Below are 55,574 nucleotides of genomic sequence, written 5' to 3' on the forward strand. Positions count from 1 at the left end.
TCGGCGGCTGCCCGTCCCGGGCCGGGTCGAGCTCGCGACCGGACACCACCTCGCCGCGGGTCGCGGACACGACGGTGTCCCAGGACCGGCCGGAGTCGAGGTCGAGCAGCACCACGCGGAAGCGCCGGTCCACCGCGTCGCCCGCGCTGAACGCGAGGACCTCGGACTTCGGCGGCTCCTCCAGGTCGGCGAAGCAGTAGCGGACCCGGTCGGTGAGCAGGCCCGCCTCGACGAGCACCTCCCGGACGGCCGCGTACTCGGCCTCGGTCGGCATCTCCAGCGGGTGGGTCACCGTGCTGACGGTGGCGGTCATGCGAGCTCCTTCTCGGACGTCGGGTCGGAGGACGGGTTCCGGACGGCGGGTGTGGGCGGGGCTTCGCGGCGGACCAGCGCCACGACGATCCCCAGCACCGTGACCAGCGCGAGGACCCCGCCGAGGACGACGGCGAGCCCGGTCGACCCGCCGATCAGGGTCGGGAAGTTCGCGATCGTGAGGACGAGGCAGACCCCGAGCCCGACGAGGCCGAGCGTCGGGGCGACCCGCGTGTGCCAGACCCGCCGGTCGGCGCCGGTGCGGGCGAAGAACACCAGGACCGCGAGGCAGGTGACCACCATGAGCACGAGCAGCCCGAGGGTCGCCACGCCGGCCGCCCACGCGAAGACCTGCGCCACGGGGTCGAGCCCGGCCACCACGCAGACCGCGATGATCACGAAGGACAGCCCCGACTGCGACAGGGACGCGACGTGCGGCGAGCCGTGCCGGGCGTGCGTCCGGGCGCACGCCTCGGGCAGGGCGCGGTTCCCGCCGAGGGCGTACCAGTAGCGGGCGGCGACGTTGTGGAAGGACAGGATCGCCGCGAAGATGCTGGTCACGAGCAGGATCCCGACGACGTGCCCGGCGACGGGCCCGAGCCAGGTCGTCACGGTCGAGGTCAGCAGCGTGCCGGGGTTGGTCGCCGCCTCGGAGACGACGGCACCGTCGCCCCAGGCCGAGACCAGAGCCCACGTCGAGAGCGCGTAGAACACCCCGACGACGGCGAGCGCGAGGTAAGTGGCCCGCGGGATGGTCCGGTCGGGGTCGCGGGCCTCGTCGCGGAACACCGCGGTGGCCTCGAAGCCGATGAAGCTCGCGATCGCGAACATGACCGCGATGCCCACCGCGCCCGAGCCGATCTGCGTGGGCTGCAGGAAGGCCGTCGAGAGGCCCTCGGGCCCGCCGCCGGACCCGACGACCACCGCGTCGAGCACGAGCACCACCGCGATCTCGGCGACCAGCAGCACGCCCAGCACCCGGCTGGACAACTCGATGTGCCGGTAACCCAGCACCGCGACCAGCGCCATCAGCAGGAACGTCCACCCCCACCACGGCAGGCTCGGACCGCCGAAGCTCGTGACGAGCTCGTCGAGGGCCGCGCCGACGTAGCCGAACACCGCCGCCTGCACGGCCGCGTAGGTGGCGAGCGCCAGGAACGCGGCGCCGAGGCCGAGCGGGCGACCGAGCCCCGCGCGGATGTAGGTGAAGAAGGCCCCGGCGTCGGGGACGTGCGGGCTCATCGCGCAGAAGCCGACCGCGAAGAACGCGAGTACCACCGCGCAGAGCACGAACATCGCGGGGAACGCCGCCCCGTTCCCCGCGCCGATCCCGAGCGGGACCGCGCCCGCGATGACGGTCAGCGGGGCCGCGGCGGCCACGACCATGAACACGATCGACCCGGCCCCGAGTGTCCCGGACAACCGAGGAGTCGGTGCGCCCATCTCGCGCTCCCTTCGCGACGACGGATATGTCGCGGGTCACGCTGGCGAGCAGACACCTACCCGGTCAAGGACGGGTACGGAACTGCGGGAGCAGCTCGCGACACATTCCCGCGCTGCACCGCCGGTGGGCATCGAATTCTCCGAACGGAGAATGAGATCGGTGTTCCTCCGCTCCAAACGAGAATCGTCGTCGACAGTTTCTCGTTCGGGACCGTTCCCCCCGTCGCACCTGCGCTCTACGGTACGGCGGTGCGCACGACACGAGGGGTCCAGGGCCTGCGCGCCCGCTCCCCCGTGGCGGGTCTGCGACGGCGCGAGCTGGGCCCCCTGGGGGTCCTCGCGCAGTCGGTGGCCACCACCGCTCCGGCCGGGGCCATGGCCGCGGTACCCCTGCTGGTGACCGCGGCGGCGGGACGCGACGCCCCGTGGTCGGTGGCGATCGCGGCGGCACTGGTCGGACTGGTGGTCGCCTCGATCGCCGTGTTCGCCCGACGCATGGCAGCCGCGGGCGGGCTCTACAGCTTCACCGCCAAGGGCCTCGGGCCCGGCGGGGCCTACGCCTGCGCGGTGTCGATGGTGGTCGGCTACGCACTGCTCGTGGCCGCGGCGCTCGTGGGCGCGTCCTGGTACGCCCGGGCCCTCGTCGAACGGCTGTGGCCGGTGGACACGACGGCGGTCGGGGTCGCCGTCGTCGTCGTGCTGAGCGCCGCGATCGCCGCCTGCGCGGTGCGCGGGGTCCGGCTCGCCGGTCGCGTCATGCTCGTCGTCGAGGGCGTCTCGATCACGCTGATCCTCGTCGTGCTCGTGACCCTCGCGGTGCGGGCGCCGGCCGGCCCGGTACCCCCGCCGCCGCCGTCCGGCGGGGTGACCGGCGTCGCCGCCGGGGTGCTCCCGGCCGTCGCAGCGTTCATCGGCTTCGACTCGGCGACCGCGTTGGGGGTCGAGGCGCGCCGCCCGTACGCGAGCGTGCCGCGGGCCGTCGCGGTGACGGCGGGCGGGGCCGCGCTGCTCTACCTCGTCGCGATGCTCGTCCACCTCGCGGCGCCGGCCGTGCTGCCCGCCCTGACGGTCGCCGCACCCGACGGCGGGCCGGGCGCCGCGGTGATCGGCACCTGGGCGCCGGTGCTGCTCGACGCCGGGATCATCGCCTCGTTCGGTGCCTGCACGCTGGCCGCCCTGAACACCCTGGTACGGGTGCTGTTCTCGCTGGCCCGGGAGGGGGTCGCGCCGGCGGTGCTCGGCCGCACGCACCGACGCCACCTGACGCCCGCGGCCGCGGTCGGGCTGACCGTGCCGCTGCTGGCGCTCCCACCCGTCGTCGGAATACTGGCCGGGGTCGAGCCGCAGGACCTCCTCGGCGGGTTCCTCGCCGTCGCGACCATCGGCTTCCTCGCCGCCTACCTGCTCGTGTGCCTGGCCGCCCCCCGCTTCCTGCGCCGGATCTCCGAGCTCACCCGCGCCGTCGTCGTGACGGCCTGGTGCGCGGTGCCGGCCCTCGGTCTGGTGATCGTGGTGGCACTGTGGCGCTCGGCGGGACCGCTCCTGCCCGTGACCGTCGGCGTGGTGGCGCTGGCCGCGGCCACGGGCTGGGTCGCGCTGCGGCGCACCCACCGGGCCCAGCTCGACGGCATGGGCGTGTACGACGAGACGACCACGGCCGACCTGCACCCCGCGGACCGCTCGACCGCGGACCGGCCGCGATGAGTCCGACGGACGCGGCGCGCACCATCACCGGACGCCAGCCGCAGGCGGTCCGCAGCGCGCTCGCGATCCTGGAGGCGGTCGCTGCGGCCGGCGTCGGGGCCACGGCCAAGGACATCTCCACCGAGCTGCGCATCCCGCCCGCGACGACCTACCGGCTGCTCAACCTCCTCGTCGCCGAGGAGTACCTGGTGCGCCTGCCCGACCTGCACGGCTTCGCGCTGGGGCGGCGCGTGGCGAACCTCGCGCCCGCACCGCTGAGCACCCCGACCGCGGCCCGTGAGGTGCTCGAGCGGCTGCGGCGACGAGTGCGGTGGGGCGCCCACCTCGCGGGCTACGTCGGGCATCGGCTGGTCTTCCTCGACCCCGATCCCGATCACCCGCCCGTCGACGCCGGCGAGCTCTCCCGGCACCTGCACGCGAGCTCGCTCGGGCGCCTCCTGCTCGCCGAGCACGACGAGCCACTCCCACCGGCCGTCCGCCTCACCCCCCGGACGGTGGTCGACCCCCAGGAACTGCAGGGCCGCCTCGCCGAGGTCCGCGCGACGGGGCTGGCCCGCCAGTGCGGGGAGTTCCGCGCCGAGCACGGGTGCCTGGCCGTCGGGGTGCGGGCTCCCGGCGACGGCCGGCTGGTGGCGGGCCTCGCGCTCACCGGGCCCGCCGCCCGGGTCGCCGCCCCGAACGTCGACCTCGTCGAGATGCTGCGGGCCCACGCCGTCGAGCTCGGTCCTCTCCTGGCCTGAGGAGCGCACGATGCGCAGGCCCGGCCGCGCGGCTCGACGGGCCGTCGACCGACGCGCGGTCGTGGCGTCGGGCGCCTCACCGCGTGAGGGTGAGCGCCTCCGGCCCCCGGGCGGGGCGGCCGAGCAGGGTGGGGACCGCCGGGTCCACCTGCTCGGCCTCGCCGCGGCGGTAGTGCGCGTAGTCCTCGATCAGCCCGTCGGCCTGCCACGCCGGGAGCACCCCGTCCAGCATCGCGCGGAACGCGGCCGGGTCGAGGTCGACGAACTCCGGGCCGAGCGTCGCCGCGAGCTCCGCGTGGGTCACCGGGGCCGGCCCGGTCAGCGTGTAGGTCGCGCCGACGTGACCGTCCTCGGTGAGCACCACCGCGGCGACCGCCGCGATGTCCCGGACGTCGATCACGCTCACCCGGGCGTCGCCCACCGGCGCACCCAGCACCCCGCCGTACGCCGCCGCGGCCACGGCCTGGACGAACAGGTTCGGTCGCAGCACCGTCACCTCGAGCGGCAGCGTCGCCACGTGGGCCTCCACCTGCGCGTGCCAGCGCAGGAACCGCACCGGCGAGTCCGCGGCGGCCCCGAGCTGCGAGAGCAGGACGAGCCGCCGCACGCCCGCGGCGACCGCGAGGTCGGCGCAGCGGATCTGCTGCTCGGCCGCCCGCGCCGAGGACGGGGTGTTGAGGAACAGCACGTCCACCCCCCTCAGGGCGACGGCGAGCGAGGCCGCGTCGTCGAGGTCGGCCACCACCTCCCCGGGCGAACCGGTCGCCCGGCGCACCATCGGGCGCACCGTCACCCCGCGTGCGGTCAGCTCCGGCACGAGCTCCACCCCGATCCGACCGGTCGCACCCGTCACGAGCACCGTCATCCCGCCACCTCCGATTCGAGAGCACTGCTCTCTCAATGTGGCACGCCCATCGCAGGAAAGCAAGAGCAGTGCTCTCCAAACCTGCGAACGGCAGCCAGGGACGGTGCGCCCCGCCGCCAGTTGCCCCGAGGCCGTCGGACACGACTGCCACACTGAGGCCCCCACCCCCTGAGGAGTCGACGGTGTCGATCGCGGTCTTCCTGGTGCTGGTCGCTCCGGCGGCTCTCCTGCCGCTCATGGGTGCACGGGCGGGTCGGTTCCTCGCCGACCAGCTGCGCCCGACCTGGAGCGTCGCCGTGCTGACCGGCGCGCTGGTGGGCTTCGCCGCGGTGACCGTGGCCGGTCTCGCTCTGCTCGCCGCCGTCGCCGTGTCGGAATGGGAACCGGCGCTGGTGTCGCGGACGTGGTCGCTGGCGGCGCTGATCGGTGGCCGCGAGGAGGTCACCGCACCGCTCGGCGTGGCCCTCGGCGTGCTCGCCTCGCTGGGCCTGGGGATCGTCGCGGTCCGCGTGGCGCTCGCCGTCCGCGGGGTGTCCCGGCGGTACCGGTGGGCGGGCCGTCAGATTCCTCCCGACGTCGGGCCCGGCTCGGTGATCGAGGCGCCGGAGGCCGGGGTTCCGGCCCGGGCCCTCCCGGTCCGGGGCGGCCACATCCTGGTCGACGCCCGACTCTGGGCCGGTCTGCCCGACCGGCACCGTGACGCCGTCCTGGCCCACGAACGGGCCCATCTGCGTCGCCACCACGACCGGCACCTCGTCGTCGCCGCCCTGGCCTGCGCCTGCAACCCGCTGCTCGGACCGCTCGCCCGCGCCCTGGACTACGCCCTCGAGCGCAGCGCCGACGAGGACGCCGCCCGCACCTGCGACCGTCGGACCGTCGCGCACGCGATCGGGGCCGTCGCCCTCGTGGGCCGCCCGGACCGCCCGGTGCTCGCGGCCACCGGCGCAGCGGTGCCGCGCCGGGTCGGCGCCCTGCTCGACACACCGCACACCACCTGGCGCGGGGCCGCGACCGCGGTCGGTGTCCTGCTCACCCTCGTGGCCTCCGTCGGCCTCGCCCACCACGCGTGGGTCGACCTGCTGGAGATCCTCGCGACCCGGTAGGCCTACCGCTCGGGTTCGGCCTCCGGGTGCTCGGCGAGCAGTCGCCGCAGCACCGCCTCGTCGTCGCTCGACAGATCCGAGACGAAGCGCGAGAGCACCTCGCGCCGATCGACGTCGCCCTCGAGCACCCGACGCATCGCCCGCGCCGCCAATCCCGCGGAATCGGCGGCGGGGGCATAGCGGTGCGATCGACCGTCCCGCTCGCGCACGAGCAGGCCTTTCGCGTGCAGGCGCCCGAGCGTGGTGATCACCGTCGAGTACGCCAGCGGACGCGCCAGGCCGTCCCGCACCTCCGCGGCGTTGAGCGGGCGACCCGTCCGCTCGAGGACCGCCCACACCTCGGCGGCCAACTCGCCGCGGGCCCGTGCGTGCTCCTCGCCGTCCGCCCGCGCCACGCGCCCCATCCTGCCGCACCGAGCGAACCCCGCAGCCCGCCGTGCGTCCTTCTACACGGACGTAGATGATGATCCGGTCGTTCACCGCTCTTCCAGGAGGAACCCGATGACCCCGACCCCCCGTCGCGTCGCGCTCGCCGTGTCCGGCGCCGCACTCGTGCTCGCTCTCGCCGGATGTGGCGGCGGGGACAGCGAGACCTCGGCGAGCAGCTCGGCCCCGGCCGCACCGGCGGCCACCTCGGCCACGTCCGCGAGCGCCGCCCCGGCCGGCGGGCAGAAGATCTCGGCCAACAACGCCTCCGAGGACGAGCTCGCCCAGCGCTTCGAGCAGGCCGGGATCCCCAACGCCGAGAAGTGGGCCGACGAGGTGGTCGAGTACCGCCCCTACCCCGCCGACGACCCGAACTTCAACGCTCTGCGCGAGGAGCTCGCCAAGTACAACCCGGGCCCCGGTGTGGTCGACCAGATCGTCGCCGTCCTCCAGCCGTGACCCACGTCGGCCCCGCGACCGGTCCCACCTCGGACGCGACCCGCACCCGCCGTCGGGAACCCGCGGCCGTCCTGCGTACCGGCGCGCTCGTCCTCGCCGGGATCAGCGTCGCCGCGACCGCGTTCGAGCTGGCGAGTGAGCGGCACTGGAACGACCTCGAGCAGCTCATCCCCTGGGCGGCGCTCGTCGTGCTGCTGGCGGCGATCGGCGCCGTCCTCGTGCCGCGAGCGGCGACGCTGACGCTCTCCCGGGTCCTCGCGGCGATCGTGCTCGCGGCGAGCCTCTACGGGATCGTCGACCACACGGTCGCCAACCACGACGCGGGAGCTCTCGACGGCCGCTACTCCGCGACCTGGGAGGACCTCCCCGTCGCCCAGCAGTGGTGGTACGCCGCCACCAAGACGGTCGGGCCCGCCCCGACCCTCGCCCCCGGGGTCCTCGGCCAGGCCGCGCTCCTCGTGCTGCTCGCCGGCATCGGCCGCCGGGACCGCGCAGCCTCGCGACACCGGACCTAGGCGATGCGCCCGGAGCGCGGACTCGTGCTCGTCCTGGGGATGTACGTCGCGGTGTCGGTGGCCTGCGCACTGCTCGGCGTCGCCGCGCTGGTCTACCGGACGCTGGGACACCGCTGCGACATCAGCACGCTCGGCCCGGTCGTGGTCCTCGTGGCCGCCTCGGCGACCGCGACCGCCGGGGCCGCGATGATCGCCGTGGTCCGGCGCAGCCGAGCGTGAGCCGGCGGCCGCACCGCGCGCGGCCGCCGTCGTCGGTCCGGCCGAAGCCGCCCTCTCGATCACCGCCTCGTGGTCACAGTCGACGACCCGGAAGCGGTCGTGAACGCCGTCAACGGAGCGGCCGGCGGCGGGTGAAGGGGCGACGCCCTGGTGGGTGAGTAGTCGATCACCAGGGAGCCCCGACGTCCGCACACCGGCTCCAGTCCTGCTGCAGGAGTTCCTCGAGCAGCGCGGTCTCCGCCCGACCCGGCGTCCTGCGCACGCCGGCGAGTACCGGCTCGGTCAGGGCCGGCCGCAGCGGGCGCGTCAGGCCCTCGCAGCCATCGGGTATCGCGGACAGCGGGGCGACGGTCACACCGAGGCCCTCGGCGACGAGCCGGACCGCGGTCGAGACCTGCGAGGCCCGGCCGACCGTGCGCGGGGCGAGACCGTGATCGCCGAACAGACCCGCCAGGTACTCATCGAGCTTGCTCCCGCGCCGGAAACGCACCCACCCCTCGTCCGCGAGATCGGCCGGTGCGAGCGGCTCGTCGCGGCACGAGAGCGGATGGTCCGGCGGCAGCACGGCGACGTAGGACTCCTCCCCCAGCTCGCGGACGTCGAACAGACATCCCGGGGGAATCTCGTGCACCAGGACCATGTCGAGCAGGCCCTGGCGGGCGAGCCGCTCCATCTCCGCCGGGTCGGGTTCCTCGTGGATGGTGACCTGCAGACGCGGATGGCGGCGGCGCAGCCGCCCGAGGGCACGCGGGAGCTGGCGGGCCCCGAGCCCGAGGTGGACGGCGATCACCAGTTCACCCGCCAGATCACCGTCAGCAGCGCGGGCGGCGGTGAAGGCGCGTCGAGAGGCCGTCGCGGCGACCTCGGCCTCGGCCAGGAAGGCCCTCCCCGCCACCGTCGGAGTCATGCCGTGCGCCGTCCGCGCGAAGAGGCGTACCCCGACCTGCTTCTCCAACGTGCCGATCTGCTGGGACAGCGACGGCTGCGCCATGCCCAGCCGCTCGGCGGCCGCGGTGATGCTGCCCTCCTCGGCGACGGTCAGGGCGTACTCGTACTGCCGCAGGTTCACGTGGACCTCCCGACATAGGCGTCACCTATGTCGAGGATAGCGGCGACGCCATTGTGCCTATGAGGTCGCGATGCGACCGTTCGGGCTGCACGGCCCAGGCCCGATCAGCAGAAGGAACAGGAATGCGTCTCGAGAACAAGGTCGCTCTGGTCACCGGTGCAGGCGCCGGTCTCGGTCACGCCATCGCCGCGAGATTCGCCGCCGAGGGCGCCCACGTCTACATCACCGGCCGCCGGGCGGACGTGCTCGACCAGGCAGCCGCCTCGGTGAACGGCCGCGTCACGGCGGTCCCCGCGGACTCCACGTCGACCTCCGACCTCGTGGACCTGGCCGAGACCATCCGGCGAGAGAGCGGACACCTCGACATCCTCGTCGCCAACGCGGGCATCATCGAACGCGCCGACCTCGGGGAGATCTCCGAGGACCACTACGACCGCATCTTCGACACCGACGCCCGCGGGACGATGTTCACCGTCCAGACGGCGCTGCCCCTGATGCCGGTCGGCGGATCCATCGTCCTCGTCGGCTCGATCCAGGGCGTGAAGGGACTCCCTGGATCGACCACCTACAGCGCCGCGAAAGCGGCCGTGCGGTCCTACGCCCGGGTCTGGGCCGCCGAGTTCGGGGACCGAGGCCTCCGGGTCAACGTCCTGAGCCCGGGCCCGTTCGACACACCGATCATCGACGGACAGGCCGAGTACTTCGGCCAGGACCCCGCCCAGTTGCGGGAACGGATGGCGACCCACGTCCCCCTCGGGCGCCTCGGCCGACCCGACGAGCTCGCCGCCGCAGCGCTGTTCCTCGCCTCCGACGACAGCAGCTTCATGACCGGAGCCGAACTCTGCGTCGACGGCGGAATGGCCCAGGTCTGACACCACCGACGCTCACCCACCCACCGGCCTCACCGGCGGACACCGGCGCTGCGCGCCGTCAGGCCGGAGACCCGGGATCGAGCCCGGCTCCCGCAGTCCTCAGCCGTGGAAGTTGCGCCGATAGGCCGACGGCGACACCTGCATCACCGCGCGCATGTGCAGGCGCATCGCCGCCGCAGTTCCGAAGCCGCACCGCGTGGCGACCGCGTCGATGCCCAGCTCGGTCGTCTCGAGCAGCTCGCGTGCCCGCTCGAGACGCCGCGCGAGCAGCCACTGCGCGGGCGAGGTTCCCGTCTCCTCCCGGAAGCGGCGCGACAGGGTGCGCGTGCTGACCCCCTCGCGTTCGGCGAGATCGCGCAAGCTCAGCGGGCGATCGAGATGCTCGAGCGCCCAGCTCCGCGCGCGAGCCGTCCCCGCGACGCCGTCCTCCACCACGGGACGCGCGATGAGCTGGGCCTCCCCGGCCTGGCGGTGCGGCGGCATCACCACGCGACGAGCCACGACACCGCCCACCGACGCGCCGTGGTCGCTGCGCACGATGTGCAGGCACATGTCCGCCACGGAGGCGACCCCGGCCGAGGTGAGGACATCGCCATCGGCGGTGTAGAGCACCTCCGGGCGCACCCGCACGGCGGGGAAACGCTCGCGGAACGCCGCCACTCGCGCCCAATGGGTGGTGGCCTCCCGGCCGTCGAGGAGCCCGGCCTCGGCCACCAGGAAAGCGGCCGTACAGATCGACGCCACCCGCGTGCCGGGTCGGACACGGCGCAGTGCGGCTGTCATCGCGCTCTGTTCAGCCTCCGAGACACTCACCGCGTCGCGATCGGTCGAGGCCACGATGACCGTGGACACCTCGTCGAGCAGTTCCGGTCCGTGCTCGACCCCCAGGCAGAAGTCCCCGTCCGCGCGGACCGGGCCCGCCTCGAGAGCACACGTCATCACCTCGTAGAACGGTCGGCCCTCGGCGTCGCAGGCCTCGCCGAACACGCGATGCACGATTCCCAGCTCCATGGCCAGAACGCCGTCTCGAACCAGGACCGCGATCCGGTGCTGCTCCATGGCTCGATCCTCCCACTGCCTGTCCCGACGACCGCTCGTGGCGAGCAGGAGAACGGCCGACACTGCCCTCGTGCTTCCCCCCTCGGCCCGAGAACTGATCCTCAGCGGGACGGCCCTCGCCCACATGACGACCCTGAACCCCGACGGCTCACCCCAGGTGAGCGTCGTCTGGGCGGGCCTGGACGGCGACCGCATCATCACCGGGCACTTCGGCCGCTACCGCAAGATCACCAACCTTCTCCGGGATCCACGGATCGCCCTGTCGTTCGTCGGCCCCACGCCGCTGCCCAACGGAATGCACCCCAACCTCGTCGTCTACGGAACCGCCGAGATCAGCGACGGTGGCGCCGCCGAGCTGGTCGGACGTCTGGCCAAGGTCTACATCGCCCCGGACTTCGACTACCCGATGCCGCCCGGGCCGCCGCCCGGTCACGTGATCACCACGACCGTGCGCCGCATCGCCGGTGTCGGACCCTGGATGGACGCATGAGCACCCAGACGCCGGGGCCCGGGCGTCGCAGCATCGGCGACATCACCCCGAAGCTCGCCGAGCTCACCGACGACGTGCTCTACGCCGACGTCTGGGAACGTCCCGGCCTGAGCAAGCGCGACCGCAGCCTCGTCACCGCCGCCGCACTCGTCGCGCTCTACCGCGCCGACGAGCTGAACCTGCACCTCGGGCTGGCCCTCGACAACGGCGTCACCGCCGACGAGCTCACGGAACTCATCACCCATCTGGCCTTCTACACCGGCTGGCCCTGCTCGGTGACCGCAGCCAAGCAGCTGCGCGCCATCCTCGCTGATCGCCCGGAGAACGAAGCCCCTCGACCCTGAACGGCCCCGGCCCGGAAGACGTCAGGGGTGAGCACGATCGAAGATCGACGCAGCCGCGTCGGTCCGGCGTCGCTCAGACCTGGGCATAGCCCCCGTCGACGGCGAGCTCGGAGCCGTTGACGTACGAGGACGCGTCCGAGGCGAGGAAGACCGCTGCCGCAGCGATCTCCCGGGGTTCGGCGAGCCGGCCGAGCGGGATCGAGGCCTCGCCGGCTGCGAGCTCGTCGGCGGGCACCAGGTCGATCAGCCCCTGCGTGCGCGTCGCCCCGGGCGAGAGCACGTTGATGCGGTAGCGGCGCTCCCCCGCGCCGTGGGCGAAACCCCGCACCAGGTTGCGGATGGCGGCCTTGGTCGCCCCGTACACGGGGAGGAACGGCTCCGGACGCGAGGCCGCCGTCGACCCGGTGACGATGACGGAGGCCCCGGGCGCGAGCAGCGGCAGCGCCTTCTGCACGGTGAACAGCGAACCCTTCACGTTGACCGTGAACATGGTGTCGAACTGTTCCTCGGTGATCTCTCCCAACGGTGCCACGATCCCTACCCCCGCGTTCGCGACGAGCACGTCGATCCGACCCGCCTGCTCGGCGACGGTCGAGTAGAGCGCGTCGAGGTCCTCGAGCCGGCCCACGTCGCACCGGACCCCGCTCACTCCGGGACCGAGCTCGGCCACGACCTCGTCGAGCTGCTCCTGCCGACGGCCCGCGACGAACACCCGTGCGCCCTCGGCCACGTAGGCCCGCGCGATCGCCAGCCCGATCCCCGCGTTCCCTCCGGTCACGACCGCGACCTTGCCGTCCAGCACCGTCATGATGACCTCCCCGTTCTTGACCGTTCGGTCCATATCATCCGATGTGGACCATACGGTCAAGAACTAGGGTGGTGTCACGTCCCACAGGACCCCGGCGTCGCTCACGGCCTCGGCAGCAAACCCCGGAGCAGGGTCTCCGCCATCGCCGACAGGGCGGCCGGGTCCTGGCCGGTGCGACCGAGGACCAGCAGCCCGAGCTGACCCGCGAGCACCGCCGGGGCGGCCTCGTCGGGGTCGACGTGGGGGGCGACGTCACCCTCGAGCTGCGCTCGACGGATCGCCTCCGCCAGCCGCGCCGTGGTCGCGGCGTAGCTGCGCCGGGCCTCGACGGCCGCCTCGGGCATGGTCGCGGACAGCTCCATCGCCGTGTTCGCGAGCAGACACCCCCGCCGGGCCTCGACTCCGTCCGGATCGCCCATCGGGCCGGTCACGAAGTCGCGAACCACCTCGACCGCGCGGTCGGCCTGCTCGAGCCGCGCCCGCAGCATCCGGTCGTTGGCGTCGTCGTAGTCGCGGAGCACCCGGAGGAACAGGCTCCGTTTGTCCCCGAACGCCCCGTACAGGCTCCCCTTGCCGAGGCCGCTGGCCGCCAGGAGATCCTCCAGCGAGGTGCCCGCGTAGCCCTGGTCCCAGAACGTCGCCTGCACCGAGGACAGGACGCGCTGCTCGTCGAACTGACGGGGACGCGGCACGCCCCGACGTTACCGATGGTGGACCGATCAGTCCAAGACGACCGGTGGTCCTCGGGCCGTCCGCGCCGCGCTCCCCACGCCGCCGGCGCCGGAGATCTCGGGATACCGGATGCACCGATGTCCCGGGACGGACCGCCGCGGCGACGGTCCGTCCCGGGTCGCGCGCCGGCCCAGGCTCCCCCTCGATCGAGCCTGGGACGGCCGGTCTGCTCCCGCCGGACGCTCAGCCTCCGGCGGGGACCTCCTGGACGGTCGCGGCCGGGTCCGCACCGACATCGGTACCGGGAGCCGGGATCACCCACCCCACGAGGAAGGCGAATCCGATCCCGAGCACCCAGGGCCACAACGGCGTCGGCTCGATCCGATCCCGGGGCGGTGTCTCCGCGCAACCCGGCCGGTGCCCCTCGTCGAGCGTCGTCAGGGCGATCCCGTGAGCGGCCTGCCGGACGACAGGAACCCCCAGCTCTGCGGTCCTCGCGTCACTCGGGGACATCGCCGCCGGGCGTGCCGCACGACCGTCGCGTCGCTCGTCGCCGTGGAATCCCGCCCCGGTCGTCCGTCGAGTGCTCACACCCGATCATCGCGGCGCGTCACCCGTTCGTGAGCGTCGTGCGCCTTGCGGTCTCCTGACGACGGCGCGGACCCCGCCCCGGCATCCCGGGCCGCAAGGCGATCGCAAGGTCATCCGGGCCGGGGGGCCCGTAGACAGGGACGCGCCTTGATCGACGATCCCGAGGAGCGGTTCACATGTTCGACTCGAAGCGTGAGGCCGTCGCGGCCACGACGTTGTGGCTGGGCGTGATCGCGGCGCTCGTGTACGGCCTGGGCCTGCTCTGACCGGGGCGGCCGGATCGCGAGCCGGAGCGGCTCGACGACGAGCGGTTCGGTCGACGAACGGGCCGTCGGCCTGTCTGACGATCGCGTGACGAAGCGTCCCACCGGCTTGCCTTTTGCGGCGGAACGTCTGGGATGTCCGTCATGACGGCTGTCGCTGCCACACCCCCCGCGATCGAGGTCCTCGCCCAGGACGGGGCGTCGTCCGGCGCCCTGGCCGCCGTCGAGGACGCGATCGACGCCGTCTTCACACCCGTCGCCGAGGGACTGTCGGCGATCGTGTTCGCGGAGATCCCACTCTTCGGGGTCTCGTTCCCCTGGATCGTCGGGTGGCTGATCCTCGCCGCCCTGATCTTCACCGTCGTCTTCCGGGCGCCGCAGTTCCGCAGCTTCGGGCTCGCCGTGCGCATCGCCCGCGGCCGGTACACCGGGGACGACGAGCCCGGCGAGATCTCGCACTTCCAGGCGCTGACGTCGGCGGTGTCCGGCACGGTCGGGCTCGGCAACATCGCCGGGGTCGGGGTCGCGGTCACCATCGGCGGTGCCGGTGCGACGCTCTGGATGATCGTGGCCGGGCTGCTGGGCATGTGCACCAAGTTCGTCGAGTGCACCCTCGGGGTCCGCTACCGCGAGCACCACCCCGACGGGACCGTCTCCGGCGGGCCGATGCACTACCTGCGCCGCGGCATCGCCGAACGGTTCCCGACGACGTTCGGGCGCTCCCTCGGGAAGGTCCTCGCCGGCCTCGCCGCGGTGTTCATCCTCTTCTTCGGGGTCGCCGGCGGGAACATGTTCCAGGCCAACCAGACCTTCGCCCAGCTCACCGAGGTGACCGGCGGCGAGGCCGGCATCCTGGGTGGCGACGGTGCCGCGCTGGTCTTCGGCGTCCTGCTCGCGCTCCTGGTCGGAGCCGTCATCTTCGGCGGTATCCGCTCCGTCGGCCGCGTGACCAGCCGGCTGGTACCGACCATGGCGATCGTCTACGTGGTGGCCTGCCTGACCGTGCTGCTGGTCAACCTGCCCCTGATCCCGGCGGCGGTCGGCGCCATCGTCGGTGGGGCGTTCACGGGGGCCGGCGTCGCGGGCGGCGCGGTGGGCGCCCTGATCGTGGGCTTCCAGCGCGCCGCGTTCTCCAACGAGGCCGGCCTCGGCTCCTCGCCCATCGCGCACTCCGCGGTGAAGACCCGGCACCCCGCGACCGAGGGTTACGTCGCGATGCTCGAGCCCTTCGTCGACACCGTCGTGGTCTGCACCATGACCGCCCTGACGATCGTCGTCGCCGACACCCCGTTCTGGCGCGAGGCGCAGACCGCCGCGGCGGCCGGGGAGGACCCGTCGGGCGTCGTCGTCACCTCCTCGGCGTTCGAGACGGTGCTGCCCTGGTTCCCCTACGTGCTCACCCTCGCGGTCGCCCTCTTCGCGATCTCGACCATGATCACCTGGGGCTACTACGGGCAGAAGGCCTGGACCTACCTCTTCGGGCGCAGCACCGTCTCCGAGCGCGTCTACCAGGCGGTCTTCAGCCTGTTCGTCGTGATCGGCTCGGTGCTCACCCTCGGCTCCGTCCTGGACTTCGCCGACGCCGTGCTCTTCCTGCTGGCCCTGTTCAACATCATCGGGCTCTATCTGCTCGCACCGGTGGTCAAGCAGGAGGTCGACGCGTTCCGCGCCGCCCGGCGGTCCGGCGAGGTCGTCGAGATGGCACCCGCGGAACGCCGCGCCTCGACGAACGCCTGACCCACGACGGCCCGCCCGGTCGGCGGGCGGGCCCGCCGGGCAGCCTGTCCGGCGTGGCTCTCCCGGGACGACGACGGCTCGCGCGCTCCGCCCTCGGCCGGGTCCTCGCCGCCGCAGCAGCGCACCGGCTCCCGGCCCTCGCCGCCGAGTCGGCGTTCTTCGCGGCGCTCTCGGTGTTCCCGGCGCTGCTCACCGTCGTGGCCATCCTCCGCGCCGCGGCGCCGGCCCTCCCCGGCGAGGCCGACACCGCGGCGATCGAGGGGATGACCGGGCTGCTCCGGCTGGTGCTGACGACCCGGGGCAGCGCGGCCGCGGACGCCGCCACGACCCTGTTGACCACCAGCACCCCCGGTCTGCTCACCGCCGGCACCGCCGCCGCGGTGGTCCTGGTCGTGCGCACGCTGCGCTCGGTGCTGTACGGCCTCGCGACCATCTCCGGGACCACGCCGCGCTCCTGGCGGGTCGCCGTCGCCCTGGGCCTCCTCCTGCTCGTCGGGTCCGCCACCGTCACGGCCGCAGCCGTGCAGGACCCCCTCGTCTGGCTCGGTCTGCCCGGGGGTCACCTGCTCTGGCGCGCGCTCCGCTGGCCGCTGATGCTGCTCGCCCTGCTGGGTTGGGCATCGTTGGTTCTCCGGACGGGCACGCAGCGGCGGTCCCGACGTCGGACGCTGCTGCCGGCCGCGGCGCTGGCGGTGGGCGGATGGGTGGTGGCCAGCGCGGCGTACCCGCTCTACGTCTCCGTCGCGGCGGGTGTCGCGCAGGGACTCGGGGCCCTGGGCGGCGGTCTCATCCTCCTCGTCTGGCTCTACCTGCTGATGGGCTCGCTGTACCTCGCGGCGGAGACGCTCGTCGTCGCGCCGTCCCGCTCCTGCGACCACCCGACGGGGGCACCGCCCGGGCGTGGGACCGGTGGACGGTGATGGTCGGATGTCCTCGGGAGGTACACCGATGGAGCGCACCGAGCACGAGGGCCCCCGGGCCCTGCTCGTCGAGGACGACGACCGGATCCGGCGGGTCCTGACCGTCGGCCTGGCCGACGAGGGCATCGAGGTCCGCGAGGCGGCCAGTGCCGAGGAGGCCCTCCCCCTGCTCGACGACGACGTCGACGTCGCCCTGATCGACCTCATGCTCCCGGGCGTCGACGGGATGGCCCTGTGCCGGTCGCTGCGCGAGCGGGGGGATCTCCCGATCATCATCGTGACGGCACGCTCGGACACCGACGACGTCATCGCCGGCCTCGAGGCGGGCGCCGACGACTACGTGACCAAACCGGTCGTCCCCGGCGAGCTCGCCGCCCGCGTCCGGGCCCTGCTCCGGCGGCGGCGGGCCGGCGGGCAGCCACGCCGGGAACTCGTCGTCGCCGACCTCGTGCTGCGCCCCGAGGAGGGCGTCGTGACCCGGGCCGGCGAGCCGATCGCGCTGACCCGCACGGAGTTCCGCCTGCTCACCGAGCTGGTCGAGGGCGAGGGTCGGGTCGTGTCCCGCGAGGATCTGCTCCAGCGGGTGTGGGGCTACGACTACTTCGGCGACACCCGCCTGCTCGACGTCCACGTCCGCCGTCTCCGCCGCAAGATCGAGCAGGACCCCGACGCGCCGTCCGTGGTCCTGACCGTCCGCGGCCACGGCTACCGCGTGCAACCGTGACGGCCCGGCGGACCGCCTCCCTCCGCGTCCGGGTCGCGATCTCCTTCGGGCTCGTCACGCTGGTGGTCTGCGGTGCGCTGTCGGTGGCCACGTGGTTCCTGACGACGAGCTATGCCACCGCCCAGCGCGAGAACGCCGTGCGGGCGCGCGTCTCGGCCGACGCGGCGCTCGTCGTCGGGACCCGCCAGTACCGCCCCGGCGGACTGCCCGACCTGCTCGCGGGGCTCGGCGGCGAGCCCGACACGACGGTGCTCCTGCGGTCGGCCGGGACCTGGACGTCCTCCGGCCCCGCCGTCGCCCCGACCTCGCTCCCCCGCGGACTGACCGGTCTCGGCCCGGGCGACCCACCCGCCGTCATGCGGTCCGAGGTCGACGGCCGGGCGGTGATGGCCGGCGCGGCCGCCCTCGGCACGGGCGGGGACGTGCTCGTCGAACTCGCCCCGATCCGGGAACTCGAGGGGACGCGTCGGTTCCTGGCCCTGCTCCTGGTAGGCGGCACCGCGGCGGCGACGGCCGCCGGTGCGGCGCTGGGGGCGTGGACGGCCCGGCGGTCGCTGCGCCCCCTCCACGAACTCACCGCCGCCGCGTCCCTCGTCGCGCGGGGGGACCTCGATGCCCGGCTCCCGGTGCGCGCGGACCCCGAGCTCGCCGGGCTGGCGACCACGTTCAACCGCACGGTCGAGGACCTCGGCGACCGCGTCCGTCGCGATGCGCGCTTCGCCGGGGACGTGAGCCACGAGCTCCGCTCCCCGTTGACGACGTTGCTCGGCGCGACCGACGTGCTCCGGCGCCGCTACGACGACCTGCCGCCGGCGGCCCGGGAGGCCGTCGACCTGCTCGGCCCCGACCTCGACCGGTTCGTCGACACGGTCGACGACCTGCTCGAGATCTCCCGGATGGATCAGCCGGTCGACGAGCGCGACCTCGACCGCGTCGACCTCGCCGCCCTGACCCGGGCGGTCGCGCGTCGCCAGGGGCTCGAGGAGTTCCTCGACCTCGTCCCCGGCACCACGCACGTCGTCGCCGACCGGCGCCGTCTCGACGCCGTCGTCACCAACCTGTGCACCAACGCCGCCCGCCACGGCGGCGGCGTCGTCCGGCTCGGCGTCGGCCCGGCCCCCGACGATCCGGGCCTCGTCCGGTTGGAGGTCGACGACGCCGGGCCGGGGGTGGCCGCAGAGGACCGGGCGGAGATCTTCGAGCGCTTCGCGCGGGGGTCGACGGCCGGTCGCCGCGGCGCCGGCACCGGCTCCGGTCTCGGCCTGGCCCTGGTCAGCGGACACGTCCGGCGACACGGCGGGCGCGCATGGGTCACCGACCGCCCCGGCGGTGGTGCCCGGTTCGTCGTCGAGCTCCCGGAGGCGAGGGACGACGACTGACGGGGATCCGGCATCGAACGCCCGCCACGGTCGTCAGGAACTCGCAAGGTCCGAGGGCTTCCACGCGAGGTCGTCCCGGCGTTCCATGTCAGCGGCCGCCTCGGGCATCGGACGGTCGCAACCGACAGGACGGAGGCCCCTGACGTGACGTGCGACGCCGGGTCCGCGGACTTCTCCGACATCGTGTGCCCGGAGACCGGGGTCTCGGTACGCCAGGCTGCCGCCCGGGCGCTGATCGCCCGCGAGGAGCTCCTCGGCGAGACCACCACGGACCGGGCCGCCTCCGAGCGGCACGACGACATGATCGAGGACGTCCGCGCGCTGACCGGGGTCCTCGCCGCCGAGTTCGAGCTCGCTGCCGAGGACGTGCAGGGGCTCCGCGACGCCGCGCGATGGGCGACGGCCGCACACCGGGCCACCATGCGCTCGGAGACCTTCGCACTCCACACGGCGTTCGCGATGCGTACCTACGACCACGGTCCGGAACCGTCCTGATCCCCTCGACCACGGTCAGCTGATACGCAAGCCGACAACGATGAGATCTGCGAGATGAGAGCGCGGGGCATCGTGTCCCCGGACCTCGTCGAGCGGCGTGGAACCGTCACCGGTCACCTCGCCCCGGGCGAGATCGGCTCGATTGCGCGAGCGCGGAGCCGCCAAGACCGACGATGACGGTCGACAGCACCATCGCGAGGACGAAGGTCGCGCGCTCGAGGTCGCCCGCCCGGTGCGCCGCGAGAACCCAGGAGCCGCAGTGCCTGGGACGGCGCGACCAGCGCCCCCAGCCCGACCATCGGAGCCACGGCCGCGACGACCGTCCATCGAGGATCCTGTCGTCGCTGCACCCGGCGACCCTGGCGAGTCGCGGGGCCGTCGCCGATGTCATGACCCATCACCGCAGTTGCTCGCTCGACCTACGCCCGGGGCACCACCACGATCTTGCCGACGTGTTCGCGGCGCAGGAACTGGGCCTGGGCGTCGCCGATGGCGGTGAGCGCGTGCGACGCGGCGACCCGAGGGCGGACGTCGCCGACGCGGGCGTGCTGCACCAGCTTGGTGAAGTGCGCGGCGGTGTGCATCGTGGACCCGATGAGCATGCGGTTGTGCAGGTAGAGCCGACGCAGGTCGATCGCCGGAACCGCGCCGGCCACCGCTCCGGCGACGACGGCCCGCCCACCGGGACGCAGGACATCGATCAGGCGGGCGAGCTGGTCGCCGCCCACGACGTCGATCACCGCGTCGACACCGTCCGGGTGGGCCGCCCGGACCGCCGCGACGACATCTCCGTCCGCGCCGGAGCGGTCGACGGTCCGCTCGGCGCCCGCGTCCTCTATCAGGGAGGCCTTCTTGCTCTCGGTGATCGCCGTGACCCGGGCGCCGCGGGCGGCGGCGAGTCCGACCGCGGCCAGCCCGACCCCTCCGGATGCGCCGGTCACCACCACCGTCTCGCCGGCGAGAATGCCGCCACGTTCCAGCATCCCCATCGCGGTGCCGGAGGCGATGGGCAGGCAGGCCAGTTCCTCGTCGGTCAACGGTGAGCCGGTGACGTCGTGCACGCGGGCGGCGTCGACGACGGTGTACTCGGCGAACCCGCCGTCGAACTCGCTGCCCAGCACCGCCACGATCGGCGCGTCGGGCCCGTCGTGGGCGTAGCGGGCGGGATCGACCAGCACACGACGCCCGACGAGCCCCGGAGTCACGCCCTCCCCGACGGCGTCGACGACCCCGGCGACGTCGCCGCCCTGGATGCGGGGGAAGGCGATCGGCCCGAGCCACCCCGCGAGCGCGGCGGGGTCCTCCGCGGTCCCGTAGGCCCCCTCACGGGTCCACACGTCGGTGTTGTTCAGCGCCGCAGCACGCACACGCACCCGGACCTGCGCCCGGCCCGGCTGCGGGACCGGGAGGTCATCGCGGACGACCAGGACCTCCGGCCCACCGAACGCCGTGAGCACGACGCCGGTCATGGTGTCCTCGTCAGCCACGGGACCCACCGACCAGGGAGTCCAGCGCAGCGCTCGGACGGGTGCCGGCGTCGGCGGCGGTGTCGGCGAGGTCGGCCTGCTCGCCGGCGGCCATGCCGAGCAGCGCTCTGGGGTCGACGGCCTCGACGAGGTCGACCTCGGCGGTGTGCGCGATCTGCATGCTGGTCGTCCTTCCTCGCAGAGCCCGGGCCGCGAGAACGACGAGGGCGAGCAGATCGTCGCCGTCGCCGAGCTCGAACGCCTCTCCCGTCCCTGGCCTGACCGGCCCATCAGCCCACCCGAACCCGCTCCTGCGGGTATCCGTCCCGATGCTGGATACCCCACCGGGTAGGGGACCATCGGTCGCCGGCGGAACCAGGCCTGGATCGCCTCCAGCCGCGACGTCAGCACCGGGTGACTCCCGGCCCCTCTGACCGTCCGGTACCCCAGGGGTGTCGCCCGCGCAGACAGCTTCGCGTAGCTCGCCACCGAGACTGACGCGCCGATGGCGACGACGAGGAACGCCGTGTAGACGGTGGCGTAGCTGGTGGCGGCGGCGAGTGTGGTGACGGCGACGGGTGCGGTGAGTCCGGCGAGTCCCCAGCTGGTGAAGACCTGCCCGTAGGTGGTGCCGAATCGGTCGGCGGGGACGACGTCGGCGGTCGCGGCCGGGGTCAGGACCGACAGCGCCCCGTACTGCCCACCGAGCACCAGCAAGGCCACGAGCGCGGCGGTGCCGGTGGCGCCGAGGGCGAGCGGGAGGCAGGCCAGCACCAGCAGCGCACTGTTGAGGTGCAGCGCCGCACGGTATCCCAGCCGGTCGGAGACCGGTCCGGCGAGCAGGCGCCCGGCGAAGTTCCCGACGTTGATCGAGGTCACCGCCAGCGCGGTCGCGCCGGGGCGGCCGGAGAGTGCCCCGGCCTGGGCGAACGCGGCGAGCCCGGGGGCGCTGCCGAGCCCGAACGCCAGCCACAGCGCCACCACCGCCCCACGTGGCCGCGCTCCGGCGAGCCGGTGCGGGCCCGCCTCCGGGCGTCGTGGTGGAGGCGCCGCACCAGGCACGAAGAGTGCCGCGACCGCGAGGAGGGCGCCGAGCAGCCCGGCGAGGACGAGGAAGGTCGGGCCGCGCCCGAGGACGCCGAGCAGCCGGGCTGCGAGCGGGGTCAGGACCGCGGTTCCAGCGGCGTAGGCGCTGACGACCAGGCCCAGAGCGAGACCACGCCGGGTCGTGACGGTCCCGGCGACCCGGACAGCGGTGGCGTAGCCGAGTCCGGTGGAGGCGCCGACCAGGACCCCGAAGGTCACGAACAGCACGCCCGCGGTGGAGGCCGTACCGGTGCCGAGCAGCCCAGTCACTGTCCCGGCCAGCGCCACGAGCGCGAGCCGGCGGGGTGAGGTGCGGTCGGCCACCCGGCCACCGAGCAGCACGCCGAGCATGAAGGCGAGCAGTCCCACCGAGAACACCCCGGCGAGCAGGGCATCCCCCGCGTGGAGGTCGCGGCGCAGGGTGTCGGTGAAGACGTCCCAGGCGAACAGCGGGGAGACAGCCAGGTCGAGCAGGACGGCCCCGGTGAGCGCACGCCCCGTGCTCGGCGCGCCACCCCCGGGGCTCATCGCTCAGACCGTGGCGGTGTGCGTGGTGACGGTGAGTTCGGCCAGCAGGGCTCGCACCCGCCGGTCGATGTCGTCGCGGATCGGGCGGACCTGCTCGGCGGGCAGGCCGGCGGGGTCGTCGAGTTGCCAGTCGAGGTAGCGCTTGCCGGGGAAGACCGGGCAGGCGTCCCCGCAGCCCATGGTGATGACGACGTCGGCGGCGTCGACGTCGTCGGTGCTGAGCTTGGAGGGGACCTCGTGGGTCAGGTCGATACCGAGTTCGGCCATCACCTCGGCGACGTCGGGGTTGATGGTGTCGGCCGGGGCGGACCCGGCGGAGCGCACCCGCACCCGGCCCGCGGCGTGGTGGGCGAGCAGCGCGGCGGCCATCTGAGAGCGCCCGGCGTTGTGCACGCACACGAACAGCACCTCGGGCACCGGCCGGGACTCCTGCGGGGAGGGCTGATCAGCCACGGCGGGTCTCCTCGAGCGCGGGGTCGGTGGCGGGGAAGAGCCGACGACGTAGCCACAGGGAGACGTAGACCAGGCCGACGAGGACGGGGACCTCGATCAGCGGGCCGACGACCCCGGCGAGGGCCTGACCGCTGGTCGCGCCCCAGGTCGCGATCGCGACGGCGATGGCCAGCTCGAAGTTGTTGCCCGCGGCGGTGAACGCCAACGTGGTGGTCCGCTCGTAGCCCAGCCCGACCGCACGGCCGAGGGCGTAGGACCCGGCCCACATCACCGCGAAGTAGAGCAGCAGCGGCAGCGCGATCCGGACGACGTCGAGGGGCTGGGAAGTGATCGCGTCGCCCTGCAGGGCGAACAGGACGACGATGGTGAACAGCAGCCCGTAGAGCGCGAACGGCCCGATCCCGGGCAGGACCTTCGCCTCGTACCAGTCGCGACCCTTCGCGCGCTCTCCGAGACGTCGGGTGAGGTAGCCGGCGAGCAGCGGGACACCGAGGAAGATCAGCACCGAGCGGACGATCGCCCATGGGGAGACGTCCAGGCCCGTCGTCGGGAGCCCGAGCCAGCCGGGGAGCACGGAAAGGTAGAACCAGCCCAGCGCCCCGAAGGCGATCACCTGGAAGACGCTGTTGAGGGCGACGAGGACGGCGGCGGCCTCGCGGTCCCCGCAGGCGAGGTCGTTCCAGATGATGACCATGGCGATGCAGCGGGCGAGCCCGACGACGATCAGCCCGGTGCGGTACTCCGGCAGGTCGGGCAGCAGCAGCCACGCCAGGGCGAACATCAGCGCGGGGCCGAGCAGCCAGTTCGCCACCAGCGAGGACACCAGCAGGCGGCGGTCGCCGGTGACGGTGTCGAGCCGGTCGTAGCGGACCTTCGCCAGCACCGGGTACATCATGATCAGCAGGCCGAGCGCGATCGGCAGCGAGACCCCGTCGACCGCGACCGCACCGAGCGCCTCCCCCAGCCCCGGGACCAGGCGGCCCGCAAGGAGCCCGACCGCCATGGCGGCGAGAATCCACACCGGCAGGAACCGGTCGAGAGTGGAGAGCTTCCCGACCACGGATGCCTCGTCGCGCGTGGGCGCGCTCACGCGTCCACCACCGGCAGCGCCGCACGGTCGGTCGGAACGACATCAGCAGCGTCGGAGGGGACGAGGACGGTGGCGACCCGGGCGAGCAGCTCGGGGCGCACCCGGTAGTACACCCACGTGCCCCGGCGCTCGCCGGTGATCAGCCCGGCCTCGCGCAGCACCTTGAGGTGATGGGAGATCGTCGGACCGGACAGGTCGAACACGTCGGTCAGGTCGCACACGCACGCCTCGCCACCCGCATGCGAGGCGATCAGCGAGAGCAGCCGCAACCGCACCGGGTCCCCCATCGCCTTGAACACCCGCGCCAACTCGCCCGACTGCCCGGCCGACAACGGCTCGCGGGCCAACGGCGAGCAACACCCCACGACCTCGGCGAGCTGAACGAGCACCCGCTCCTCCGCCTCCTGCTTCGACATCCGTCTACCTTGACAGTCGTCTATCTACACCCGCAAGGTGCTGCCTCGACCGACGTCGAAACAGGCGCCGCCACAGTCCCGGGAGGACCACCTCATGTCGCGCGTGCAGCTCGCCCTGCGAGTCTCCGACCTCGAAGCTTCGATCCGCTTCTACAGCCAGCTGTTCGGCGCGGAGCCGGCCAAGCGACGCCCCGGCTACGCCAACTTCGCCATCACCGAGCCCCCGCTCAAGCTGGTGCTCCTGGAGGGCGAGCCCGACCGCCCCACCGTGATGGACCACCTCGGCGTCGAGGTCGAGACCACCACCGAGGTCGACGACGCCACCGCCCGGCTCGGCGAGCTCGGGCTGTTCACCCAGGTCGAGGACGACACCACCTGCTGCTACGCCCGCCAGGACAAGGTCTGGGTCCACGGCCCCGGCAAGGAGCCCTGGGAGGTCTACACCGTCAAGGAGGACTCCCAGGTCTACGGGAGCGACGGCGTGCTCTCCTCGCCGACGAGCCTGGACTCCGCGGTCGAGGACGAGGTGGCCTGCTGCTCTGGGACCACTGCGAAGACCCCTGTGGCCTGATCGCTCCGACAGGCCCCGAAGGCCGACTCCTGGGCTGGTGGGGTGGCCACCGCGTGGAGATCGCAGGCGCGGCTCGGGGCGTAGCCACCCTGACGGTGCCGCAGGCCGCGCTCCTCGCCGGGATCGTCCGCAGTCCGCAGGGCTACGACCCGACGACCCGCCCCGAGGCCGCGCGGGCCCGCCGCGGCGAGGTCCTGCGCGCCATGACCGACGTCGGCTCGATCTCGTCGGCACAGGCCGCAGCGGCCGACGACGCCCCGCTCGGGATGCTCTCGCCCCTGGCCCGTCCGGCCCCGGGGTGCGGAGCGGCCTCCGAAGGGCTGGGCTTCTTCTGCCGGTACGCCGGGGAGGAGCTGGCCGAGGCCGGGATTCCCTCATCGGAGCTGCGCACCGGCGGCTACACCGTCCGCACGACGCTGGACCCGGACGCACAGGCACGCGCCGACGCGGCCGCCGGACGGGTCGGCACCTCGTCGGGGGTCGCGAACGTGGTCGCGGTCGTGGCTCCGGGTACGGGCTCCCGGCCGGTGCTGGCCCTGGCCACCAACCGCGAGTACGGACCGGACGCCGGGCAGGGGCAGAGCTCGCTGCCCCTGGTCACCGCACCCCTCCGCGGCGCGGGGTCGGTCTACAAGATCTTCACGGCCGCAGCCGCTCTGGAGCAGGGGCTGATCTCTCCCGACAGCGAGCTCGACGTCCCCGAGCGCTACACCTCGGCGATCTCGCCCGGCTACACCGTCGAGAACCTCGGCAGCTACGACGACCGCATGACGCTGACCCGGGCGCTCGCGACCTCGCCGAACACCACGTTCGTCGAGCTCGAGGACCGGATCGGTTCGATCGGACCCGTCGTCGACGCCGCTCGGGCGCTGGGCCTGCGGCGGACCCTCGACGCGCCGTCTCCAGGCGGCGGCGGGACCATCGGGGAGGCCGTCGCCGCACAGGACCAGGCCTCGTTCACCCTCGGCCCGAACCCGACCAGTCCGCTCGAACTCGCCAACGTGGCCGCCACCCTCGTCGCCGACGGCCGCTGGTGTCCGCCGACACCGATCCTGTCCGTCACCGACCGCGAGGGCCGCGCCATGGATCTCCCCGCCCCGCCCTGCGAGCAGGCGGTGCCCGCCTCCATCGCGGCCGATCTGCGCACCGCTCTCTCACGGGACCACACCGACGGCACCTCCGCCGATGCCGCCGACGAGACGGGGTGGGACCGACCCATGATCGGCAAGACGGGGACCACCCAGGTCTCGGCGTCGTCGGCGTTCGTCGGCGCCACGTCGTCGTACGCCGGAGCGGTCTTGACCTTCTCCGACCGAGGCGCGCCGCAGCCCGTCTGCACCGACCCCGTCCGCGTCTGCTCGGACGGGACCCTCACCGGTGGTTCCGTCCCGGCCGAGACCTGGTACCGCACGATGGAGCCGCTGCACCGCGGGCTGCCCGAGGGCGATCTCGTGACTGGGCGGAGCGACTGACCGCGCCGGGCGCGACGGCAGGAGCTCCCCTGGCTCCGGGGCCGACGGCAGGGACCGGAGTTCCCCGGTCCGGTCGGACGCGGCCGTCAGGAAACTCCCCCGCTCGACACAACCGCCTGCTCCAGCATCTCGATTCGCCCGCGCACCGCCCGGTGGTGTTCGATCCGGTATCGGGCCGGTGGGAGCGGGTACCTCCGGTCGGCATGCCGGCACGTCGACCGCCGGCCACCTCGGCGCCGCGCCGACGCCCGGCCCGACGTCCCGGGCAGAGCCGTAGCCGAGGAGCCGGATGACCCCCAGCGCGCGGAACGCCTCCGGCCGGTTCTGGGTCGTCCCGGCCTGGTGCGGCGGCGTCGCGATCGTCCTCGCGTTTGCTCTCGCCCGCCTCGATCACGCCATCGGCGACGACCGCGGCGCGTTCCTCTTCCCCGGGCCACCCGAAGGTGCCCGCAGCTTCCTCGGTGCCGTGATCACCGCGATGATCTCCTTCACCGGCCTGGTCTTCTCGATCACCGTCGTGGTCCTGGTGCTGACCAGCGGCCAGTTCTCGCCCCGTGTCCTGCGCCAGTTCCTGCACGACCGGACGATCCAGTGGTCGCTGGGGCTGTTCATCGCGAGCTTCCTCTACGCCGTCTTCGCTCTGCGGGAGGTGCTGGGCACCGCCGACACCGATCCCTTCGTCCCGCGGGTCTCGGTGACGGTGTCTGGCCTGCTCGTGCTCCTCGCGGTCGGCCAGTTCGTGCTCTACATCCACCACGTGGTGCACATGATCCAGGCGTCATCGATCATCACGAGCATCGCCGAGGAGACCCGGGACCTGCTGGAGTCCCGCCACCCTGTCGACGCTGCTCCGGCTCCGGCGCCGCCGACCATCGTCGGTCCGGGCACCGCGGTCGCGGCCGACAGACCGGGGCTCGTCGTGTCCGTCGATCACGACGGACTCCTGGGTCAGGCCGTCGAGGACGACAGCGTCGTCGTCCTCGAGCCTCGCGTCGGGGACTTCGTGCCCGCCGGAGCGACGCTGCTCGTCGTCCATCCTCGAGCCGGTGGTGGTGGCATGAGGGCGGAGCGGTACTCCTGTCACGTCCGCACCGCGACCGAGCGGACCATGGACCAGGACCTGGCGTTCGGCTTCCGGCAACTCGTCGACGTGGCGGTCAAGGCGCTCTCGACGAGCATCAACGACCCCACGACCGCCTGCCAGATCCTCGACGCCGTCCACGACCTGCTCCGTCGCATCGTCACCCGCCCCTGGCCGCCGGTCCGGATCGAGGACGATCGGGGGACCACCCGCCTCTGCATCCCCTCCGACGACGTCCCGACCCTGCTGCGGATCGCGCTCGACGAGATCCACCACTACGGCGCGGACGCGACCCAGGTGCCGGCGAGGATCACCCGACTGCTCGACGATCTCGACGCCGCCGCACGCCCCGAGCACCGCGAAGCGGTCCGGACCTACCGGCAGGGGCTGGGCCTCTGAACCCGAGCCGGCTCAGTCGACATCCGACCGGATCGCCCGGACCCGCAACGTCACCACGTCTGCGGCGCACGCGGTCCCGGCGCGGGGCACGTAGGCAGCGGCGCTCTCGCCCGGCGGGACCACACACAGTCCTCGGACCGCCGTCGGATCACACCGCTCCGAGCCGAGTGCGCCGGGATCGGCCCGGCCGCCGAGGTCGCCGCAGCCAGGCAGGATCGTGCGCACCGGGATCGTCGAGACGTCGGTCGAGCAGGACACCCCGGGGGAACCCCTGCAGGGTGCACTGCCCGATGCGGTGTTGGCCGACCCCGACCGACGGCCACGCCGACGAGGATCGTGCGATCACCCGACGGGTCCGGCCGCGACGTCCGCGGCGTCCTCGACGAACCGGACGAGATCGGAGCCCTCGAGCACCGACTCAGCGCAGCCCTTCGCACGCCGGGACCTCCGAGGCCTCGTCGACGAGAGCCGCCGGGCTCGCGAGGTCCCGCAGCGTCGACGCCTTCGTGGTCACCGCGTTCGCCCGGACCTGCTGGAGCTGGTTCGCGATCGTCGCGGGGTCGTTGTCCGGGACCGCGGCGAGCGCCGCCCGCTCCTCGGAGAGCGTCGCGGCCTGCTCGCGCAAGAGATCGACGGCCGTGGCAGTGGCGCTCTGGCCGTCGTCCACCGGTGCCGGACCGGCCGCGTTCACCTGGTCCGCCGCCCGGCCGAGCCCGGCGATGCGGCCGTCGAGATAGGCGAGCATGAGCTGCTTGGACGCTGCCGGCTGACCGGCGATCGACTCGGGCGGCCCCGTCGTGGTGCGTGCCGGAGCGAGCCCTGTGCAGACCTGGGAGAGCCACGTGTCCGGGCTGGCCGGCGCCGAGGTGTTCTCCGGTGCGAAGGGCCGCGACGAGGATGCAGCCGGTTCGGCGCCGTAGCTGCACCCGGCGAGGACGAGCAGGAGCGGGGGCAGGAGAGCGAGCAACACACTGCGCACGGACGACGTTCCTCTCGTCGGGACGGACGGCATCGAAATACCCATATCGCCCGTCGGGACGCCTGCGAACACCTGACGGGCCCCACCCGACCGCCGAACACGTCGGCCGTCCCGGCCGATTCCGACCTTCGTCGGTCTCCGGAACCGGCTCGGTGGATGGCAGCGGGAGGTTCTAGCGTCCTGACGGTCGTCGGCCACCGGAGCGTTGCGACGACGAGCAGGTCATCGACCTGTTCGCTCCACCCGCGCTGAACCCCCGGCCCGGCCGCGATCCCTCATGAGCGGGCGCGGTGCCCGATGAGACTGCTCGACTCTCCGGGCTTCGTAGAATGCTCTGCCGAGGGGGAGCGAAAGCGGTCGATCGGGAGGCAAGCACGGTGACCCCCTCAGCAGATTCCTCCTCCGGGCCGGGTCGGTCCGGGCAGCGCCACGAGCAGTCGTTGACGACCCGCGCCGCGATCGTGGCGGCCGCCGCGGAACGGTTCGCCGAGGTCGGTTATCACGGGGCCACGCTGAGCGAGATCCTGTCCCGCAGCGGGGTGACCAAGGGTGCGATGTACTTCCATTTCCCGCACAAGGAGGCCGTGGCCGACGCGGTGATCGCTGCGACCAACGCGGCGTGGGCCGAGGTGCTGGCCGAGCTCGAGGCGCCGGAGTGGGAACCGCTACGCGCGGTGGTGGTGCTGACCGAGCGGGTCGTGGACACCGTCCGCCACGACGCGATCGTTCGCGGCGGGGTCCGGCTGCTCAACGATGCCGCGGTCACGGTCCGCCACGGCGCCGCGCACTACCGGTTCGTCGAGCGGGTCGTCGCGTCGCGGCTGCGGGAGGCGGCCGCGACCGGTTCGCTGCGACCGGGCGTGGACGTCGCGGTACTCGCCCGGCAGGTCGCGACCCTGATGGCGGGCCACAACCTGATCTGCGAACGCAGCGGCACCCTCGACGAACTGCCCGCCCGGGTCGAGGCCATGTGGACGGCACTGCTGCCCCTGATCGCCGCCGAGGACTGGATCGCCCAGCACCCGATCCGCGCCTGACCGTCACGACACCGCGCCCGGCCGCCGAGACCACGATGTCCGGCCGAGCCGTCCTCACCCTCGGTTGGTGCGCTCGCCCGCAGTCAGCGCAGCACATCGACCGACCGCGGGGCGCACGCCGTCCGACCACCGGGTCACCACGGGATCTCCTGTGATTCGCATACCGGGCACCCCGTACGTAGGGTGTCTTCGTCATGCACCCGCACCGACCCGGGTGCAGCACGCGTCGGCTCGCGCCACCAGCGGCGGCCCGCCGGCCCAGCACCGCGGCCCGGGGGAAGTCGATGACCCAGCAACCGAGTGACCCGGCGGGTCGAGCCTTGGTCCGCACCGACGATCTCGACGACCTGGTCGCGCAGGTCACCGACATCATGTCGAGCCACACCGTCGTCCCGGCCCGAGCCGGCCATTTCACCGCTGAGATCCGCGGGGTCCGCACACCAGGCCTGTCGGTGCTGGAGATGGACTACGGGATGGCGGTGCGGCTGACCGCCGACCCGCTCCCGAACTACGTCTCGGTGTGCCTTCCCTTGAGCGGGGCGCTGACCGCGAGCCACCAGGGCCGCCGGCTCGACCCTGTGGCCGGGCGGTCGGCGGTGGTCGGCACACCGGCCTCGGAACTGGTGATGGACTGGGGCGAAGCCCTGCGGCTGCTGGTGCTGCGGATCGACCTGGACGTGCTGCAGTCGTTGGCCGCGCGGTTCGTCACCGCCCAAGATGAGCGGCCCGACCTGCAGTTCGACCCTGCCATGGGCGAGGAGGTCACCGCGGCGCTGCTGGGGCAGGCCCGGTTGCTCCAGCGGGTCCTCGCCGGCGCCGGGCCCGGGGCGGTGAACCCGCTGGTGATGGCGCAACTACGCGAACAGATGGTGAGCACCCTGCTGCTGGGCCAGCCCAACAACTGGACCCACGAGCTGCACCACCGACCCGAACCGGCGCAGCGCAGCACGGTGGGCGAAGCGGCGGACCTGATGCGGACCCACGCCGACGAGCCGCTGACCGTCGAGGGCGTCGCCCGCACGGTGGGGCTCTCGGTGCGGGCGTTGCACGCGGGGTTCCGCCGCGAGCTCGACCGGTCCCCGAAGCAGTACCTCCAGCACGTCCGCCTCGAGCGCGCCCGCGCCGACCTCGTCGTCGCCGACCCCGGCAGCGGTATCCGCGTCATCGACATCGCGCACCGGTGGGGGTTCAGCCACCCCGGGCGGTTCGCCGCGGCCTACCGGCACCACTACGGCGAGGCCCCCGCCGCGACGCTGGCCTGCCCGCTGCGCTGACCGCCACTCGCAGGAACGGAGACTGCGCGGCAGGTGCCGATTCCGCACCGTCCTGGCGTCCGGAAACGGCTCTGGTCCGGCTGCGGCGGCTCCTAACGTCGTCGCTGCCAGTCATCACCGGTTCACGCCGCGGAGGAATCGCAGCCCATGCCGATGCCGTCCGATCGTGACCACAGCTCCCGCATCTGCGGCGTGGGCCACGAGAGCGCTGTGCGGCCCGTGGAGTCCGCGCAGCACCGGATCGCCCAGCTCGAGGAGCGCGTCGACGGGTTGTCCCGGGCCCTGCAGACCCGCGACACCATCGGGCAGGCCAAAGGCATCCTGATCAGCCACTTCGCGATCGACCCGGACGAGGCGTTCGCCCTGCTGGCCCGGCTGTCCCAGCACACCAACACCAAGCTCGCCGACCTCGCCGCCGACCTCGTCGCGCTGGCCTGCGACCGCGACCGTCACGACCGCCCCGGCCCGGACGGGGCCAGTGACGCCGCCGTCGCGGTGTTCGGCGGCCTGCTCGGCAACACCGCGCCCCCACGGCACCCACGAAGCCCGGCCCGCACCGCGCCGCGGCCCGCCCCGCCCACCGCACGGGCGCCGTCCCGCGCTGACACCACCGGGCGTCCCCCACACCCCGGGAGCGACGTCCGCGGCGAGTAGGCGGCCGTCAGAACGTCCCGACGTCGGGGTCGGGGTCCTGCACGTCAACCAGAAAGAGGTGATCGTCGATGAGCGACGAACTGCGCGGACGGCGGGTGGCGATCCTGGCCACCGACGGCGTCGAACAGGTCGAGTACGAGCAGCCCCGCCAGGCCGTGGAGGACGCCGGAGCGCAGGTCACGCTGCTCTCCATCCACACCGGCGAGATCCAGGCCATGAACGCCGACATCGACAAGGGCGACACGTTCCGCGTCGACCAGCTGGTCTCCGAGGTCTCCCCCGATGATTTCGACGCCCTGATCCTGCCGGGCGGGACGGTCAACCCCGACGGCCTGCGCGCCGACGCCGACGCGGTGGGTTTCGTGCGGGACTTCGTGAACTCCGGCAAGCCGGTCGGGTCGATCTGTCACGGCCCGTGGACGCTCGTCGAGGCCGACGTCGTCCGGGGCCGGACCCTGACGTCGTTCCCCAGCATCCGCACCGACATCCGCAACGCCGGCGGCCACGTCGTCGACCAGGAGGTCGTCCGCGACGACGGCCTGGTCACCAGCCGCAACCCCGACGACCTGCCCGCCTTCGGCGCGGCGCTGGTCGAGGAGTTCGCCGCGGGCCGGGCTCGCGCCCGCACCTGATTCCGGCCCAGCCCACCACAGTCACTGCTGCCACGGAGGTCCCCATGAAGGCACTGGTCTACAACGGTCCGCGCGACGTCTCGGTCTCCGAGGTCCCCGATGCCCGCATCGAGCGACCCAACGACGTCCTGGTGCGCATCACCGCCACCAACATCTGCGGGTCGGACCTGCACATGTACGAGGGCCGCACCGACTTCGAACAGGGCCGCATCTTCGGTCACGAGAACGTCGGCGAGGTCGTCGAGGTCGGCCCCGGGATCGAGAAGGTGCAGGTCGGGGACATGGTCTCCGCACCGTTCAACGTCTCCTGCGGGCACTGCAGCAACTGCGAGCACGGCCTGACCAACTACTGCCTCAACGCCAACACCGACGGGGTCGCCGGCGGCGCCTACGGCTTCGCCGACATGGGCGGCTGGGCCGGCGGGCAGGCCGAACTGCTCCGCATCCCCTGGGGCGACTTCCAGGCCCTGCGCCTGCCCGACGACGCCACCGAGAAGCAGAACGACTACGTGATGCTCTCCGACATCTTCCCCACCGGCTGGCACGCCGTGGAGATGTCGGGCTTCAAGCCCGGCGAGACCATCGTCATCTACGGCGCCGGCCCAGTCGGACTGATGGCCGCCCTCTCGGCCACCGTCAGGGGTGCAGCGAAGGTCATGGTCGTCGACCGCCACCCCGACCGGCTGCGCCTGGCCGAGCAGATCGGGGCGATCGCCATCGACGACTCGAAGGGCGACCCCGTCGAGCAGGTCATGCAGCACACCAAGGGAGTCGGCGCCGACCGCGGCGCGGAATGCGTCGGCTACCAGGCCCACGACCCCCAGGGCCACGAGGACAACGCCGACACTCTCAACAAGCTGGTCGCCTCGGTCCGGTTCACCGGCGGCATCGGCACCGTCGGCGTGTTCGTCCCCCAGGACCCCGGCGCCCCCGACGAGCTCGCCCAGCAGGGCAAGGCCCGCTTCGACTTCGGCAACTTCTGGTTCAAGGGCCAGCAGATGGGCTGCGGGCAGGCCCCGATCAAGCGCTACAACCGCCAACTGCGCGACCTGATCGCCGCGGACAAGGTCAAGCCCTCCTGGATCGTGTCCCACAACCTGCCCCTCGAGCAGGCCCCGGAGGCCTACAAGCACTTCGACGCCCGCGAGGCCGGCTGGACCAAGGTCGTCCTCAACCCGACCTGAACCCTGCCCGGACCACACCCGGTCCACCGGGTCGAGTGCGACCGCAGCGGGAGAGACCGGGCGTTCGACACCTCCACCGGCGAGCAGGACCAGATCGTCGCCGAGGCAGCCGGCGCCGCCTTCTGACCCGACCACCAGGACCCTGGTCGACACCCCCGACAGAAGGAGATATGACATGGCCGAGCCCGTGACCGTCGGACTGCTGGTCCGGATCGAGGCGCTCCCCGGCCGGGAGAGCGACGTCGAGAACTTCCTCCGTCAAGGGCTGAACCTGGTCGAGCAGGAACCAGGGACCGTCCGCTGGTTCGCGCTGCGCTTCGGGCCCTCCTCGTTCGGCATCTACGACGCGTTCCCCGACGACGACGGCCGCCGGACCCATCTGTCCGGCGCCGTCGCCCAGGCCCTCCAGGACAACACCGGGGTGCTGTTCACCGCGCCGAGCATCGAGCCGGTGGACGTCATCGCGGAAAAGTCACCGATCTGACCGACCCACCGTCGTCCCAGGCCGACGCGGTCACCAGGTCTGTGCGGAGTGACGTCGAGGACCGTTGCACGATGAGGAGAAGACGTGAGCAGAGTAGAGGACGAGGCGACCGGGGCGCCGACGTGGACAGCCGGCGCGGTCGGGGTACTTCGAGGGCTGGTCGGCTCCGGCGGCCCTCGCCGCGGCGGGTCTGACGGACCCGGGCGGTGGCTGGTCGTGACCGTGTACCGCACACCGCAGGACGTCCAGACCCAAGTCGAGGGCTCTGGCCCGTTGAGTCGGATGCGCAGCGAGGTCGAGGTGACCGTGGGCGCCGCGCCGGGTGACAAGGGCACCGAACTGGCGGCCAGGCCGACGGCTCCCGACGGCGGGTCGGTCGAGTTGCGTCGCGCGGTCCGCGCGGCGCTGCGGGAGACCAAGTCGGTCCTGGAGTGCGGCGAGGTCGTCGAACCGTCCCGGCCGGGGTCGAGCCACCCCGGACCGGCCGGACAACTGCTGCGCGCGGTCACCGCGCGGGCCTGGGGAGAGGGGCGACTGTGAAGGCACTGTGCTGGGAGGGCGTCAACAAGCTCGCGGTCGAGCGGGTCCCCGACCCACGGATCCAGAACGCCGGCGACGTGATCGTGAAGGTCCGCTACACCACCTCGTGCGGGTCGGACCTGCACCTGCTCGGCGGCTACATCCCGGCCATGGAGGCCGGCGACGTGATCGGGCACGAGTTCACGGGCGAGATCGTCGAGATCGGCCCGGAGGTCACGAAGCACTCCGTGGGCGACCGGGTCGTAGTGGTGTCCTTCATCGGCTGCGGCACCTGCTGGTACTGCGACAACGACCTGTGGTCGCTGTGCGACAACACCAACACCAACCCCGGTATCGGCCAGGCCCTGTGGGGCTACGAGCCCGGTGGCATCTTCGGCTACTCCCACGCCATGGGCGGCTTCATGGGCAGCCACGCCGAGTACGTCCGGGTCCCGTTCGCCGACCAGGGGGCGTTCACCGTCCCCGAGGAGGTCGACGACCTCTCCGCGGTGTTCGCCTCCGACGGGGTCCCCACCGGCTGGATGGGCGCGCACCTCGGCGGCGTGCAGCCCGGGGACACCGTCGCGGTGTGGGGCGCCGGAGGCGTCGGCCAGATGGCCGCCCGCGCCGCCACGCTGCTCGGCGCCGAGCAGGTCATCGTCATCGACCGGCTCCCCGAGCGGCTCGCGATGACCAAGAAGCACGTCGGGGTGGAGACGATCGACTACAGCCGCACCGACGTCGGCGCCGAACTCCGGGAACGCACTGGCGGCCGCGGCCCCGACGTGTGCATCGAAGCGGTCGGCCAGGAGGCCCACACCACCGGCCCGGCGTACCTCTACGACTACGTCAAGCAGCAGCTGCGTCTGGAGAACGACCGTCCGCTCGCGATCCGTGAGGCGATCATGGCCTGCCGCAAGGGCGGGTCGGTGTTCTCTCTCGGAGTGTTCGCCGGCCTGGTCGACAAGTTTCCCCTCGGGGCCCTGATGAACAAGGGCCTCACGCTGCGCGGTGCTCAGCAGCACGGGCAGCGCTACCTGCCGATGCTGCTCGACCGCATGGCCAAGGGTGAGATCACCACCAGCCACCTCGCCACCCACGTCATGTCCCTCGACGACGGACCCCGCGGCTACGACATCTTCAAGAACAAGGAAGACGGCTGCGTCCGCGCCGTCTTCCAACCCTGAGGCCTCGGCTTCAGAGCCGTCGAGCCGCGCCGAGCGGCGAGGCCCGACGGGTTACGGTCGGTCCGGGCCACCGGACTGACGTGCAGCCGGAGCCGCGTCGAGCAGGTCGAGCGCGAGGAGTCGGTCGTGGTGGTCGAGATCGTTGCGGTGGTCGCCGGACTGGTGGCGCTCACGGCGATGGTTCGGGCCGGGGCACGTCGGATCGGTGTCCCGGACCCGATCGCGCTGCTGGTGGTGGGCGCCGCGGTGTCGTGGGTGCCCGGCGTCCCGCCGCTGCGCATCGACCCGGACCTGGTGCTGGTCGTCCTGCTCCCGCTGCTGCTCTACTGCGCGGCGTTCGCCGCGTCACTGCCGGCGTTCCGGCGGCACATACGGCCGATCCTGTTGCTCTCGGTCGGCCTGACGATCGTGTCGGCGCTGGCGGTCGGGGTCGTGGCCTCGGCCGTGGTGCCCGGCCTGGGGTTCGCCGCGGCGTGTGCGCTCGGGGCTGCCGTCGCGCCGCCGGACGCCGTCGCCGCGACCGCGGTCGCGCGCGGGATCCGCCTGCCGAGACGGGTCGAGGCGCTGCTCGAGGGCGAGAGCCTGTTCAACGACGCCGCCGCGCTCACCGTGCTCACGGTGGCCGTCGCCGCGGCCACCGGCGAGGGCCTGACCTTCGCCCAGGCGAGCGGGCAGTTCCTGCTCAGCGCCCTGGGCGGGCTCGTCATCGGTGGACTCGTCGCCGCGGTCATGGCCTGGGTGCGCCGGCGGGTCCGCAACCCCTACACCGACGTCGTGGTCTTCCTGGTCGCCCCGTTCGCGGCCTATCTGCCCGCCGACGTGGTGGGCGCCTCCGGCCTGGTGGCGGTGGTCTGCACCGGGCTCTACCTCGGCCACCGCGCGACGACGATCATGGAGCCCGGAGCCCGCGTCGTGACCGGGTCGGTCCGGACCGCGGTGTCCTGGCTCCTCGAGGGCATCGTCTTCCTGCTGGTCGGGCTGAAGCTGCGCGACGTGATCGCCGGGCTCGCCTCGACCCCGCTCGCCGTCGTGATCACGTCATCGGTCGCGGTCGTGATCACCTTGGTCGTCGTCCGTGTCGTGTGGCTGGCCCTCACCGAACAGGCCATACCCGCCGCTCTCGGGCACCGGAGCGCGACCTGGGGTGAGTCGACGTTGACCGCGTGGGCCGGGATGCGGGGCGCGGTGTCCCTGGCCGCGGTCCTGACCCTGCCGCTGGTGATGCCCGACGGGCAGGCCTTCCCACAGCGCGACCTGATCGTCTTCCTCACCTTCGTGGTCATCCTGGCGACGCTGCTCGGTCAGGGACTGACCCTCCCCCTGCTGGCGCGCCGGCTCGCCGGCGGCGGGTCGGAAGTGGCCACCGAGGCACGGCAGGAAGCACACGCGCGACGCGAAGCGGCCGACGCCGCGCTGGCCTGTCTCGAAGACATGGAACAGGACGACCGCGGCGGCGACGAGGTCGTCGACCAGCTCCGCCGCCGCGTGCAGAACCGCAGGCACGACGCCGACGAACAGCTCGCCGCCCTCGAATCGCCGTCCCACACCGACGGCGCCGGCACCGCCGACTCCGACCCGCAAGCTTTCCTCGAACCGCGCGCGGCGACCGACAACGGGCAGCAGGAACTCCCCCGCGACACCTACCGGCGCTACGGCCAAGCCATGATCACCGCCGAGAGAAGCCGCCTGCTCTCCCTCCGCGACGAAGGAAACCTCACCGAGGCCGCCTTCAACCGCATCCAACGCGAACTCGACCTCGAGCAGGCCGCGCTTCTCGTGCGCTGAACACCCGACATCGGTCTCAGCGCAGAACCGCCTCGGCTCCGCGGCGGGGGCGAGCGCCAGCCGCTGATCGGACGGTTGCACACCCATGCCTCGTACTTCTCACCCTCGACGGGGAAATTGAAGACGATGGCTGACATTCTGTTCGTGATGACTGGCATCGAGGGATTCACGTCCGCGCCGACAGGACGCCGCGCCGACCGCCCGACGGTCCGAGGGAACCTCGACCAGCACGGCGCCGAATTGCGAGTCGCCGTACTGCCTCACCTACCGCGAGACTGAAGGATGGGCGTATGACCGAGACGATGCGTGCCGTTGCCTACCGTCGTCCTGGGGGCGCGGATGTGTTCGAGGATGTCGAGGTGCCCGTCCCCGCCCCCGGCCCGAGAGACCTCGTTGTCGCGGTGCGGGCCGTGTCGGTCAACCCGGTCGACATCGAGCTCCGCGCGGGAAAGGACCCTGGAGGCGAGCCCCACATCCTGGGCTACGACGCGGCAGGGGTCGTCAGGGGAGTCGGCGCGGAGGTCGAGATGTTCAGCCCCGGCGACGAGGTCTACTACTCCGGCTCGACCGCGCGGGCAGGAACCGACGCGCAGGTTCACGTGGTGGACGAGCGGATCGTCGGGCCCAAACCGCGCACCCTGTCCTTCGCCGAGGCGGCCGCGCTCCCGCTCACCACCATCGTGGCGTGGGAGACCCTGTTCGACCGCTTCGGCGTCGACGCCGACTCCACCGGCACGCTTGTCGTGATCGGGGCCGCCGGCGGGGCCGGCTCGATGGTCATCCAGCTCGCTCGCGCGCTGACCGGGCTCACCGTGATCGGAACCGCGTCGCGTCCGGAGTCGCAGCAGTGGGCGCGCGACCTCGGCGCCCACCACGTCGTCGACCACTCGGGCGACCTCGGCGAGGCCGTGGCCGCCGTCGCGCCCGACGGTGTCGACCTCGTGTTCTCCTCACGCACCGGCGGGATGATCGAGACCTACGAGCGGATGCTTCGCCCCGGAGGCGCGATCTGCGCGATCGACGGGCCCGAAGGGCTCGAGCTGCTGCCGTTGAAGAACAAGAGCATCACCTTTCACTGGGAGCTCATGTTCACCCGCCCGCTCTACGCCCCCGACGACATGGTCGTGCAGCACAACCTCCTCGAGACCGTCGCCGGGCTCGTCGACGCCGGAACGCTACGAACCACGCTCACCTGCGAGGTCGGCCCCCTCGATGCCACCACCCTGCGGCAGGCCCACGAGCTGGTGGAGGCCGGGCACATGGTCGGCAAGGTGGTGCTCACCGTCGACAGCTGACCGGACCCCCGGGCACCACAGCGCGTGGCACCAGCAGGCCGACGCCGCCCACGAGACCCGCGCCGACCCCGCTCCGCGTCGTGGTCGTGTCCTCGGCGCCGCCTGCCGTCCTTCGGAGACGATGGAGATCTCAGCGGGTCCGCCTCGGACCGTCTTCAGCACGAACTCGAGCAGGCCGCGCTGCTTGTGCGGTGAAGGTCCGGGTTGGTGACAGGACAAGGCCCCACCTCGCGGATCGAACTGACGACGCGACGAGTGCGTCATCCCGCTGATCAGTCCCGCCGACCGCTCACCCGATGAAGTCGTCCACCGTCAGCGGCAACGAACGCACGCGCCGACCGGTGGCGTGATATGCGGCGTTGGCGATGGCTGCGGCCGACCCGACGATCCCGATCTCGCCGATGCCCTTGGTGCCCATCGGGTTGACGTAGGGGTCCTGCTCGTCGATCCAGTCGATCTCCATGGAGTTGACGTCGGCGTTGGAAACGACGTGGTAGTTCGCCAGGTCACGGTTGACGACGTGGCCGGTGCGCGGGTCGAGCACGCTCTGCTCGTGCAGGGCCATCGACAGGCCCATCGTCATGCCCCCCAGGAACTGCGACCGCCCCAACGTCGGATTGACGATGCGTCCTGCTGCGAATACGCCGAGCATCCGTGGCACTCGGATTTCGCCGGTGTCGGCGTGGACCGCGATTTCGACGAAATGCGCTCCGTACGCCGACATCGCGTACTGGTCACCATAGGCGTTGTCGGGCATGGCCCCGTCGGCCTCGGCGCCGTCCTCGGGGTCGGAGCCCCACTTGTCGCGGAAGCGGTCGGCGGTGTCGGCGATGGTCGCGCCCCACGAGCCCGTGCCCGAGGACCCGCCGGCCAGCGATGCGGTCGGTAGCGCCGTGTCGCCGATCTCGACGTCGACGACCTCGGCGGGCACGCCGAGCGCGTCGGCGGCGATCTGGGTGAGGACGGTGCGTGCTCCGGTGCCGATGTCGGCGGCGGCGATCTCGACCTCGTAGCGCCCGGTGGCGCCGAGGGCGGGGTCGAGCGAGGGGTCGTGGTGGAAGCGGATGACCGCGGTGGACCCGGGCATGGTGTTGACCGGGTAGCTGGAACCAGCCACCCCCGTGCCGTGCCACCAGCCGTCGACGAGGCGGGCGCGGGGCTGCGGGTCGCGATGTGACCAGGCGAAGCGCTCGGCGCCGCGTCGCAGGCAGGCGACGAGGTTACGGCTGGAGAACGGCAGCCCCGACTCGGGGCTGACCGTTGGCTCGTTGCGCACCCGCAGTTCGACGGGGTCGAGGCCGGCGACGACGGCGAGCTCGTCCATGGCGACCTCGGCGGCGAAACTGCCCGGAGCCTCGCCGGGCGCTCGCATCCACGAAGCCATCCCGACGTCGAGCGGGACCAGGCGGTGGGTGGTGCGCCGGTTGGGGGTGGCGTACATCGAGCGGCTGTAGGTCGCGGTCTGCTCGGCGAACTCCTTGTACCGGGCGGTCTGCTCGACGACGTCGTGCGTGATCGCGGTCAGCGTCCCGTCGGCCTCGGCGCCGAGCGCGACGTGCTGGATGGTCGGTGTCCGGTACCCGACCAGGTCGAACATCTGCTGGCGGGTCAGCGCGTACTTCACCGCGCGGCCGGGCACGGCCATCGCGGCGAGGGTGGCCAGCACGGTGTTGGCGTGCAGGTTGCCCTTGGAGCCGAACCCGCCGCCGACGTGCGGGGCGATCACGGTGACCGCGTCGGCGTCGAGACCGAAGAGGCTCATGACGGCTTTGCGGGTGGTGACCACGCCCTGGGTCGACTCGAACAGCGTCAGCCGCCCGCCCTCGGCGTCCCAGGTCGCGATCGTGGTGTGCGGCTCGAGGGGATTGTTGTGGGTCATCGCCGTGGTGTAGGTCTGGCGCACCGTGTACTCGGCGGCGGCGAGAGCGGCGTCCGGATCGCCGACACTCTCATCGGTCGCGAACGCCGGGTTGACCACGTCCGGGGCGTAGAGATCGGGCGAGTGCTCGTCGAGCGACGCCACGTGGGTGTCCTGGTCGTAGGCCACGGCCACGAGCTCGGCGGCCTGGCGGGCGATCTCGGATCCCTCGGCGAGCACCCCGGCCACGTACTGGCCGCGGAACCCGACCTCGGGGGTCTGCAGGACCGACCACTCGGCGTCCGAGGTGTCCGCGAGCCGGACTGCGTTCTCGTGGGTGATCACGGCCACGACACCGTCGAGGGCCTCGGCCGCCGAGGCGTCGATCGCGGTGATCCGGCCCCGGGCGATCGTCGACTGCACCGGGTGCAGGTACAGCGGCCGGACCACGGGGTACTCGAAGGCGTAGCGGGCGGTGCCGGCGACCTTCTGGGGGCCCTCGATGCGGGGGTGGGAGGTGCCCATCGACTGTGCGGTGATGCTCATGCGGATTCTCCGGAGACGCCGTCGGTCGCAGACGGGTCCTGGGCCAGGCGGCGCAGGGCCGCGGTCACGGTCCCGGCCACCAGCGGGATCTTGAAGGCGTTACCGCCGGCCGGGCTCTCGACGGGTCGCGCGCTCTCGAGTTCGGCCTCCGCGGCGGCGCGGAAGTTCTCCTCGGTCGCCGGGCGCCCGCGCAGCGCCTCCTCGGCACGGTGCGCGCGCCACGGCATGTGCGCGACCCCGCCGAGGGCGAGGCGCACGTCGGCGACGACCGGCCCGTCGGGGGTGCGGTCGACCTCGAGCGCGGCCGCCACCGAGACGAGCGCGAACGCGTAGGACGCCCGGTCGCGGACCTTGTAGTAGGTGGAGTTGGTGGCGATCGGCGCGGGCGGGAGGTCGACGGCGGTGATGAGCTCGCCGTGGCGCAGGACGGTGTCGCGGGTCGGGTCGTCGCCGGGAAGCCGGTAGAACTCCCCGATCGGGATCGTGCGCTCGCCCTCGGGGCCGAGGACCTGCACCCGGGCGTCGAGCATCGACATCGCCACGGCCATGTCCGACGGGTGGGTGGCGATGCAGCGCTGCAGGCCTTCGTCGTCCTCGGCGGCGCCGAGGATCGCGTGGTATCGCGCCCATCCTCCGAGCGCCGAGCACGGCTCGTCGAGTGATCGCTTCGTGCACGGTGTGGTGCGGTCCTGGAAGTAGGCGCAGCGGGTGCGCTGGAGCAGGTTGCCGCCGGTGGTGGCCATGTTGCGCAGCTGGCCCGACGCGCCCTGCAGCAGCGCCTCGGCAAGCGCCGGGTACTCGGCGCGCACCCGGGGGTGCGCGGCGAGGTCGGAGTTGCGGACCGCGGCTCCGATCCGCAGGCCTCCCTCCTGCCCGTCGTCGCCGTCCACATCGGTGATCCGGTCGGAGGTCAGGCCGGTGACGTCGACGAGCGTGCTCGGCGCCGCGATGCCCAGCTTGAGGTGGTCGACGAGGTTGGTGCCGCCGGCGAGGAACATCGCCTCCCGGTCGGCGGTCACCGAGGCGACGGCGCCGTCGGCGTCGTCGGCGCGGGTGTAGGTGAAGGGCCTCACCGGAGGGCTCCATCCTGCGCGGCGTGCGCGTTCTCGATCGCGGTGACGATGTTGGCGTACGCGGCGCAGCGGCAGAGGTTGCCGCTCATGCGTTCGGCGATCTCGGCGCGGTCGAGTCGGGGCGGGGCGGCCACGTCGGTCGCCGCGGCGCTCGGGTGACCGTTGTCGACCTCTCCGAGCATCCCGACCGCCGAGGTGATCTGGCCCGGGGTGCAGTAGCCGCACTGGTAGGCGTCGGCGTCCAGGAACGCCTGCGCCATCGCGTGCCGCTCCCCTTCCGGGGCGAGCCCGTCGGCGGTGACGACCTCGTCGCCGTCGTGGGCGACGGCGAGCGAGAGACACGCCAGGGTGCGCCGACCGTTCAGCAGGACCGTGCACGAACCGCACTGGCCGTGATCACAACCCTTCTTGACGCTCGTGACGTCGAGGTGTTCGCGGAGGGCATCGAGCACGGTGGTCCGGGAATCGATCGTCAGCGACCGCTCCCGACCGTCGACGGTCAGCGTGATCGAGGCTTTCAAGATGAGGGCTCCCCACTGCCTGCTCCGGCTAGTTGTCCGCTCGCCCGAACGGGCGCACCGGTGCGGCCCACACGCCCTGCTGTACGGAAACCGAAGATCCCGGACGCCAGCGCCGGCCACAATCGGCGACCACACTAGGAGCCACCACCCGAAGCTCCGAGACGATTCCGGCCCCGGACTCGAGCCGGAATCGGCCGTCCCCACGCCGCCGCCGCTCGACCACGCCGGGTAACACGAGCGCGCCCGATTCCGCACCGCTGCCACAGCCGGATGCGGCCCCCGCGCGACCGACCCGTTGCCCACTGACTGACGCCCTTCGCCCCCGTGGGATCAAACTGCTGCGGTCGGACTGCACGCGACTACGCCCACGACCACCTGGAGCGACCGGGCCCCTCGGCTGACGAGTGTCGCGACCGTGACACACCGGTCGTCGGGAAGGAGGCAGACCCGCTCCTCGGGCCGCCCGAGACTCCCCGCATGACCGTCCGTGTCGCCGTCCTGCTCGGGCTGGCGCTCGTCCTGCTGACGTCGTGCACCTACTACACGGCTCGCCGGGCCGGACGCCACGGTGGCGCTCTCGACCGGGCGGTATGGCCTGGTGATGATCGGGCTCGACGGGTCGGTGTGGGTGCGCGGGCGACTCGAGGGACGGCCCCCGGGTGACTGCGGACGCGCCTGCACCCTGACCCCGGTACAGGAGCTACCCGCCGGGTCCGCCGTCACGACGGCGGGTCCGGCCGGGGTCCGGGTCCGGACCGCCGACGGCACCGTGTTGATGCGGGACCACGAGGGACTCAGCGGCGGTGAGGTCGGCCCCCGGGGGTGGACGCCCGTCCCGGACCTGACCGGCGCCGCCATGGTGGCCCACGGGGACCAGCACCTGCTGCTGCTCACCCCGGACGGCCGGGTGCGCGCGAAGGGCTTCAACGCCCACGGGCAGCTGGGGTTCTAGAGCGGCGCCTCGTCGGCGGCCCCGAGCCCATCTACCGACGCACGACGAAGCAGGAGCCCGACGATGTCCACCAACCGCTCGACGGTGTCCCACCCACCCGGCACGACCCAGGGGTCCCAGGCCGCTCGGAACCGACGCGCCAGCCGCCGGGCGCTGTGGTGGAGCAGCGGGACCGCCCTCGGCGCCGCCACGATCGCCGCCACGGTCTGGCTCGCCGACCACAAGGACCCGCAGACCGGCTCCTGGACGTGGACGCTGCTGCTGATCGTCCTGGGCCTGATCGTCGTCGCCGTGCTGCGCGCCACCGTGGGAGTGCGCGCCGACGAGGTCGCGTGGAGCGCGGCCCTCGCCGATCTACTCGCCCAGCACGGCCAGCCGTCGGAGGAGCCCGCCGACGCCGTCCTTGGCATCGAGTGGTCACTGCAGGGGCTGTCCCTCGCCGACGGCCCGCGCGCCGTCGGCATGCTCCCGAGGATTCTCGGGTCCGACGGCGCGATCACAGTCCTCCAGGCTCATCGACGACTCGTGATCGAGGCCCGATCACGGTCATGGTGAGGGGGGCGTCGACCGCAGCGGTGTGTCCAGGGAGCGCTCTGCGCGCCCCCGGACGTCGGCGTCAGTCGGAGTCCGAGGTCACTGCCCCGATCCGGAGCGTCACCACGTCGCCGGCACACGCCCGCTCGGGACGGGGCACATACGCCGCGGCGTCCTCGCCGGGCGGGTGGACACGCAGACCGCGGACCTCGACCGGATCGCACCGGTCCGACCCGAGCGCACCGGTGTCCGAGGTGCGCAGGGTCGCGTGCGCGGAGTCGCCGGGAGCAAGTTCCACCCGTTCACCGGGCGGGCCGACCTCCTCGGCGTCCGGGCCGACCTGATGACCGTCGTCGCCGGCGACGTGCGCGACGGCCGGGAACCCCTGCAGCGCGCACACCGACTCCCCGGTGTTCGTGAACACCAGCGGCTGATAGCTCGACCCGGCCGCACCCTCGGCCTCTCCCAGCCGCACCGACAGCGCGGTCGTAGCGCAGTGCGGCGCCGTGACACCGGTGTCGCCGCTGAGATCACCCGGCCCGGGCACGATGGTCCGTACGCGGATCGTGGACAGCTCGCCCGAGCAGGAGACTCCGGGGGACGGTACGTACGCGGCCCCCTCGCTCCCCGGCGGGTACACCCGGAAGCCGCGCACCTCGGTGGGCCGGCACGCGTCGCGGTCGACCAGGTCGGCGTTCGTCACGCTGATGATCGCGTGTGCGGTGTCCCCGGGAGCGAGCTCGACCGCGTCGCCCCGCGGGCCGACCCAGGCGCCGGCGCGTCCGACCTGGTGTCCGTCGTCCCCGGCCACGTGGGAGACGCCGGCGAAGCCTCGCAACCGGCAGGCCGACGAGCCGGTGTTGGTGAAGACCAACGGCCGGTAGACGGTCCCCGTCGTGCCCTCCCCACGACCCAGCGTGATCGACAACGACGACGTCGGACACACCGGCGGCACGCCGGCGGCGTCACCACCCGGCGCGATCGGGACGATGACGCCGGGCCGCCCCGGCGGCGAGGTGGTCGTGGAGGTCGCCGCGGGTCCCGACGGCGTGCCGACAGCGGCTCCCGTCGTCGGCGCGACGGAGGTGGACGTCGGCGTCGAGGTCGTGACCGTCGAGCGGGCGACCGGCGAACCGGATGCGGGTTCCCCCGCCGCTCCGCACGCAGTCAGCGCGGCCAGCCCGGTCAGCGATACCAGTGCCAGCGCGGGCACGAGCCCTCGGACCCGCCGCCTCCGCGTGTCGCGCGTGTCCATCGTCCCTCTGTCGTTCGCTCGGCTCACGATCTCCCGTTCCCGTACCCCGCCTCGACCAGCTGCCATACCGGCGCCGACCTTGCGGTCACCTGACGACCGGTCGCCGACGGGCGTTCCGGGACGAGGTTCCGAGTCGCGAGGGCCTTGGTGTCCGCGAGGAGTCGGCGCGGCTCTGTGTCGTAGGACAGGAGTCGATCTCATCGTGCGCGGCCCGACATCTGGCCCCATGAAGCGGCCCATGCCGGGTGTGATCGTGTCGGGCGCTAGCGGTTCTCGGCGATGCGCGCGGTTCGTGGACCGTCCAGGACCGGAGGCCACAGAGCAGCGACCCGACAGAGCCGATCGGGCACGATGACGCCGTACCACCCACGATCGCGGGTGGGAGATCGGATGCCCAGACCGGCCGCGGTTGCATCGTCGGTGAGCTCGGCGAGCGCGAAATCGCCCTCGATCGCCTCGACCCGGCGGAGCTCACGCTCGACAGGGGCGCCGTATCCTCCGATGAGCTCCGTGGCCAGGCCTGGCCGCCCAGGAACCGGTGTCAGCGCAGCAGTGGGCGTCAGCAGGGTCTTGCTGACGGCGATCGTGTCGACCTCGACCGTCCCGCTGCGCCCGGACCGCAAGATGCCCGGGGCCGGGGAGGAAACGACCGCGACCCATGGCGGTGGATCCACGCTGGCCGTGAACTCGTTCCCGCGGAGCGCGACGATCCAGGCATTCACGGCCGTCTCGGCCAGAGGCTGGTCGACTGACACTTCCTGCCCCACTCGCACCGCGGCGGCCTGATCAGCCTCGACACGCCCGGTCAGCGTGGACCCGTCCGACACGGTCGCGCGAGCCGAGAAGCCCTCGATCAGACCGCCGATGATCGTCGGGGCCGAGCAACGGCCGGTCACCTGAGAAAATGTGATCCCGACGAACAGACCGGCCGCCAGAATTCCCAGACACAGAGCCAGAACCGCTGCCGGTCCCACACGTGCTCGTGCCACCCGATGACAGTAGTTCGGGCGCACTCGGTGACCACGCGCACCGAGTGACTCTCAGAGCATGGGAGACGAGCCCTCAGCGCAGCGCCTCCGGGTAGGGCACGAACTGGAGTTGGCCGTTCGTGGTGGAGCCGGTGGTCACGGTCTCGCCGGTCGTGGGGTCGACGGCGACGCTGTTGGGCTGGCGCACCGTCGGGATCGAGACCTGGTGCTGGACCTGGGTTCCCGAGAGCGTGAGCCCGAGGAGTTCGTCGGTGCCGGTGAGCGTGACCCAGAGCGTGTGGCGGGCGGTGTCGTAGGCGTCGCCGTAGGGCTTGGAGCCCGCTCCGGTGGGGATGGTCGCCACCTGCCGGGGCCCGGTGGGGGTGGCCTCGAAGCCGAGGACGGCATCGCCGTTGGTGTCGTTGACCCAGAACAGGCCGTCGTCGCCGGCCACGGTGTGGGTGGGACCGGCGCCGCAGTTGGCGGTGCCCACGGTGTCACCGGTCGCGGTGTACTCGGTGATCTGTCGACCCCGCACTCCCACTCCGACGGCGTAGCGGCCGTCGGAGGTCGCGGCGCCCCCGCCGGGCTGCAAGGGGGTCGGCACGGTGCGGACGACCCGGCGGTCGCGGATGATGGAGAAGGAGTTGCCGAACTCGTTGGCCACGAAGATCGTGCCCTCCCCGACGGCGAAGGCCTCGTGGGGTGCTGGTCCGGTCGTGGGCACCGTGTCGTCGATCTGCCCGCTGGGCAGGTCGATCACCGACAGGGTGCCGTCCTTCTCCCCGGCCGAGAGCGCTGGGCCGTCCGGGCCGGCCAGGGTCAGGTGCCGCCCCTCGCTGCGCAGGGGGACGAACCTCGGAGTCGTGGTGGTCGGGCCCTGGCCGCCGGGGGTGATGGGCAGGATGTCGAGTCCGTCGGGGTTGCGGACGTTGACCGCCACCGTGCCCGCCGCGGTCACCGCGATCCCTTCCGGCGCGCCTGCCAACGGGATCACCGTGCCCGGCAGCGAGGCCCGCGCGGGCGGAGAGACGGCCGGTTCGGGCGCTTCGGCCAGCGGGGTCGCCGCGGGCTCGGAGGTGGCCGTGGACGAGGGCGTCGGCGTGGCGGCCGGTGTGGAGGCGGTACCCGGCGAGCCGCAGCCGGCGAGCAGACCGGCGGTGACCACGAGCGCCGCGACGGCGACGCCCGTCCTCCGCCGTCGTCCGCCCGTGCCCGAGGGACAGGGGTGGGGACGATCCCGGGTGATGGCCATGGTTCGCGTTCGCCGGGAACGGCGTCGGGGTTTGCCGTGACCCGGTGGGGCGGCGACAGCGGAGGAGTTCCCGTTCACCGCCGTCCAGCTGCTCACCGCGCAGACTGGCGACGTGAGGTTGTGGGCGTCGGAGCCGGTCGGGTGCTCGGGTCTCGTGGTGCTCGCTGCCGTCGATGATCGTCATGTCGAGGACGGCTGCGAGCCGGGGAGCCTGCCTTCGACCTGGCTGGTCGACGTGGCGACCGCGGAACTCGCGGTCGAGATGCTCCAGGACGCCGTCGCGACCGGCCACGATGTCGACATCGACCACATCGTCGTCCGTGCAGCGCAGGCAACCGGAGGACGACTCGACTGAGGAGCGCCGGAGCCGAGGACAGCGAGCTCAGCGAGTCATTGCGTCGTGGCGCCCTGGTTCAGGGGACAGGGCGGCGGGAGCCGCTTCTGTGTGGCCCGACGACCCGACCGGCGACGGGACCGCGGTCCCCCCGATCGCGCTCGCTCGCGGAATGGCGAGGCCGTGCCCGCCGGTCTCGGGGATCGGCGCCGGGTGGGTGACCAGGAGCGCCACGCCGCCCAGGACGACGATGCCGAGCCCGATCAGCTCGACGAGCCGGGCGAGCGGCGGGATCGCCACCCCGAGAGGGATCAGCGCGCAGGCGACGCCCGAGACGACGATGCCGGCACCGAAGACGGCGACCGCGGCTCCGAAGGTCCGGCCGACCGGGTCGGGAGCCCATCCGACACACCACCGCACCTCGCGCCTGCTCCACAGCGTCGGCCGCAGACTCGCGGCGATTCCCCAGCCGACGACCAGGGAGCCGAGCAACAGCGCGGCGAAGACGGCCAGCGTGCGCAGATGCAGGTGCATCACGGAACTCCTTCCGACGGGCCCGTCGGATGCAACGCCGTCAGGCGGCGACGGTGACGTCCCGCCAGGTGGATCGCCTCGTCCGGGGCGGCTGAACCAGCTGTATGGCGTCGCGTCGGTCGCGCACGTCAGCTCCTCCGCCAGCGCGCACGCGCTCGAGGGGGGTCGAACCGCTCGCAGATCACGTCGAGCACGTGCAGCGGACGGCGCTGCCGACGAGGCACACGGAAGGAGGGCCGCGTCGCCGACTTCCGAGGAGATCCGTCCACACGCGCCGGAGTCGAACTCGAGCGGCCCGGCCGCCGAAGGAGCGGTATGTCGACCGACACCGATCCTCCGGCGGGAACGACGCTCTCCCGGCGGACCACGATCTCGAGTCCGGTCGCCGCGGCGATCGGCGTGCTCGCCGTGGGGGTCGCACTCGGGCTCGGCGACCTCGTCGCCGCGCTCACCGCGCCGCCCTCCTCACCGTTCCTCGCCGTCGGCGACCAGTTCATCCGGCTGACCCCGGAGGCGCTCAAGGAATTCGCGACCAGCACGTTCGGTGTGCACGACAAGCAGGTGCTGTTGGCGAGCATGGCCGTCGTGATCGCCGCGGTCGCCGTGATCGGCGGGCTCCTCTCGCGCCGCAGCGTCCTGCCGGGGACCGTGCTCGTCGTCGTCCTGGGTCTCGTCGGGCTGTCGACGGCCGTCGCGTCCCCCACCTTCACGGCCGCCTACCTGATCGCCCCGCTCGTGGCGCTCGTCGGCGGTGTGGCCACGTTCGTGGGGCTGCACCGCCTGGCCCTGGCGTCGGGCGGAGCGACGGGAGCCGAGCCGGACGTCGAGGCCGGGTACGCCCGCAATCCCCGACGGCGGCTCGCTCTCGGACTCGGCGCGGCCTTCGCCGGAGCAGCCGTCACCGGACTCCTCGGGCGAGTCCTCGCCGCCTCCGGAGGGGCCGAGGCCTCCCGGAACGCCGTCGGTCCGCTGCCGTCGCCGGGGGGAGCGCCGGCGAGCCCTCCTCCCGACGCGGACTTCGCCGCGTCCGGTACACCGACCTGGATCACCCCGAACGCCGACTTCTACCGCATCGACACCGCCCTGCAGGTGCCCCAGGTGTCCGCGTCCTCCTACCAGCTGCGCATCCACGGGATGGTCGACCGGGAGATCACGCTCTCCTACGACCAATTGCGGGCCCGCGCTGCGCTCGAGGCCCCGATCACGATGTGCTGCGTCTCCAACGACATCGGCGGGAACCTGATCTCCAACGCGGTCTTCCTCGGTGTACCCCTGCGCGACCTGCTCGCCGAGGCCGGTGTCCGACCCGGCGCCGACCAGATCGCCTCCACCAGCGTCGACGGCTTCACCACCGGCACCCCGGTCGCCGCCTGCACCGACGGCCGCAACGCGATGCTCGCCCTGGGCATGAACGGACAACCCCTGCCGGTGGAACACGGTTTCCCGGTCCGCATGGTCGTCCCTGGGCTCTACGGGTTCGTCTCCGGATGCAAGTGGATCACCGACATCGAACTCACCACCTTCGACGCGTTCCAGCCCTACTGGCAGCAACGCGGATGGGCCGCGCAAGCACCGGTCAAGACGCAGTCGCGCATCGACGCGCCACGCGACGGGGCGACGGTGCCGGCTGGTCGCGTCGTCGTCGCCGGCACCGCCTGGGCGCAGCATCGCGGGGTGGCCCGTGTGGAGGTCCGCGCGGACTCGGGGGCGTGGCAGACCGCCACCCTCGCCGCCGAGGTCTCGATCGACACGTGGCGGATGTGGCGCGCCGAGCTCGACCTCTCCCCAGGGGCGCACACCCTCCAGGTCCGCGCGACCGACGCCACCGGCGCCACGCAGCCGGAGGCGTTCAGCCTGACCATCCCCGACGGCGCCACCGGATGGCACACCGTGGACATCACCGCACGGTGATGGGCTGCCCGGCGTCCGCCGGGGGGTGGCCGGCGGGCGAGGACCCGGGCAGCTGCATCATCGAGAATCCCGTGACGGCGTTCCCGCTCGAGCAGGCAGGTGCGCGGCGACCACCAGCCCGTCGCGGGACGGCGCGGTCGGTGGAATCGCCGGGGCGACTCGACGCGCGGTGCCGGCCCGTGGACGCAGCGGGACGCCGCTCTCCAGCAGCAGCTTGCGCACGGTGGCGACGTTGATCCCGACCGAGAGCGCGATCCCGCGCAAAGTGGCGCCGGCGTCGTAGCGGGAGGCGCAGTCCGCAGCCACCTCCGAGCGCGATCGACCCGACAGATGCTCGCTCGCGGACCGTCCGGTCATCACTCGCTGGCCGCCCGGCGATCGACCAGCGTGCGGGCAGCGGCATGGAGGCGGCGGACCTCGCGGACGTCCGCGGCTCCGAGCATGCCGATGAAGTGCCGCCAGCGGGCGCCGGTCACCACGACCACCAGGCCGTCCCCGCGCTCGGCCAGGGCCAGGAGGCCCTCGAGGCCGTGCCGGTCGCAGCTCGTCACCGCCGAGAGATCGAGCTCGAGGGCCCGTACCCCGGTGCTGTGCAGGCGACCGCGGTACTCGGTCAGGTTGCTCATCTCGCGGATGTCCAGGCCACCGGCGAGGACCAGCCGTCGTGGGGTCGGGGTCACCGCGGCACCGGCGTTCTCCTCAACGCTCAGGACCGGTGGCTGACGGCTTGCGCGGCCTGCCGGGGGGCCGGCAGAGGGTCCGGCGCCCACCGCGACGGTGCGGGGAGGCGACGCACCTCGCGCTCGCCAGGACTGATCGGTGCAGGGGACAGGACCACGAGCCCCTGCGCGAACACCCCAAGAACCTCCCGCGCGAGATCGAGGAGATCGACGACGAGCTGCCCACCCACGACCCGCATCACCAGCCGCCCTCGGAGAGACGGGAGTCGCGTGACACCGAGTCCCACACCCGCCGCGCCTCGGGATCGCCGGCGATCCATCGCCGCGCCTGCGCGTCGGCGTCGACGTCGCCGTGCAGCGAGAGGACCCGCAGCGAGATCAGCCGGTCGATCCACTCCTCCTCGAGCGGACGAGGAGGCGCAGGAGTGTCGTAGTCCCAGGGAGAACCGGCAACAGGAAACACAGGAGGTCCTTGCTCGTGCGTTGTGGTCACCGAACTCGGAGTCGGGACCTGCGGAGCGACGCCACCTCCTCGGAGATGACACACGACATGGCCGACGACCCCGGCTGTCGAACTCGACGAGCGGACACCGCGTCCGACCGGCCGAGACGATCCACGAGATCGTCCGGGAACGCGCCTTCTGGAAGTGCCCGGACTTCCCTGGCGGGCTGACGCCGGAGTCCACGGCCCATTCGGCCGTCGAGGGTGCCCCGTCGAGCGGAGCATCCTCCGACCACCGGATTCACGCAAGGCCGATCGAGTCGCAGAGCCGCCACGCCCGGCATCGCACCCTGCCAGCCGCCACGACAGCGACGACGAGGGCGACCACGGCGTCCCGCTCGCCGTTCCACGAGTGTCGTCGCACCCGATGACCCCGCCGAGGCTCCGCCGGTGGCCCGGCCTCGTGCAGGTGCGCCTGGACCGGCGCTCGCGCGGCCAGGAGGTGGTCAGACGGCTCAGGCGCCGAGGACCACCTCCCCCGCTTCCCCCGGAGTATCAGTGAGCGCCCCTGCCCTGCGTCCCGAGTTGACGGTGCGCGCACTGCGGCCGTGACGGGGCGCCGAGCTGCTCGGCGAGCCGACGGAACGTCGGACGCTGACTACTCGTGCGCTACAGACGAACCACGCGGTCCCACAGCTCGTCGGAGTACTTCTTCGCCGCTACCATCGAAGACCCTCCCTTGGCCCACCGCCATGATCGTCGATCTCCGAGCTACCAGGGGAACCTCGACTGGCTCGCTGGGCCGTCCACCGGTCCCTGCTACGGGCCCGGCCGACCGGGCAGCCGATCCCCGACGATTCCAGGCGGCCGTCACGCCAGAACGGTTGCCCCGCGGGGTGAACGTGGACGGGTCGGGCCGCGAACGCATGCGGTCATCCACGTGAGGAGAACGACCTCGATGAGATCCGAACGCGCCCGTCGTCGGCTCGCCATCGGACTGCTCGCCCCGGCCCTGGCCGCGCTCGCCGCCTGTGGCGCATCAGGTGCACCGTCCGGTACCGGCACGATGGCGACGACGGCGCCCCCGGCGGCCGCGACTCCCGTCGACTCCGCGTTCGTGCTGCACATGCTCCCGCACCACGAACGGGCGCTGCAGGTCGGCGCGCTGATGGCGGCGCAGGGGTCGGACCCGCGGGTCCGAGAGTTCGGGCAGCGGATCGTCACCGAGCAGACCCCCGAACGAGACCGGCTCCAGAGCTGGGTGACGACGCTGCACCTGACGACGTCACCCGGCGACGCGACCATGGCGTCCGGGTACATCGACGACCCGACGCTGGCCCGGCTGCGCGGCGAGGCCGGGAGCGCGTTCGACCGCGACGCGCTGCTCTCCTCGGCGAACTCCGAGACCGGGGCTGCGCAGATGAGCGCTGTCGAGCTGCGGGGCGGCACCTACACCCCGGCCCGAGACCTCGCCACCGCCATCTCGACCGCACCCGCCGGGGAGATCCCACAGCTCCAGCAGCTGGCGACCCAGCTGGGGTGACTCGCCGGACGCCCCGCCAGCTGGTGGTGATCAGCGGCGGCGTCTCGGTGGGGCTGCTGGTCCTGGCGAACCTCCATCGCTGCCACCCTGTTGCTCGGCGTCCTTCTGGGCGCCCGACTCGGCGAGACCGGCACCGTCGACGAGATCGCAGCACTCACAAGCAACGCCTAGTCTTCCGATCACACCTTCCCCGGAAGCACGCTGAGTTCACCCAATCGCGTACGCGGTTCCGCGATAATCCCCGTTATCGCGGCGTTCTGTCGGGCGGCTGTCGGAGCTGGACAGCGCATCGACTCGGCTGACGGCTGAACGGCGCAGACCGGCGTTCGCCTGCGAAGCAGGCACGAGCAGCAGCTCGACCGCCAAGTCCTCCGCGGCGACCGAGCTACGTCGTCGGACTGTTCGCAGCAGTCACCGCAGCGCCCCCGGTTGCCGCGGTGTGCTCATCGACCGCCCGGCGGTTGTGGGCGGTGATCGCGTCGGTGAGGGCACGGTAGGGCTCGTCGAACGGGTCCTTCACGCCCCATCCGCGCCCCAGGTTCTCGACGTAACCGCACCAGTGCAGGCCGGCGAACCAGGGCTCGTGGCGCACCGCGTCGAGGACGAGGCCGTAGTCCTCGCCGCGGGCGGCGTGGTCGGGCAGCCCGACGCGGTGCGGGTTCAGGTCGGTGGGCGTCCAGTTGCCGTGGTCGGCGACGAGCACGGGCTTGCCGCCGGCCTGCTCGCTCCACCCGGCCAGGTCGTTGCGGAACTGTCGCCGGTCGTCCTCGGTGGGGCCCGCGAAGCGCTGCACCGAGAGGACGTCGACGAAGGGCGCCATGGCGCGCAGCACCGGCTCGGGGATGCCTTTGTCGCCGTTGTAGCGGTCGCCGAGGATCAGGTGGTCGGGGTCGTAGCGGCGGATCGCCGTCGTGATCGTCTCGTAGTAGCGGCTGGCGACGTCGTAGAGCCTGCCCTCCCGCTCGACACCGTCGAGCCCGGCGAGCTCGGGGAAGTCGCGCCCGGAGGCGTGCGGTAGCCAGGCGGGGATGTCGACGAAGAAGTACCCGAGCAGGTTCTCGTCGTCGGCGTGCGGGAGGACGACGGCGCGGGCGAGGTAGTCGCACCACTTTGCGAAGTCCTCGTCGAGGGGACGGAACGCGGGGTGGCCGTTCCAGTCCTCGATGTCCTGGACCTGCATCTGCGCGACGTAGGGCAGTCCGGCCCCTCGGAGCTCGGCGGAGGTCCACGGCAGCGAGTGGTAGAGGTCGATCGGGTCGCCGAACCAGTCCAGGGCCTCCCCCCAGCCCCCGGCCACGTACTCGCGCGTCCAGCCGATCGTGTTCATGTTCCACGCCCGCAGGTCGGCGAGCGGCCCGTCGCACAGCCACGCCTCGCGGGATCCGTACTTCCGGCGCCAGACGTCGATGTTGTGCGGGTACTGCAGGTTGGTCTCGTCGGCGTGGTTGAGCCCGAGGGACAGGAACGGGTGTCCGTCGGGGTCGACGAGACGCCCGTCGCGGACGGCGAACGTGCTCACGGGGTGCCTCCGGAGAAGAAGTCGAGGTAGGCCGCAGCCAGGTCGTCGGGGCACTCCTCGGCGAGCTGGTGGCCGTAGGGGAACGACACCGTGGTCACGTCCGTGGCGACCTCCCGGCACACCCGGGCGTTGTCGGCGCCGATGAACGGATCACTGGCGACGGCGAGGACCGGCATCGGCAGCGGGGTCTTCGCGGCCTCGCGGTTCTGCGCGGCGTCGGTGAGCGTGGCCCGGTAGATGTTCGCCATGGCGCGCAGGCCGCCGGGCGAGGAGTAGCACCGGACGTACTCGTCGATCGCGTCCTCGCCGATCGCGGTGGCGTCCTGGGCCTCGTGCTTGATGAAGTAGCTGAAGTACTCGCGTTCGTGCCCGGCGATGAGCATCTCGGGGAACTCGGGCACGGCGTAGAAGTTGATGTGCCAGAGCCACACGTAGCTCGCGACGTTCTCGGCCGTGAGGAACGAGTAGTCCTCGAGCCCGAACCCGGAGAGGATCATCTCCTGGTAGACGAGCTGGACGACGTGCTCCGAGTGGCGGGCGGCGAGCTGGTAGGCCGCGGCGGCGCCCCAGTCCTCCCCGACCACGCGGTAGCGCTCGTGGCCGAGGTGGGCCATGAGCGCGGCGAAGTCGTCGGCGATGGTGGCCATGTCGTAGCCGGACTCGGCGTGCTCGGAGTCGCCGAGGCCGCGCATGTCGGGCATGACCACGGTGTGGCGCGGGGTTAGGTGGGGCAGGACCTTGCGCCAGTAGTAGGAGGTCTTCGGGACCCCGTGCAGCAGCAGCACCGGGTCGCCGTCCCCGGCGATGCGGTAGTGCAGGCGGACCCCGTTCACGGTGGCCCGCTGGGC

General features: G+C 72.7%; 57 protein-coding genes (2 of these 57 cut by a window edge). 32 read left to right on the forward strand and 25 right to left on the reverse strand.

Annotated features, from left to right (window positions below; translation table 11 throughout):
- Positions 1-313: the 5' portion of a primary-amine oxidase gene (locus BJ983_RS17890; RefSeq protein WP_179795035.1), read on the reverse strand. The gene continues 1,586 nt to the left of window position 1, outside the view; the window shows 313 of its 1,899 coding nt (coding positions 1-313); it begins with the start codon at positions 311-313; its stop codon lies off the left edge, out of view.
- The gene (locus BJ983_RS17895; protein ID WP_179795036.1) at positions 310-1,755 is read right to left on the reverse strand and encodes an APC family permease; all 1,446 of its coding nucleotides are present in this window, start codon (positions 1,753-1,755) and stop codon (positions 310-312) included. The genes BJ983_RS17890 and BJ983_RS17895 overlap by 4 nt, the downstream gene beginning before the upstream one ends.
- Before the next feature lie 249 nt (positions 1,756-2,004).
- Here BJ983_RS17895 and BJ983_RS17900 point away from each other — a divergent pair, with 249 nt between their 5' ends.
- Entirely contained in the window at positions 2,005-3,459 is a 1,455-nt protein-coding gene (locus BJ983_RS17900) for an amino acid permease (protein ID WP_179795037.1), read from the forward strand.
- Complete coding sequence (locus BJ983_RS17905) at positions 3,456-4,199, forward strand: IclR family transcriptional regulator (RefSeq protein ID WP_179795038.1); 744 nt, start codon at positions 3,456-3,458, stop codon at positions 4,197-4,199. Before BJ983_RS17900 ends, BJ983_RS17905 begins: the two co-directional genes overlap by 4 nt.
- A gap of 76 nt (positions 4,200-4,275) precedes the next feature.
- On the opposite strand, the gene BJ983_RS17910 is transcribed toward BJ983_RS17905, so the two are convergent.
- The gene (locus BJ983_RS17910; protein ID WP_179795039.1) at positions 4,276-5,064 is read right to left on the reverse strand and encodes an NAD(P)H-binding protein; all 789 of its coding nucleotides are present in this window, start codon (positions 5,062-5,064) and stop codon (positions 4,276-4,278) included.
- Positions 5,065-5,246: 182 nt separating this feature from the next.
- Between BJ983_RS17910 and BJ983_RS17915 the strand changes: the two genes are divergently transcribed.
- Positions 5,247-6,167, forward strand: a complete 921-nt coding sequence (locus tag BJ983_RS17915; RefSeq protein ID WP_179795040.1) for a M48 family metalloprotease — start codon at positions 5,247-5,249, stop codon at positions 6,165-6,167.
- A 2-nt stretch (positions 6,168-6,169) separates the two neighbouring features.
- Here the strand turns inward: BJ983_RS17915 and BJ983_RS17920 are convergent, their stop codons facing one another.
- Positions 6,170-6,571: a BlaI/MecI/CopY family transcriptional regulator gene (locus BJ983_RS17920; RefSeq protein ID WP_179795041.1), complete on the reverse strand. Its 402-nt coding sequence runs from the start codon at positions 6,569-6,571 to the stop codon at positions 6,170-6,172.
- A 97-nt stretch (positions 6,572-6,668) separates the two neighbouring features.
- On the opposite strand from BJ983_RS17920, the gene BJ983_RS17925 reads away from it, so the two are divergent.
- From BJ983_RS17925 to BJ983_RS17935, 3 genes are read left to right on the forward strand one after another with little or no spacing between them, the layout of a single operon-like run.
- Positions 6,669-7,052, forward strand: a complete 384-nt coding sequence (locus BJ983_RS17925; protein WP_179795042.1) for a hypothetical protein — start codon at positions 6,669-6,671, stop codon at positions 7,050-7,052.
- On the forward strand, positions 7,049-7,567 hold the full coding sequence (locus tag BJ983_RS17930; RefSeq protein ID WP_179795043.1) for a hypothetical protein: 519 nt from the start codon (positions 7,049-7,051) through the stop codon (positions 7,565-7,567). The genes BJ983_RS17925 and BJ983_RS17930 overlap by 4 nt, the downstream gene beginning before the upstream one ends.
- Before the next feature lie 3 nt (positions 7,568-7,570).
- Entirely contained in the window at positions 7,571-7,786 is a 216-nt protein-coding gene (locus BJ983_RS17935) for a hypothetical protein (protein WP_179795044.1), read from the forward strand.
- A 166-nt stretch (positions 7,787-7,952) separates the two neighbouring features.
- Here BJ983_RS17935 and BJ983_RS17940 read toward each other — a convergent pair whose 3' ends face one another.
- Positions 7,953-8,855: a LysR substrate-binding domain-containing protein gene (locus tag BJ983_RS17940; protein WP_179795045.1), complete on the reverse strand. Its 903-nt coding sequence runs from the start codon at positions 8,853-8,855 to the stop codon at positions 7,953-7,955.
- Positions 8,856-8,977: 122 nt separating this feature from the next.
- Here BJ983_RS17940 and BJ983_RS17945 point away from each other — a divergent pair, with 122 nt between their 5' ends.
- Positions 8,978-9,727 (forward strand): SDR family NAD(P)-dependent oxidoreductase, encoded by a 750-nt coding sequence (locus tag BJ983_RS17945; protein ID WP_179795046.1) that lies wholly within the window; start codon positions 8,978-8,980, stop codon positions 9,725-9,727.
- A gap of 99 nt (positions 9,728-9,826) precedes the next feature.
- Here the strand turns inward: BJ983_RS17945 and BJ983_RS17950 are convergent, their stop codons facing one another.
- Entirely contained in the window at positions 9,827-10,786 is a 960-nt protein-coding gene (locus tag BJ983_RS17950; protein WP_179795047.1) for a GlxA family transcriptional regulator, read from the reverse strand.
- On the opposite strand from BJ983_RS17950, the gene BJ983_RS17955 reads away from it, so the two are divergent.
- Entirely contained in the window at positions 10,785-11,276 is a 492-nt protein-coding gene (locus BJ983_RS17955) for a TIGR03618 family F420-dependent PPOX class oxidoreductase (protein WP_281376283.1), read from the forward strand. The genes BJ983_RS17950 and BJ983_RS17955 overlap by 2 nt on opposite strands.
- On the forward strand, positions 11,273-11,620 hold the full coding sequence (locus BJ983_RS17960) for a carboxymuconolactone decarboxylase family protein (RefSeq protein ID WP_179795049.1): 348 nt from the start codon (positions 11,273-11,275) through the stop codon (positions 11,618-11,620). Before BJ983_RS17955 ends, BJ983_RS17960 begins: the two co-directional genes overlap by 4 nt.
- A gap of 73 nt (positions 11,621-11,693) precedes the next feature.
- Here the strand turns inward: BJ983_RS17960 and BJ983_RS17965 are convergent, their stop codons facing one another.
- Both BJ983_RS17965 and BJ983_RS17970 read right to left on the reverse strand, forming a co-directional pair.
- Positions 11,694-12,428, reverse strand: coding sequence for an SDR family NAD(P)-dependent oxidoreductase (locus BJ983_RS17965; protein ID WP_179795050.1), 735 nt, complete (start codon positions 12,426-12,428; stop codon positions 11,694-11,696).
- Positions 12,429-12,529: 101 nt separating this feature from the next.
- A complete protein-coding gene (locus tag BJ983_RS17970; protein ID WP_179795051.1) occupies positions 12,530-13,120 on the reverse strand; it encodes a TetR family transcriptional regulator C-terminal domain-containing protein in 591 nt (196 codons plus the stop codon).
- A 969-nt stretch (positions 13,121-14,089) separates the two neighbouring features.
- Between BJ983_RS17970 and BJ983_RS17975 the strand changes: the two genes are divergently transcribed.
- The 5 genes from BJ983_RS17975 (at position 14,090) to BJ983_RS17995 (ending at position 19,209) form a co-directional block, all read left to right on the forward strand.
- A complete protein-coding gene (locus tag BJ983_RS17975; protein WP_179795052.1) occupies positions 14,090-15,691 on the forward strand; it encodes an alanine/glycine:cation symporter family protein in 1,602 nt (533 codons plus the stop codon).
- A gap of 53 nt (positions 15,692-15,744) precedes the next feature.
- Complete coding sequence (locus BJ983_RS17980; protein WP_179795053.1) at positions 15,745-16,611, forward strand: YhjD/YihY/BrkB family envelope integrity protein; 867 nt, start codon at positions 15,745-15,747, stop codon at positions 16,609-16,611.
- 28 nt (positions 16,612-16,639) lie between these two features.
- Positions 16,640-17,335 carry a response regulator transcription factor gene (locus BJ983_RS17985; protein ID WP_179795054.1) on the forward strand — a complete coding sequence of 232 codons (696 nt, stop codon included), beginning with the start codon at positions 16,640-16,642 and terminating at the stop codon, positions 17,333-17,335.
- Positions 17,332-18,714 carry an ATP-binding protein gene (locus tag BJ983_RS17990; protein WP_179795055.1) on the forward strand — a complete coding sequence of 461 codons (1,383 nt, stop codon included), beginning with the start codon at positions 17,332-17,334 and terminating at the stop codon, positions 18,712-18,714. Before BJ983_RS17985 ends, BJ983_RS17990 begins: the two co-directional genes overlap by 4 nt.
- Before the next feature lie 144 nt (positions 18,715-18,858).
- Positions 18,859-19,209, forward strand: coding sequence for a hypothetical protein (locus BJ983_RS17995; protein WP_179795056.1), 351 nt, complete (start codon positions 18,859-18,861; stop codon positions 19,207-19,209).
- Between the two features lie 419 nt (positions 19,210-19,628).
- Here BJ983_RS17995 and BJ983_RS32415 read toward each other — a convergent pair whose 3' ends face one another.
- The 4 genes from BJ983_RS32415 to BJ983_RS18015 are packed head-to-tail and all read right to left on the reverse strand — an operon-like array spanning position 19,629 to position 24,248.
- The gene (locus tag BJ983_RS32415; RefSeq protein WP_179795057.1) at positions 19,629-22,289 is read right to left on the reverse strand and encodes an MFS transporter; all 2,661 of its coding nucleotides are present in this window, start codon (positions 22,287-22,289) and stop codon (positions 19,629-19,631) included.
- A gap of 3 nt (positions 22,290-22,292) precedes the next feature.
- A complete protein-coding gene (locus BJ983_RS18005) occupies positions 22,293-22,742 on the reverse strand; it encodes an arsenate reductase ArsC (protein ID WP_425484772.1) in 450 nt (149 codons plus the stop codon).
- Positions 22,735-23,832, reverse strand: a complete 1,098-nt coding sequence (arsB, locus tag BJ983_RS18010) for an ACR3 family arsenite efflux transporter (RefSeq protein WP_179795058.1) — start codon at positions 23,830-23,832, stop codon at positions 22,735-22,737. The genes BJ983_RS18005 and arsB overlap by 8 nt, the downstream gene beginning before the upstream one ends.
- On the reverse strand, positions 23,829-24,248 hold the full coding sequence (locus BJ983_RS18015) for an ArsR/SmtB family transcription factor (protein WP_179795059.1): 420 nt from the start codon (positions 24,246-24,248) through the stop codon (positions 23,829-23,831). Before BJ983_RS18015 ends, arsB begins: the two co-directional genes overlap by 4 nt.
- 94 nt (positions 24,249-24,342) lie before the next feature.
- Here BJ983_RS18015 and BJ983_RS18020 point away from each other — a divergent pair, with 94 nt between their 5' ends.
- From BJ983_RS18020 to BJ983_RS18030, 3 genes are all read left to right on the forward strand, one after another.
- Positions 24,343-24,819 carry an ArsI/CadI family heavy metal resistance metalloenzyme gene (locus BJ983_RS18020; RefSeq protein ID WP_179795060.1) on the forward strand — a complete coding sequence of 159 codons (477 nt, stop codon included), beginning with the start codon at positions 24,343-24,345 and terminating at the stop codon, positions 24,817-24,819.
- 53 nt (positions 24,820-24,872) lie between these two features.
- Entirely contained in the window at positions 24,873-26,291 is a 1,419-nt protein-coding gene (locus tag BJ983_RS18025) for a penicillin-binding transpeptidase domain-containing protein (protein ID WP_179795061.1), read from the forward strand.
- A 289-nt stretch (positions 26,292-26,580) separates the two neighbouring features.
- Positions 26,581-27,771, forward strand: coding sequence for a DUF2254 domain-containing protein (locus tag BJ983_RS18030; RefSeq protein ID WP_179795062.1), 1,191 nt, complete (start codon positions 26,581-26,583; stop codon positions 27,769-27,771).
- A gap of 418 nt (positions 27,772-28,189) precedes the next feature.
- Here BJ983_RS18030 and BJ983_RS18035 read toward each other — a convergent pair whose 3' ends face one another.
- Positions 28,190-28,750 carry a hypothetical protein gene (locus BJ983_RS18035; protein WP_179795063.1) on the reverse strand — a complete coding sequence of 187 codons (561 nt, stop codon included), beginning with the start codon at positions 28,748-28,750 and terminating at the stop codon, positions 28,190-28,192.
- 377 nt (positions 28,751-29,127) lie between these two features.
- Here BJ983_RS18035 and BJ983_RS18040 point away from each other — a divergent pair, with 377 nt between their 5' ends.
- The 10 genes from BJ983_RS18040 to BJ983_RS18085 all read left to right on the forward strand — a co-directional run bounded on the left by BJ983_RS18040 (position 29,128) and on the right by BJ983_RS18085 (position 38,801).
- Positions 29,128-29,787 (forward strand): ScbR family autoregulator-binding transcription factor, encoded by a 660-nt coding sequence (locus tag BJ983_RS18040; RefSeq protein WP_179795064.1) that lies wholly within the window; start codon positions 29,128-29,130, stop codon positions 29,785-29,787.
- Between the two features lie 320 nt (positions 29,788-30,107).
- Complete coding sequence (locus BJ983_RS18045; protein ID WP_179795065.1) at positions 30,108-31,061, forward strand: AraC family transcriptional regulator; 954 nt, start codon at positions 30,108-30,110, stop codon at positions 31,059-31,061.
- Between the two features lie 219 nt (positions 31,062-31,280).
- Positions 31,281-31,715, forward strand: coding sequence for an ANTAR domain-containing protein (locus tag BJ983_RS18050; protein WP_343054239.1), 435 nt, complete (start codon positions 31,281-31,283; stop codon positions 31,713-31,715).
- 68 nt (positions 31,716-31,783) lie between these two features.
- Positions 31,784-32,347: a type 1 glutamine amidotransferase domain-containing protein gene (locus BJ983_RS18055; RefSeq protein ID WP_179795067.1), complete on the forward strand. Its 564-nt coding sequence runs from the start codon at positions 31,784-31,786 to the stop codon at positions 32,345-32,347.
- 44 nt (positions 32,348-32,391) lie between these two features.
- Positions 32,392-33,531, forward strand: coding sequence for a glutathione-independent formaldehyde dehydrogenase (locus tag BJ983_RS18060; protein WP_179795068.1), 1,140 nt, complete (start codon positions 32,392-32,394; stop codon positions 33,529-33,531).
- Positions 33,532-33,706: 175 nt separating this feature from the next.
- Positions 33,707-34,015: a putative quinol monooxygenase gene (locus BJ983_RS18065; RefSeq protein ID WP_179795069.1), complete on the forward strand. Its 309-nt coding sequence runs from the start codon at positions 33,707-33,709 to the stop codon at positions 34,013-34,015.
- Between the two features lie 282 nt (positions 34,016-34,297).
- Positions 34,298-34,555: a hypothetical protein gene (locus BJ983_RS18070; RefSeq protein ID WP_179795070.1), complete on the forward strand. Its 258-nt coding sequence runs from the start codon at positions 34,298-34,300 to the stop codon at positions 34,553-34,555.
- Positions 34,552-35,721, forward strand: a complete 1,170-nt coding sequence (locus tag BJ983_RS18075) for an alcohol dehydrogenase catalytic domain-containing protein (RefSeq protein WP_179795071.1) — start codon at positions 34,552-34,554, stop codon at positions 35,719-35,721. The genes BJ983_RS18070 and BJ983_RS18075 overlap by 4 nt, the downstream gene beginning before the upstream one ends.
- A gap of 126 nt (positions 35,722-35,847) precedes the next feature.
- On the forward strand, positions 35,848-37,506 hold the full coding sequence (locus tag BJ983_RS18080; RefSeq protein WP_179795072.1) for a Na+/H+ antiporter: 1,659 nt from the start codon (positions 35,848-35,850) through the stop codon (positions 37,504-37,506).
- Between the two features lie 302 nt (positions 37,507-37,808).
- A complete protein-coding gene (locus BJ983_RS18085; protein ID WP_246326335.1) occupies positions 37,809-38,801 on the forward strand; it encodes a zinc-binding alcohol dehydrogenase family protein in 993 nt (330 codons plus the stop codon).
- A gap of 289 nt (positions 38,802-39,090) precedes the next feature.
- Here the strand turns inward: BJ983_RS18085 and BJ983_RS18090 are convergent, their stop codons facing one another.
- The 3 genes from BJ983_RS18090 to BJ983_RS18100 are packed head-to-tail and all read right to left on the reverse strand — an operon-like array spanning position 39,091 to position 42,799.
- On the reverse strand, positions 39,091-41,205 hold the full coding sequence (locus tag BJ983_RS18090; protein ID WP_179795074.1) for a xanthine dehydrogenase family protein molybdopterin-binding subunit: 2,115 nt from the start codon (positions 41,203-41,205) through the stop codon (positions 39,091-39,093).
- Positions 41,202-42,278 carry an FAD binding domain-containing protein gene (locus BJ983_RS18095; protein WP_179795075.1) on the reverse strand — a complete coding sequence of 359 codons (1,077 nt, stop codon included), beginning with the start codon at positions 42,276-42,278 and terminating at the stop codon, positions 41,202-41,204. Before BJ983_RS18095 ends, BJ983_RS18090 begins: the two co-directional genes overlap by 4 nt.
- Positions 42,275-42,799: a 2Fe-2S iron-sulfur cluster-binding protein gene (locus BJ983_RS18100; RefSeq protein WP_179795076.1), complete on the reverse strand. Its 525-nt coding sequence runs from the start codon at positions 42,797-42,799 to the stop codon at positions 42,275-42,277. Before BJ983_RS18100 ends, BJ983_RS18095 begins: the two co-directional genes overlap by 4 nt.
- Positions 42,800-43,367: 568 nt before the next feature.
- Between BJ983_RS18100 and BJ983_RS18105 the strand changes: the two genes are divergently transcribed.
- Together BJ983_RS18105 and BJ983_RS18110 are read left to right on the forward strand one after the other, a co-directional pair.
- The gene (locus BJ983_RS18105; RefSeq protein ID WP_179795077.1) at positions 43,368-43,751 is read left to right on the forward strand and encodes an RCC1 domain-containing protein; all 384 of its coding nucleotides are present in this window, start codon (positions 43,368-43,370) and stop codon (positions 43,749-43,751) included.
- Positions 43,752-43,814: 63 nt separating this feature from the next.
- Positions 43,815-44,306 carry a hypothetical protein gene (locus BJ983_RS18110; protein ID WP_179795078.1) on the forward strand — a complete coding sequence of 164 codons (492 nt, stop codon included), beginning with the start codon at positions 43,815-43,817 and terminating at the stop codon, positions 44,304-44,306.
- Positions 44,307-44,367: 61 nt separating this feature from the next.
- On the opposite strand, the gene BJ983_RS18115 is transcribed toward BJ983_RS18110, so the two are convergent.
- The 3 genes from BJ983_RS18115 to BJ983_RS18125 all read right to left on the reverse strand — a co-directional run bounded on the left by BJ983_RS18115 (position 44,368) and on the right by BJ983_RS18125 (position 47,763).
- On the reverse strand, positions 44,368-45,498 hold the full coding sequence (locus BJ983_RS18115; protein WP_179795079.1) for a DUF4232 domain-containing protein: 1,131 nt from the start codon (positions 45,496-45,498) through the stop codon (positions 44,368-44,370).
- Positions 45,499-45,803: 305 nt separating this feature from the next.
- Entirely contained in the window at positions 45,804-46,529 is a 726-nt protein-coding gene (locus BJ983_RS18120) for a hypothetical protein (protein WP_179795080.1), read from the reverse strand.
- 73 nt (positions 46,530-46,602) lie between these two features.
- On the reverse strand, positions 46,603-47,763 hold the full coding sequence (locus tag BJ983_RS18125; protein ID WP_179795081.1) for a YncE family protein: 1,161 nt from the start codon (positions 47,761-47,763) through the stop codon (positions 46,603-46,605).
- Positions 47,764-47,917: 154 nt separating this feature from the next.
- Here BJ983_RS18125 and BJ983_RS18130 point away from each other — a divergent pair, with 154 nt between their 5' ends.
- Positions 47,918-48,118: a hypothetical protein gene (locus BJ983_RS18130; protein ID WP_179795082.1), complete on the forward strand. Its 201-nt coding sequence runs from the start codon at positions 47,918-47,920 to the stop codon at positions 48,116-48,118.
- Between the two features lie 27 nt (positions 48,119-48,145).
- Here BJ983_RS18130 and BJ983_RS18135 read toward each other — a convergent pair whose 3' ends face one another.
- Positions 48,146-48,631 (reverse strand): hypothetical protein, encoded by a 486-nt coding sequence (locus BJ983_RS18135; RefSeq protein WP_179795083.1) that lies wholly within the window; start codon positions 48,629-48,631, stop codon positions 48,146-48,148.
- Positions 48,632-48,946: 315 nt separating this feature from the next.
- On the opposite strand from BJ983_RS18135, the gene BJ983_RS18140 reads away from it, so the two are divergent.
- Positions 48,947-50,542, forward strand: a complete 1,596-nt coding sequence (locus BJ983_RS18140) for a molybdopterin-dependent oxidoreductase (RefSeq protein ID WP_179795084.1) — start codon at positions 48,947-48,949, stop codon at positions 50,540-50,542.
- A 57-nt stretch (positions 50,543-50,599) separates the two neighbouring features.
- On the opposite strand, the gene BJ983_RS32715 is transcribed toward BJ983_RS18140, so the two are convergent.
- From BJ983_RS32715 to BJ983_RS18150, 3 genes are all read right to left on the reverse strand, one after another.
- Positions 50,600-50,899 carry a helix-turn-helix domain-containing protein gene (locus BJ983_RS32715; protein WP_425484773.1) on the reverse strand — a complete coding sequence of 100 codons (300 nt, stop codon included), beginning with the start codon at positions 50,897-50,899 and terminating at the stop codon, positions 50,600-50,602.
- A complete protein-coding gene (locus BJ983_RS18145; protein ID WP_179795085.1) occupies positions 50,899-51,222 on the reverse strand; it encodes a hypothetical protein in 324 nt (107 codons plus the stop codon). Before BJ983_RS18145 ends, BJ983_RS32715 begins: the two co-directional genes overlap by 1 nt.
- Positions 51,223-51,460: 238 nt before the next feature.
- Positions 51,461-51,685 carry a hypothetical protein gene (locus BJ983_RS18150; protein WP_179795086.1) on the reverse strand — a complete coding sequence of 75 codons (225 nt, stop codon included), beginning with the start codon at positions 51,683-51,685 and terminating at the stop codon, positions 51,461-51,463.
- Positions 51,686-52,622: 937 nt separating this feature from the next.
- Here BJ983_RS18150 and BJ983_RS18155 point away from each other — a divergent pair.
- Entirely contained in the window at positions 52,623-53,207 is a 585-nt protein-coding gene (locus BJ983_RS18155) for a DUF305 domain-containing protein (RefSeq protein WP_179795087.1), read from the forward strand.
- 385 nt (positions 53,208-53,592) lie between these two features.
- On the opposite strand, the gene BJ983_RS18160 is transcribed toward BJ983_RS18155, so the two are convergent.
- Both BJ983_RS18160 and BJ983_RS18165 read right to left on the reverse strand, forming a co-directional pair.
- Positions 53,593-54,726, reverse strand: a complete 1,134-nt coding sequence (locus tag BJ983_RS18160) for an agarase (RefSeq protein WP_179795088.1) — start codon at positions 54,724-54,726, stop codon at positions 53,593-53,595.
- A protein-coding gene (locus BJ983_RS18165) for an alpha/beta fold hydrolase (RefSeq protein WP_179795089.1) crosses the window boundary here: on the reverse strand, positions 54,723-55,574 show its 3' portion. The gene runs 36 nt beyond the window's last position; the window shows 852 of its 888 coding nt (coding positions 37-888); the start codon falls outside the window, past its right edge — the gene reads right to left on this strand; its stop codon occupies positions 54,723-54,725. Before BJ983_RS18165 ends, BJ983_RS18160 begins: the two co-directional genes overlap by 4 nt.

The sequence above is a fragment of the Actinomycetospora corticicola genome, from assembly GCF_013409505.1.
Taxonomy (GTDB): domain Bacteria; phylum Actinomycetota; class Actinomycetes; order Mycobacteriales; family Pseudonocardiaceae; genus Actinomycetospora; species Actinomycetospora corticicola.

What these genes read in the sequence shown, in the direction of transcription:
- BJ983_RS18030 (WP_179795062.1), top strand. Translation starts at nt 26,581, where the DNA reads ATGACCCCCAGCGCGCGGAACGCCTCCGGCCGGTTCTGGGTCGTCCCG.
- BJ983_RS18070 (WP_179795070.1), top strand. Translation starts at nt 34,298, where the DNA reads ATGCGCAGCGAGGTCGAGGTGACCGTGGGCGCCGCGCCGGGTGACAAG.
- BJ983_RS18055 (WP_179795067.1), top strand. Translation starts at nt 31,784, where the DNA reads ATGAGCGACGAACTGCGCGGACGGCGGGTGGCGATCCTGGCCACCGAC.
- BJ983_RS18060 (WP_179795068.1), top strand. Translation starts at nt 32,392, where the DNA reads ATGAAGGCACTGGTCTACAACGGTCCGCGCGACGTCTCGGTCTCCGAG.
- BJ983_RS17925 (WP_179795042.1), top strand. Translation starts at nt 6,669, where the DNA reads ATGACCCCGACCCCCCGTCGCGTCGCGCTCGCCGTGTCCGGCGCCGCA.
- BJ983_RS17945 (WP_179795046.1), top strand. Translation starts at nt 8,978, where the DNA reads ATGCGTCTCGAGAACAAGGTCGCTCTGGTCACCGGTGCAGGCGCCGGT.
- BJ983_RS18090 (WP_179795074.1), bottom strand. Translation starts at nt 41,205, where the DNA reads ATGAGCATCACCGCACAGTCGATGGGCACCTCCCACCCCCGCATCGAG.
- BJ983_RS18020 (WP_179795060.1), top strand. Translation starts at nt 24,343, where the DNA reads ATGTCGCGCGTGCAGCTCGCCCTGCGAGTCTCCGACCTCGAAGCTTCG.
- BJ983_RS17965 (WP_179795050.1), bottom strand. Translation starts at nt 12,428, where the DNA reads ATGACGGTGCTGGACGGCAAGGTCGCGGTCGTGACCGGAGGGAACGCG.
- BJ983_RS17985 (WP_179795054.1), top strand. Translation starts at nt 16,640, where the DNA reads ATGGAGCGCACCGAGCACGAGGGCCCCCGGGCCCTGCTCGTCGAGGAC.
- BJ983_RS32715 (WP_425484773.1), bottom strand. Translation starts at nt 50,899, where the DNA reads ATGACCGGACGGTCCGCGAGCGAGCATCTGTCGGGTCGATCGCGCTCG.
- BJ983_RS18155 (WP_179795087.1), top strand. Translation starts at nt 52,623, where the DNA reads ATGAGATCCGAACGCGCCCGTCGTCGGCTCGCCATCGGACTGCTCGCC.
- BJ983_RS17960 (WP_179795049.1), top strand. Translation starts at nt 11,273, where the DNA reads ATGAGCACCCAGACGCCGGGGCCCGGGCGTCGCAGCATCGGCGACATC.
- BJ983_RS18110 (WP_179795078.1), top strand. Translation starts at nt 43,815, where the DNA reads ATGTCCACCAACCGCTCGACGGTGTCCCACCCACCCGGCACGACCCAG.
- BJ983_RS18135 (WP_179795083.1), bottom strand. Translation starts at nt 48,631, where the DNA reads ATGCACCTGCATCTGCGCACGCTGGCCGTCTTCGCCGCGCTGTTGCTC.
- BJ983_RS18085 (WP_246326335.1), top strand. Translation starts at nt 37,809, where the DNA reads ATGCGTGCCGTTGCCTACCGTCGTCCTGGGGGCGCGGATGTGTTCGAG.
- BJ983_RS18125 (WP_179795081.1), bottom strand. Translation starts at nt 47,763, where the DNA reads ATGGCCATCACCCGGGATCGTCCCCACCCCTGTCCCTCGGGCACGGGC.
- BJ983_RS17955 (WP_281376283.1), top strand. Translation starts at nt 10,785, where the DNA reads ATGGCTCGATCCTCCCACTGCCTGTCCCGACGACCGCTCGTGGCGAGC.
- BJ983_RS17910 (WP_179795039.1), bottom strand. Translation starts at nt 5,064, where the DNA reads ATGACGGTGCTCGTGACGGGTGCGACCGGTCGGATCGGGGTGGAGCTC.
- BJ983_RS17920 (WP_179795041.1), bottom strand. Translation starts at nt 6,571, where the DNA reads ATGGGGCGCGTGGCGCGGGCGGACGGCGAGGAGCACGCACGGGCCCGC.
- BJ983_RS17895 (WP_179795036.1), bottom strand. Translation starts at nt 1,755, where the DNA reads ATGGGCGCACCGACTCCTCGGTTGTCCGGGACACTCGGGGCCGGGTCG.
- BJ983_RS17975 (WP_179795052.1), top strand. Translation starts at nt 14,090, where the DNA reads ATGTCCGTCATGACGGCTGTCGCTGCCACACCCCCCGCGATCGAGGTC.
- BJ983_RS17935 (WP_179795044.1), top strand. Translation starts at nt 7,571, where the DNA reads ATGCGCCCGGAGCGCGGACTCGTGCTCGTCCTGGGGATGTACGTCGCG.
- BJ983_RS18140 (WP_179795084.1), top strand. Translation starts at nt 48,947, where the DNA reads ATGTCGACCGACACCGATCCTCCGGCGGGAACGACGCTCTCCCGGCGG.
- BJ983_RS18015 (WP_179795059.1), bottom strand. Translation starts at nt 24,248, where the DNA reads ATGTCGAAGCAGGAGGCGGAGGAGCGGGTGCTCGTTCAGCTCGCCGAG.
- BJ983_RS17905 (WP_179795038.1), top strand. Translation starts at nt 3,456, where the DNA reads ATGAGTCCGACGGACGCGGCGCGCACCATCACCGGACGCCAGCCGCAG.
- BJ983_RS32415 (WP_179795057.1), bottom strand. Translation starts at nt 22,289, where the DNA reads ATGAGCCCCGGGGGTGGCGCGCCGAGCACGGGGCGTGCGCTCACCGGG.
- BJ983_RS17950 (WP_179795047.1), bottom strand. Translation starts at nt 10,786, where the DNA reads ATGGAGCAGCACCGGATCGCGGTCCTGGTTCGAGACGGCGTTCTGGCC.
- BJ983_RS18065 (WP_179795069.1), top strand. Translation starts at nt 33,707, where the DNA reads ATGGCCGAGCCCGTGACCGTCGGACTGCTGGTCCGGATCGAGGCGCTC.